General features: G+C 56.9%; 52 protein-coding genes and 1 pseudogene. 28 read left to right on the forward strand and 25 right to left on the reverse strand.

The features are described 5' to 3' along the window. The 8 genes from ahpF to RMS03_RS07215 form a co-directional block, all read right to left on the reverse strand. A partial coding sequence (gene ahpF / locus RMS03_RS07180) for an alkyl hydroperoxide reductase subunit F (RefSeq protein WP_310626399.1) occupies window positions 1-1,624 on the reverse strand: 1,624 nt, incomplete at its 3' end. Between the two features lie 197 nt (window positions 1,625-1,821). Next, window positions 1,822-2,385, reverse strand: coding sequence for an alkyl hydroperoxide reductase subunit C (gene ahpC / locus RMS03_RS07185; RefSeq protein WP_310626400.1), 564 nt, complete (start codon window positions 2,383-2,385; stop codon window positions 1,822-1,824). Window positions 2,386-2,510: 125 nt separating this feature from the next. Beyond that, on the reverse strand, window positions 2,511-2,945 hold the full coding sequence (gene fur / locus RMS03_RS07190; protein WP_310626448.1) for a ferric iron uptake transcriptional regulator: 435 nt from the start codon (window positions 2,943-2,945) through the stop codon (window positions 2,511-2,513). A 17-nt stretch (window positions 2,946-2,962) separates the two neighbouring features. Further along, window positions 2,963-3,424: a hypothetical protein gene (locus RMS03_RS07195; protein WP_310626401.1), complete on the reverse strand. Its 462-nt coding sequence runs from the start codon at window positions 3,422-3,424 to the stop codon at window positions 2,963-2,965. Further along, window positions 3,421-4,242, reverse strand: coding sequence for an FAD:protein FMN transferase (locus RMS03_RS07200; RefSeq protein ID WP_310626402.1), 822 nt, complete (start codon window positions 4,240-4,242; stop codon window positions 3,421-3,423). Before RMS03_RS07200 ends, RMS03_RS07195 begins: the two co-directional genes overlap by 4 nt. Window positions 4,243-4,249: 7 nt before the next feature. After that, a complete protein-coding gene (locus RMS03_RS07205) occupies window positions 4,250-4,828 on the reverse strand; it encodes an FMN-binding protein (protein WP_310626403.1) in 579 nt (192 codons plus the stop codon). Window position 4,829: 1 nt separating this feature from the next. Continuing rightward, window positions 4,830-6,131 (reverse strand): hypothetical protein, encoded by a 1,302-nt coding sequence (locus RMS03_RS07210; protein ID WP_310626404.1) that lies wholly within the window; start codon window positions 6,129-6,131, stop codon window positions 4,830-4,832. A 24-nt stretch (window positions 6,132-6,155) separates the two neighbouring features. Then, complete coding sequence (locus RMS03_RS07215) at window positions 6,156-7,316, reverse strand: cytochrome c peroxidase (RefSeq protein ID WP_310626405.1); 1,161 nt, start codon at window positions 7,314-7,316, stop codon at window positions 6,156-6,158. A gap of 127 nt (window positions 7,317-7,443) precedes the next feature. Here RMS03_RS07215 and RMS03_RS07220 point away from each other — a divergent pair, with 127 nt between their 5' ends. After that, the gene (locus RMS03_RS07220; protein ID WP_310626406.1) at window positions 7,444-7,707 is read left to right on the forward strand and encodes a FeoA family protein; all 264 of its coding nucleotides are present in this window, start codon (window positions 7,444-7,446) and stop codon (window positions 7,705-7,707) included. A 12-nt stretch (window positions 7,708-7,719) separates the two neighbouring features. Beyond that, on the forward strand, window positions 7,720-9,477 hold the full coding sequence (gene feoB / locus RMS03_RS07225; protein WP_310626407.1) for a ferrous iron transport protein B: 1,758 nt from the start codon (window positions 7,720-7,722) through the stop codon (window positions 9,475-9,477). 18 nt (window positions 9,478-9,495) lie between these two features. Here the strand turns inward: feoB and RMS03_RS07230 are convergent, their stop codons facing one another. The 3 genes from RMS03_RS07230 to RMS03_RS07240 are packed head-to-tail and all read right to left on the reverse strand — an operon-like array spanning window position 9,496 to window position 12,175. Then, window positions 9,496-10,938 (reverse strand): sensor histidine kinase N-terminal domain-containing protein, encoded by a 1,443-nt coding sequence (locus RMS03_RS07230; protein WP_310626408.1) that lies wholly within the window; start codon window positions 10,936-10,938, stop codon window positions 9,496-9,498. A 15-nt stretch (window positions 10,939-10,953) separates the two neighbouring features. Beyond that, on the reverse strand, window positions 10,954-11,628 hold the full coding sequence (locus tag RMS03_RS07235; protein ID WP_310626409.1) for a response regulator transcription factor: 675 nt from the start codon (window positions 11,626-11,628) through the stop codon (window positions 10,954-10,956). Window positions 11,629-11,665: 37 nt separating this feature from the next. Then, window positions 11,666-12,175 (reverse strand): MarR family winged helix-turn-helix transcriptional regulator, encoded by a 510-nt coding sequence (locus RMS03_RS07240; RefSeq protein ID WP_310626410.1) that lies wholly within the window; start codon window positions 12,173-12,175, stop codon window positions 11,666-11,668. A 141-nt stretch (window positions 12,176-12,316) separates the two neighbouring features. Between RMS03_RS07240 and recA the strand changes: the two genes are divergently transcribed. Beyond that, complete coding sequence (gene recA, locus RMS03_RS07245) at window positions 12,317-13,450, forward strand: recombinase RecA (protein ID WP_310626411.1); 1,134 nt, start codon at window positions 12,317-12,319, stop codon at window positions 13,448-13,450. Window positions 13,451-13,500: 50 nt separating this feature from the next. After that, window positions 13,501-13,989, forward strand: a complete 489-nt coding sequence (recX, locus tag RMS03_RS07250) for a recombination regulator RecX (protein WP_405023515.1) — start codon at window positions 13,501-13,503, stop codon at window positions 13,987-13,989. Window positions 13,990-14,101: 112 nt separating this feature from the next. Here the strand turns inward: recX and argC are convergent, their stop codons facing one another. Further along, window positions 14,102-15,019, reverse strand: coding sequence for an N-acetyl-gamma-glutamyl-phosphate reductase (gene argC, locus RMS03_RS07255; protein WP_310626413.1), 918 nt, complete (start codon window positions 15,017-15,019; stop codon window positions 14,102-14,104). A 171-nt stretch (window positions 15,020-15,190) separates the two neighbouring features. Here argC and sucC point away from each other — a divergent pair, with 171 nt between their 5' ends. The 5 genes from sucC (at window position 15,191) to RMS03_RS07280 (ending at window position 20,501) form a co-directional block, all read left to right on the forward strand. Continuing rightward, window positions 15,191-16,351 carry an ADP-forming succinate--CoA ligase subunit beta gene (gene sucC, locus RMS03_RS07260; RefSeq protein ID WP_310626414.1) on the forward strand — a complete coding sequence of 387 codons (1,161 nt, stop codon included), beginning with the start codon at window positions 15,191-15,193 and terminating at the stop codon, window positions 16,349-16,351. A gap of 52 nt (window positions 16,352-16,403) precedes the next feature. Next, window positions 16,404-17,300 (forward strand): succinate--CoA ligase subunit alpha, encoded by an 897-nt coding sequence (gene sucD / locus RMS03_RS07265; RefSeq protein WP_310626415.1) that lies wholly within the window; start codon window positions 16,404-16,406, stop codon window positions 17,298-17,300. Between the two features lie 133 nt (window positions 17,301-17,433). After that, entirely contained in the window at window positions 17,434-17,937 is a 504-nt protein-coding gene (locus tag RMS03_RS07270; RefSeq protein ID WP_310626416.1) for a pilin, read from the forward strand. Between the two features lie 57 nt (window positions 17,938-17,994). Beyond that, entirely contained in the window at window positions 17,995-19,692 is a 1,698-nt protein-coding gene (locus tag RMS03_RS07275) for a Wzy polymerase domain-containing protein (RefSeq protein WP_310626417.1), read from the forward strand. A gap of 26 nt (window positions 19,693-19,718) precedes the next feature. After that, complete coding sequence (locus RMS03_RS07280) at window positions 19,719-20,501, forward strand: glycosyltransferase family 2 protein (protein WP_310626418.1); 783 nt, start codon at window positions 19,719-19,721, stop codon at window positions 20,499-20,501. 9 nt (window positions 20,502-20,510) lie between these two features. Here RMS03_RS07280 and moaC read toward each other — a convergent pair whose 3' ends face one another. Next, on the reverse strand, window positions 20,511-20,987 hold the full coding sequence (moaC, locus tag RMS03_RS07285; protein ID WP_310626419.1) for a cyclic pyranopterin monophosphate synthase MoaC: 477 nt from the start codon (window positions 20,985-20,987) through the stop codon (window positions 20,511-20,513). A gap of 55 nt (window positions 20,988-21,042) precedes the next feature. Here moaC and RMS03_RS07290 point away from each other — a divergent pair, with 55 nt between their 5' ends. After that, complete coding sequence (locus RMS03_RS07290; protein WP_310626420.1) at window positions 21,043-22,629, forward strand: M48 family metalloprotease; 1,587 nt, start codon at window positions 21,043-21,045, stop codon at window positions 22,627-22,629. A 184-nt stretch (window positions 22,630-22,813) separates the two neighbouring features. Next, entirely contained in the window at window positions 22,814-23,248 is a 435-nt protein-coding gene (locus tag RMS03_RS07295; protein ID WP_310626421.1) for a DUF3717 domain-containing protein, read from the forward strand. A 3-nt stretch (window positions 23,249-23,251) separates the two neighbouring features. Here the strand turns inward: RMS03_RS07295 and RMS03_RS07300 are convergent, their stop codons facing one another. After that, entirely contained in the window at window positions 23,252-23,812 is a 561-nt protein-coding gene (locus RMS03_RS07300; protein WP_310626422.1) for a YaeQ family protein, read from the reverse strand. 26 nt (window positions 23,813-23,838) lie between these two features. Next, window positions 23,839-25,242, reverse strand: a complete 1,404-nt coding sequence (gene purB, locus RMS03_RS07305; RefSeq protein ID WP_310626423.1) for an adenylosuccinate lyase — start codon at window positions 25,240-25,242, stop codon at window positions 23,839-23,841. A gap of 84 nt (window positions 25,243-25,326) precedes the next feature. Between purB and RMS03_RS07310 the strand changes: the two genes are divergently transcribed. Continuing rightward, window positions 25,327-25,941, forward strand: a complete 615-nt coding sequence (locus tag RMS03_RS07310; RefSeq protein ID WP_310626424.1) for a glutathione S-transferase N-terminal domain-containing protein — start codon at window positions 25,327-25,329, stop codon at window positions 25,939-25,941. Here the strand turns inward: RMS03_RS07310 and RMS03_RS07315 are convergent. From RMS03_RS07315 to RMS03_RS07340, 6 genes are read right to left on the reverse strand one after another with little or no spacing between them, the layout of a single operon-like run. Beyond that, entirely contained in the window at window positions 25,938-26,411 is a 474-nt protein-coding gene (locus tag RMS03_RS07315) for a nuclear transport factor 2 family protein (RefSeq protein ID WP_310626425.1), read from the reverse strand. The genes RMS03_RS07310 and RMS03_RS07315 overlap by 4 nt on opposite strands. 12 nt (window positions 26,412-26,423) lie before the next feature. After that, the gene (locus RMS03_RS07320) at window positions 26,424-27,188 is read right to left on the reverse strand and encodes an SDR family NAD(P)-dependent oxidoreductase (RefSeq protein WP_310626426.1); all 765 of its coding nucleotides are present in this window, start codon (window positions 27,186-27,188) and stop codon (window positions 26,424-26,426) included. A 38-nt stretch (window positions 27,189-27,226) separates the two neighbouring features. Further along, the gene (locus tag RMS03_RS07325; RefSeq protein ID WP_310626427.1) at window positions 27,227-28,462 is read right to left on the reverse strand and encodes a cyclopropane-fatty-acyl-phospholipid synthase family protein; all 1,236 of its coding nucleotides are present in this window, start codon (window positions 28,460-28,462) and stop codon (window positions 27,227-27,229) included. A 19-nt stretch (window positions 28,463-28,481) separates the two neighbouring features. Next, window positions 28,482-29,282: a DUF1365 domain-containing protein gene (locus RMS03_RS07330; RefSeq protein WP_310626428.1), complete on the reverse strand. Its 801-nt coding sequence runs from the start codon at window positions 29,280-29,282 to the stop codon at window positions 28,482-28,484. Beyond that, on the reverse strand, window positions 29,279-30,577 hold the full coding sequence (locus RMS03_RS07335; protein WP_310626429.1) for an FAD-dependent oxidoreductase: 1,299 nt from the start codon (window positions 30,575-30,577) through the stop codon (window positions 29,279-29,281). Before RMS03_RS07335 ends, RMS03_RS07330 begins: the two co-directional genes overlap by 4 nt. Then, a complete protein-coding gene (locus RMS03_RS07340; RefSeq protein ID WP_310626449.1) occupies window positions 30,574-31,146 on the reverse strand; it encodes a glutathione peroxidase in 573 nt (190 codons plus the stop codon). The genes RMS03_RS07335 and RMS03_RS07340 overlap by 4 nt, the downstream gene beginning before the upstream one ends. Window positions 31,147-31,285: 139 nt before the next feature. On the opposite strand from RMS03_RS07340, the gene RMS03_RS07345 reads away from it, so the two are divergent. Both RMS03_RS07345 and rfaE2 read left to right on the forward strand, forming a co-directional pair. Beyond that, a complete protein-coding gene (locus RMS03_RS07345; protein WP_310626430.1) occupies window positions 31,286-32,233 on the forward strand; it encodes a cobalamin-dependent protein in 948 nt (315 codons plus the stop codon). 59 nt (window positions 32,234-32,292) lie between these two features. Continuing rightward, window positions 32,293-32,796: a D-glycero-beta-D-manno-heptose 1-phosphate adenylyltransferase gene (gene rfaE2 / locus RMS03_RS07350; RefSeq protein WP_310626431.1), complete on the forward strand. Its 504-nt coding sequence runs from the start codon at window positions 32,293-32,295 to the stop codon at window positions 32,794-32,796. Window positions 32,797-32,836: 40 nt separating this feature from the next. On the opposite strand, the gene glnE is transcribed toward rfaE2, so the two are convergent. Then, complete coding sequence (gene glnE, locus RMS03_RS07355) at window positions 32,837-35,590, reverse strand: bifunctional [glutamate--ammonia ligase]-adenylyl-L-tyrosine phosphorylase/[glutamate--ammonia-ligase] adenylyltransferase (RefSeq protein ID WP_405023513.1); 2,754 nt, start codon at window positions 35,588-35,590, stop codon at window positions 32,837-32,839. Here glnE and RMS03_RS07360 point away from each other — a divergent pair. Genes RMS03_RS07360 through RMS03_RS07370 form a run of 3 tightly spaced genes read left to right on the forward strand, consistent with a single transcriptional unit; the run spans window position 35,582 to window position 42,301 of the window. Beyond that, window positions 35,582-39,646, forward strand: a complete 4,065-nt coding sequence (locus RMS03_RS07360; protein ID WP_310626433.1) for a YhdP family protein — start codon at window positions 35,582-35,584, stop codon at window positions 39,644-39,646. The genes glnE and RMS03_RS07360 overlap by 9 nt on opposite strands. Then, on the forward strand, window positions 39,646-41,634 hold the full coding sequence (locus RMS03_RS07365) for an ATP-binding protein (protein WP_310626434.1): 1,989 nt from the start codon (window positions 39,646-39,648) through the stop codon (window positions 41,632-41,634). Before RMS03_RS07360 ends, RMS03_RS07365 begins: the two co-directional genes overlap by 1 nt. A gap of 31 nt (window positions 41,635-41,665) precedes the next feature. After that, window positions 41,666-42,301 (forward strand): response regulator, encoded by a 636-nt coding sequence (locus RMS03_RS07370; RefSeq protein WP_310626435.1) that lies wholly within the window; start codon window positions 41,666-41,668, stop codon window positions 42,299-42,301. A 1-nt stretch (window position 42,302) separates the two neighbouring features. Here RMS03_RS07370 and RMS03_RS07375 read toward each other — a convergent pair whose 3' ends face one another. Continuing rightward, window positions 42,303-42,443, reverse strand: coding sequence for a hypothetical protein (locus RMS03_RS07375; protein WP_310626436.1), 141 nt, complete (start codon window positions 42,441-42,443; stop codon window positions 42,303-42,305). Between RMS03_RS07375 and RMS03_RS07380 the strand changes: the two genes are divergently transcribed. Together RMS03_RS07380 and RMS03_RS07385 are read left to right on the forward strand one after the other, a co-directional pair. Next, a complete protein-coding gene (locus RMS03_RS07380; RefSeq protein ID WP_405023514.1) occupies window positions 42,442-43,638 on the forward strand; it encodes a murein transglycosylase A in 1,197 nt (398 codons plus the stop codon). The genes RMS03_RS07375 and RMS03_RS07380 overlap by 2 nt on opposite strands. Window positions 43,639-43,663: 25 nt before the next feature. Further along, entirely contained in the window at window positions 43,664-44,176 is a 513-nt protein-coding gene (locus RMS03_RS07385; protein ID WP_310626438.1) for a hypothetical protein, read from the forward strand. Between the two features lies 1 nt (window position 44,177). On the opposite strand, the pseudogene RMS03_RS07390 reads toward RMS03_RS07385, so the two are convergent. After that, window positions 44,178-44,297 (reverse strand): annotated as a pseudogene (locus RMS03_RS07390) (Lrp/AsnC family transcriptional regulator); the annotation flags it as partial. Between the two features lie 247 nt (window positions 44,298-44,544). Between RMS03_RS07390 and RMS03_RS11670 the strand changes: the two are divergent. From RMS03_RS11670 to secF, 7 genes are all read left to right on the forward strand, one after another. After that, on the forward strand, window positions 44,545-44,697 hold the full coding sequence (locus RMS03_RS11670; RefSeq protein WP_405023516.1) for a DUF6537 domain-containing protein: 153 nt from the start codon (window positions 44,545-44,547) through the stop codon (window positions 44,695-44,697). Window positions 44,698-44,707: 10 nt separating this feature from the next. Continuing rightward, window positions 44,708-46,630 carry a site-specific DNA-methyltransferase gene (locus RMS03_RS07395; protein WP_310626439.1) on the forward strand — a complete coding sequence of 641 codons (1,923 nt, stop codon included), beginning with the start codon at window positions 44,708-44,710 and terminating at the stop codon, window positions 46,628-46,630. A 112-nt stretch (window positions 46,631-46,742) separates the two neighbouring features. Next, a complete protein-coding gene (locus RMS03_RS07400; RefSeq protein WP_310626440.1) occupies window positions 46,743-47,789 on the forward strand; it encodes a Fic family protein in 1,047 nt (348 codons plus the stop codon). A gap of 99 nt (window positions 47,790-47,888) precedes the next feature. Further along, window positions 47,889-50,843, forward strand: a complete 2,955-nt coding sequence (locus RMS03_RS07405; RefSeq protein ID WP_310626441.1) for a DEAD/DEAH box helicase family protein — start codon at window positions 47,889-47,891, stop codon at window positions 50,841-50,843. Between the two features lie 112 nt (window positions 50,844-50,955). Then, window positions 50,956-51,285: a preprotein translocase subunit YajC gene (gene yajC, locus RMS03_RS07410; RefSeq protein WP_310626442.1), complete on the forward strand. Its 330-nt coding sequence runs from the start codon at window positions 50,956-50,958 to the stop codon at window positions 51,283-51,285. Between the two features lie 27 nt (window positions 51,286-51,312). Further along, a complete protein-coding gene (gene secD, locus RMS03_RS07415; RefSeq protein WP_310626443.1) occupies window positions 51,313-53,166 on the forward strand; it encodes a protein translocase subunit SecD in 1,854 nt (617 codons plus the stop codon). Between the two features lie 30 nt (window positions 53,167-53,196). After that, window positions 53,197-54,153, forward strand: a complete 957-nt coding sequence (secF, locus tag RMS03_RS07420) for a protein translocase subunit SecF (RefSeq protein WP_310626444.1) — start codon at window positions 53,197-53,199, stop codon at window positions 54,151-54,153. A 30-nt stretch (window positions 54,154-54,183) separates the two neighbouring features. Here the strand turns inward: secF and dprA are convergent, their stop codons facing one another. Next, entirely contained in the window at window positions 54,184-55,350 is a 1,167-nt protein-coding gene (gene dprA, locus RMS03_RS07425) for a DNA-processing protein DprA (RefSeq protein WP_310626445.1), read from the reverse strand. Window positions 55,351-55,448: 98 nt separating this feature from the next. On the opposite strand from dprA, the gene def reads away from it, so the two are divergent. After that, window positions 55,449-55,955: a peptide deformylase gene (gene def / locus RMS03_RS07430; protein WP_310626446.1), complete on the forward strand. Its 507-nt coding sequence runs from the start codon at window positions 55,449-55,451 to the stop codon at window positions 55,953-55,955. Continuing rightward, window positions 55,948-56,784, forward strand: coding sequence for a DNA cytosine methyltransferase (locus RMS03_RS07435; RefSeq protein WP_310626447.1), 837 nt, complete (start codon window positions 55,948-55,950; stop codon window positions 56,782-56,784). The genes def and RMS03_RS07435 overlap by 8 nt, the downstream gene beginning before the upstream one ends. The last annotated feature ends 103 nt before the right edge of the window (window positions 56,785-56,887 follow it).

The raw sequence follows: 56,887 nt of genomic DNA on the forward strand, positions 1-56,887 counted from the left end.
GCGGGGCCGGGCGCGCGCGGGGCCGCCCCCCCCCCCCCCCGCGACCCTTCCCTAACCACCCCGGCCTAATCAAATACTCAAACGCCGACAACGCCGCCTTCGCACCCTCGCCCGCCGCAATGATGATTTGTTTGTAGGGCACGGTGGTGCAGTCACCCGCAGCAAACACGCCGGGCATGCTGGTGTGGCCTTTGGCATCCACCACGATCTCGCCAAACTTGCTCAGCTCCAACGAGCCTTTCAAGAACTCGGTGTTGGGCACCAAGCCGATTTGCACAAACACACCTTCCAGCGCAATGTGATGCACGGTGTCGGTGGCGCGGTCTTTGTAGCTCAAACCATTGACCTTGCCGCCTTCGCCCGTGATCTCGGTGGTTTGTGCGTTGGCGTGGATGGTCACGTTGGGCAAGCTTTTGAGCTTGTTGACCAACACCGCATCGGCTTTGAGTTGGTCGGCAAACTCAATCAGCGTCACGTGTTCGACGATGCCTGCCAAATCAATGGCGGCTTCCACGCCCGAGTTGCCGCCACCAATCACGGCCACGCGCTTGCCTTTGAACAAGGGGCCGTCGCAGTGTGGGCAGTAGGCCACGCCTTTGTTTTTGTACTCGGCTTCGCCAGGCACGTTCACATTACGCCAGCGTGCGCCAGTGGAGAGGATGACGCTTTTGGCTTTGAGCACACCGCCGTTGTCCAAGCGCACTTCGGTCAGGCCACCCGCTTGCGCCGCAGGCACGATTTGGCTGGCGCGTTGCAGGTTCATGATGTCCACGTTGTAGTGGCGCACTTGGGCTTCCAACTCGGCGGCGAGTTTGGGGCCGTTGGTTTCTAGCACCGAGATGTAGTTTTCAATCGACATGGTGTCGTTCAACTGGCCGCCAAAGCGCTCAGCCGCAATACCCACGCGAATGCCTTTGCGGGCGGCATACACCGCAGCGGCTGCACCGGCGGGGCCACCGCCCACGATCAACACGTCGTAAGGGGCTTTCTCGCTCATCTTCACAGCGTCGCGCGCGGCGGCGTTCGTGTCGAGTTTGGCCACGATTTCTTCGACGCTCATGCGGCCCGAGCCAAACACTTGGCCGTTCAAAAACACCATGGGCACGGCCATGATTTGACGCTCTTCCACTTCCTTTTGGAACGCGCCGCCTTCAATCACCACGGTCTTGACCTTGGGGTTGACGATGGCCATGAGCGAGAGGACTTGCACCACGTCGGGGCAGTTGTGGCAGCTCAGGGACATGTAGACCTCAAAGTTGAAGTCCCCAGCCAAGCCTTGGATAGCGTCGATCACGTCTTGCTCCACCTTGGGTGGGTGGCCGCCGGTCCACAACAAGGCCAACACCAAAGAGGTGAACTCATGGCCGAGTGGCAAGCCTGCAAAGCGCACGCCTTGTCCTTCATTCACGTTTTGGCCTTCGCGCACCACGGCGAAGGATGGCTTGCGTGCATCGTTGCCCGAGATGTCGAGCGTGACTTTGTCTGACAGTCCCGCGATGGTGTGGAGCAACTCGCCCATGTCTTTGCCGGTCTCGCTGTCGTCGAGGGATGCGACCAAACGGATGGGCTGGCGCAGCATGCCAAGGTACTGTTGAAGTTGGGTTTTGAGGGCGTCGTCGAGCATGGTGTTCTCCTGTTTCAGGGTGCAAACATCCTAGGCCATGCACTTGTCGTGCTGGTCTTGGGGGTTCAAAAGGGTGGGAATTCGTTGAGTACAACGCACGGGGTTGGAGGCCCATGCGCTGCGGTCAACGTCCTGCGTGAGCAGGTGTTGAACCATCACGGCCCTGCTTGCGCAGGGGGTGGCTTCAATGACAAAAATTAGATCTTGCCGACCAAGTCGATGGAAGGTGCCAAAGTCTTCGCGCCTTCTTTCCATTTCGCTGGACACACTTGGCCTGGGTTAGCGGCGGTGTACTGAGCGGCTGTCAACTTGCGCAATGTCTCAGACACGTCGCGAGCGATTTCGTTGGAATGGACTTCCATGGTTTTGATCATGCCTTCTGGGTTGATCACGAAGGTGCCGCGCAAAGCCAGGCCGTCTTCTTCGATGTGCACGCCAAAAGCGCGTGTCAGCTTGTGTGTGGGGTCGCCGACCAACGGGAACTTGGCTTTGCCCACAGCAGGTGAAGTTTCGTGCCACACTTTGTGTGAGAAGTGCGTGTCGGTGGTGACGATGTAGACCTCAGCACCAGCTTTTTGGAAGGCGGCGTAGTTGTCAGCTGCGTCTTCAATTTCTGTGGGGCAGTTGAAGGTGAATGCGGCTGGCATGAAGATGAGCACGTTCCACTTGCCTTTGAGCGTGGCTTCTGTCACTTCGATGAACTTGCCGTTGTGGAAGGCTTGGTTTTTGAACGGTTGGATTTGGGTATTGATCAAAGACATGTGGTTTCCTTTGGGTGGTTGTTAAAAACTATCGAATGAGAAAAACTCATTGATGCGAATGATAGACAAGATTTTTTGGGATGGTGATTGTTTGTCTCAATGAGCCCGATTGAGACCGCCTTGCGTCACGTCGATTCAGCACATTCAGGCTTAGAGCACAAGCCGTACAGCGACATGGAGTGGTTGATCAGTTTGAACCCATGTTGTTTGGCGATTTTCTCTTGGCGCGATTCGACTTCTTCATCATGGAATTCAACCACGCTGCCACAGCTCAGACACACCAAATGGTCGTGATGACCGCCCTCGTTGAGTTCAAACGTGGTTTTACCGGTTTCAAAATTGGTCGCCACCAAAATGCCAGCAGCAGAAAACTGCGTGAGTACCCGATAGACCGTGGCTAAACCAATGTCGCCTTCGTGTTCGAGGACCTTTTTGTAAACATCTTCCGCAGACAAATGTCGATGTCGCGAGTCGCTTTGGTTGAAGATTTCAAGCACGGTGACGCGCGGGCTCGTCACCTTCAGGCCCTTGCTTTTGAGCTGCGAAGAATACTTCTCCATATCCATGGTGTGTTCTTTCATAAATTTTGATCAAGGCGCATCGGCAGAAACCTTCGCCAAGCGTGTGCCAAAAATAATAAGGGGCAAAACGCCCCTAGCCAAAAGTGAACCGGGGACACCCAGTCATGCATGTCAGGACTGCCATAGAGCAAGGCCAAGCCGCCTAGGGCAATCGCTGCCAACAATGTCAAGGTGGCGAGCCCTAGCGCCCATTGAAAGGTGTCGCTACGCTTATGCCACATCACACGCACATGTGGCCAAACACCTCGGCCGCACAGCAGGCAAAACAGCCACGTCGAAATGCCATGCACCACACCAGCGGCATGACGCCAAGACGCTTGGCTAGGCGTCATCTCAGCCAACTCAGAAGCAGGCCACACGAACATCACCACGCCTGTGCCCAAGAGCAGCAGGCTCACTGCAGCCATCCACAAAAAAGTGGACCGACCCCAGCCAGCTAAGTGTTTGGTTCGTGTCATGGCGTTCTCCACATGCGGCCGTGATGGTGTCGTAACGCAGCGCGTAAATCGGGGCACAGTGCGCTGGCCTGCATGGCCCATTTGGTCAATGCATCAGCCGCCATGCAGGTTGAGGCTTGAACGGTCACGCTGGTCCAACGGGGTTTGCGGCGTGGTCTTGCCATGACAAGCTCTGGGTTGAGTGCACCCGCAACAGACGTGGCCAGAGCCATGTGTTGGATGTGCGTTTTGTGTTGCAAGCGACCGTCCATCAAGTGGGTTTGGGCGTGTCGCACATCGATGGGCCAGCGTCGATGGCCGACGGCTCGCAAATCTCCGCCTGCGTTGACCAAGGCGTTGTCCACGCCACAGGCGCGCAGCACCTCCACCGCGCAGTCCACGGCATAGCCTTTGGCGATGCCACCCAAGTCAAGCGCCACAGGGGCAGACAATTCAACGTCGGCGTCCGCGCGGATGCAGATGTCGTTGAGTGAGCCCGTTGCGTTGCAAGCAAGCCCTGGTCGCAGACCAGCGTGTGCAAGGGTTTGCGCTGCGCGACAGGGGTTGAACACACCACGACTGAGCTGCCACCAGTATTGCGCCGCGCCGATGACGCGCACCGTTTGTGCGTCAAGCATCAGCACATCGCCTGTGCGTGCGCGTGAAAGGCGCCCAAGATCGGATTCGGCGTGATGCGCGCTCATCACACGCCCAATGTGTGCGACGCTGGCCAAGGCTTGCGCGATGGCGTCTTCCACGCGTGCGCGATCCGCCGTCTCGGCATGCACGTGGACGGCAACCACGGTGCCGAGCAAAGTGTGGGCTCTGGCGATCAGCATGTGTTGTTTACTTTCTAGACACCAGAAACGATGCCAACGCACTCAAGCGTTGCATGCCTTCGGTCACATGCTGACACGACAGCGTGGCACCAGAGATGTTGCGAATGTCATCCGCGAAGTGCATGGCGTCGGGGCCTCTTTTGCCAACAAATTGTTTGCGCCACGCGGTTTGTTTGATTTCGGAGCCGTGCGACTCGCGGTAAGTCAACACCTCCATGCCCAAGGTGGTGCCTTGCGCATCAAAGCCTGCGGCATAGTCGATCAGGTCGTATTTACCGATCACGCGGTCGGAAATGACCCAACCCAAGGCCTTGTCGGCTTGCGTGGCACGCCAAATTTTGGGATTGAAGTTTTTGGGAACACGCGTGTCACAAGCTTTGGCGATGGCATTCAACAAGGGGGCATCCAAAGGCACGCCCAACGCCTGAAATGCCTCCGCATTCGGAAGCAGCAGCTTTTGCGCTTGTTCGACGTCCATGAAAACTGCGGCCAATACCGTGCCGCCGAACCATGGGCTGGTGCACAAACTGGCGGCCCCAAGTTTTTGCAATGCCGCGCGTCGATTGGTGAGGGGTGGTTTGTGCATATCAATAGTGGAAGCCAAGGCCCATGTTGAAGCGATCGAGCGCGCTGTTGTTTTGGTACTTTTGCATATCCATCTTCACCACCACTTGTGGGTGCAGGTAATAGCTGGCACCGACCGTCCACACCTTGGTGTCTGGCTCATTGGCGGGTGCCAAGCCGCCGAGTCCCGAGAAGCCCAGCGCGGTGTTGACGCGTTCATAGCGTGTGAATGGCACCAAGCTGGTATCACCCTTGCGCCATAAGCGATAAGCCGCTTGCGTGTACCAACCTCTGAATTGGTTTGGCACAGGGTTCACGCCGTTGCCGGAGGCATTGAAGGCACTCACGTCATGAAAGCGGCCTTGCGCGGCCAGTGCGGATAAGTCCCAAGACCCTACTTGCCACTTGGTGTGCATTTCGGCCAAGGTCACTGAGGCATTGGGCGATGCAATTGTGGGTTGCTTTTGACCAATTCCACCTTGGAACAAGCTGCCACCGAAGTTCACACCAGGCACACCGTCGTAGTTGAGCGCTCCGTAGTAGCCGAGCGAGACGGCCTTGGCTCTTTGTCCTTCTTGGTGGATGGCCCCGAGCGGGGACTCTTTGGTTTCAGCGCTGTCGGTTGGCCACTTGGTCAAGTCAAAGCTGGTGACCACGCCCGCGTCCCACCGAAGGCTCGAGTCTTGTGTGCCGCGTAAGCCAAGGCCCAGTTCACGCCATGTGGAGGGGATGATGGCGGTTTCCACCAAGTTGCGGGTCACGCCGTAGTAGCGAGTGGGTTCGTGGCTCTCATTCATGTAGCCCACGGGCAGCAAGAACAAACCCATCTTGGCAGACAAGCCGTCACTGACGTCATGCTCCACATAGAGCTGCTCAAAGGCCACTTCGCCGCTGTCATTTTTTGAAACGACGGCATGTTCCACTTCGAGTTCGGCAGCAAAGCGTGTGCGGTCATTGAATCGGTAGCCAAAGCCCAGCACGGCACGCCGCGCGGTAGCTTCAGCGCCTGCAATGTTGTTTTTGGGGCGCGTGAAAGTCAGCTCACCGTAGCCAAACAAGTTCACTGGATTGGGGGCAGCTTCGCCCGCGGGCGGGGTTCGGGTGGCTACCGCTGCTGGTGTGCTATTGCTTTGGGCTGTAACGGGGGTTGGCGGTGCCGCTTCTTGTGCCTTTTGTTGCTTAAGCATGTTTAGCTCTGCGCGCAGTTGGCGCAGCTCTTCGCGCATGTGTCGCATTTCAAGCGCTACCTCTTTGGCGGTTTGTGCATGGCCGACTTGGCAGGCCAAGAGCACGGCTGTTGCGATGAGTGTGGTTTTGAATGTCATGGTGGGTCCTTGCAATGTTTAGGTTTAGCGATCACTCAGTGTTTTGAGGAAGGCGATCAAATCGCGTTTCTCGCTGTCATCTAATGCGGCTGTTTGGCCGCTGCGGTTGTATGGCCCTTCGGAGGTGTTCACGTTTTGGCGTTCGTTGGGGGGCAAGTCGTTGTACAAAGTGAACACGTTCAATGCGTTGGTGTACCAATGGGTGGCGCGCGTATCGCGTGTGATGTAGAAGTCGACCACCTCTTCAAGCGTCGTGAATTTGCCGTTGTGGAAAAAGCGTTTGCGTTGAGCGACGTTTCTCAGGCTGGGCACTTTGAACTTGCCGCACAGAGGGGTTTGCGCCGACAGGTCGAGGCGCACGGGGCCGCATAGACCTTTGTCGTAAAAGCCGGCATCGCTGTTGGCCGCGATGTCGGCGTTGCGTGGCACGCCAAGGCTGTCATACGAGAAGTCGGTGAACAACGCGGCGGGGGCGTTGTCTGGCTTTGTGCTGGGATGGCAAGCGGCGCAGTTGCCCTTGTCTGAACGGTTGAACCACATGAGACCGCGGAGCTCTTCGGCGGTGAATGCTTCTTGGCCTTGGTTCACCGCGTCAAATTTGCTGTTGAATGGCGCAAAGTCGGCATCTTCTATTTGGTAGCGCTCTAGTGCAAACGCCATGCGGTCGAAGGCGGCGACTGGGTCGTTCAAGATCTCTGCGCCAAAGACTTTTTTAAATTGGTCTTTGTATGTGGCATTGCTGAGTTTGACGATGACGGCGGCCTCATTGAGGTTAGCCATCTCAGCGACATTTAAAAACGGGCCTTTGGCTTGTGCTGCCAACGAGTCGGCACGGCCATCCCCAAAAAAGCCGCCTTTGGGCGTACCGTTTTCAAATTTGAATGGGCCATTGAACTTGAGGTAGTTGATGGCGGGTGGTGTGCGCAGCCCTTTTTGATTGGCCAATGGGCCCACATCCACGACAGCTTGCGCAAATGGAGAGGCGTGTCCAATGCTGGGGTCATGGCAGGTTTGACAGGACATGGTGCCTGAGGCTGACAAACTGGGGTCTTTGAAAATCAACTGTCCCACCTGAGCGGCAGCACTCAGCGGGGTGGCCGCTTCTGGTGTTGCGCCGCCGCCACCACATCCGGCAAGGAATGTCGAACAGATCAAGAAAGGCGCTAAAAAACAGGGCTTAAACATGGGAGATGAACGCAAAGACAAGGGCTGGGAGTAGAATAAGTATAATTGCAAATCATTCGTATTTGCGTTTCGGGTTTAAAATTGCCCGAGTTTTAAAAACTGCGCCATGAAAGCAAATGTTTCAACCATGACTACGTCCAGCCAATTGCCAGTGACTTTGGAAAGACTCGCCACGGGCGAGTCTGCGAGCGTGATGGCCATCAATGTGGAGGCTGAGTTGAAAAAGCGGTTTTTCGCTTTGGGGCTCAAAGAAGGTTCGTATGTGCGCGTGCTGCGCCGCGCCAAGTTTGGTGGCCCTATGCACTTGCGCGTGGGTACCAGCGAGCTCATTCTTCGCGTCAAAGAAGCCTGCTGTATTTGTTTAGCCAGCACTCTCTCTACTGCGCCATAAGCGCATCGCCACGTGAAACGCGTCGCACTTTTGGGCATGCCCAACACGGGCAAGTCCACCCTCTTCAATCGACTGACAGGCGCACACGCGCGTGTGGGTAATTGGCCCGGCTTGACCGTGGAGCTCCTCAACGCGCGTTTGATCGTGGGCGATCAAGTGGTGCACATGGTGGATTTGCCCGGCATCTATGACCTGCATGGCTACTCGGATGATGAGCGGGTGGTCACCCAGTTTTTAGAACAGCATGCGCCAGATCTGATCATCTTTGTGCTGAACACATCGCAGTACGAGCGTCAGCTGAATCTGCTGAGTCAGGTCATGGCCAAGAGCGTGCCGATATTATTGGTGTTGAACATGGTGGACGAAGTCAGTGCCATGGGCATCCATGTGGATGTCGCGACGTTGAGCGCCAAGCTGCAATTGCCAATACATTTGCTTTCAGCCAAATACGGCCAAGGGGTTGAGCGCTTGCAGCCTGCCGTGCGTCAAGCTTTCAATGAGACAAGAAGCCAGCCTTATTTGCCTGCCTTGGCAGAGGTGGAACAAGCCTTCAGCGCATCCATCAAGGTGCCGGCCCAAGCGTCGAATGCGACGACAGAAAAATTGGACAAAGTGTTGCTGCATCCCGTGCTGGGCTTGCCGATTTTCTTTGCGGTGATGCTTTTGCTTTTTCAGGGCGTGTTTACCATTGGCAAGCCGCTTCAAGATGGTGCGACATGGCTGTTGGGTGAGTTTCGGCTGTTGGTGCTTGAGCCGTTGTTTGCGCATCTGCCTATGTGGGCGCAGGGTTTGTTGCTTGACGGCATTTACAACGGTTTGAGTACCGTCGCGAGTTTTGTGCCGCTGATTGTGCTTTTCTTTTTGTTCATGGGCATAGTGGAAGACACGGGCTATTTGTCGCGCGCTGCGTTTTTGATGGACGCGTTGATGGCCAAATTTGGCTTGGATGGCCGCAGCTTTGTGATGCTCTTGATGGGCTTTGGTTGCAACGTGCCGGCCCTGATGGGGACGCGTGTGATTCGCTCCAAAGGCTTGCGCTATTTGACGATGCTGACCATTCCGTTTTCATTGTGCTCGGCACGCATGCAGGTGTTTGTGTTTTTAATTGCGGCACTGTTCACGGCGGAGCAGGCGCCTTGGGTGTTGTTCTCTCTGTATGTGATGAGTATCGCGATGTCGATCGTCACCTCGCTGATCTTCAAGCGCCAGTATGTGAACAACGATGCCTTTGTGTTGGAAATGCCGCCCTATCGCTTTCCAACCGTTCGTCAGATGGCGCTCGCAGGCTGGCAAGAGGTGCGTCACTTTTTGAACCGCGCCACACGCTTCATCGTGATTGGTGTGGTCATGATTTGGGTGCTGACCAACTTTCCACAAGACGTGGAGCCGGGCAGTGTTGACTCGTGGGCGGGTCAGTTGGGCCATTGGTTGCAACCGCTTTTTCAACCCATTGGCATCAATGCTGAGTTAACACTTGCGTTGTTGTTTGGCTTCATCGCTAAAGAAATTGTGATCGGTTCATTGGCTGTGATTTATGGCCAAGAGGGCGCTGCCTTGGTGCAGACTATTACCCAACAAATCACATGGGTACAGGCTTACAGCTTCATGGTGTTTGTATTGATTTACACACCATGTGTGTCCACTATTGCCACCATCCGCAAAGAAACAAAGTCTTTAGGCTTCACCGTGCTGTCGGTGGTGTGGCCGCTGGTTGCTGCGTGGTTCATCACTTGGGTGTTTTACAAAACAGCCACGGCGCTGATCGCTTGAGCGACCATCCCGTGCGTTTTAGTCTTGGGTGTTAGAGAAGCGCACGGTGAAGCGCGCCCCCGGCATGGGCTTGCCCGGGAATGCATCCTCCAGCGTCACCACGGCTGCATGTTGGTGAGCAATTTCCATGACGATCGGCAGACCAAGGCCAGAGCCATCTGCTTCGGTGCCCAAAGCCCGGTAAAAAGGCTGAAACACCAAATCGCGCTCCGCTTCTGGAATGCCAGGCCCCGAGTCTTCCACCTGCACCACCACCACTTTGCCAAACTTATCCGCCAACAAACGCACGGTAATGACGCCCGGGTTCTCCTCGGTAGAGGGCGTGTAGTTGATGGCGTTGCCAACCAAGTTGCGTACCATTTCTTTGAGTAGCGTCGGGTTACCCATCACGCGCAAGCCAGTGCTGCCGAGCTCTGCACCTTCGTAGCCAAGATCAATGTGTTTGTCCAAAGCGCGGGGCAATGTGTCTTGAATCACATCACTGACCAAGCTCACCAAATCACAGGGGCTGCGTGCAATGTTGGTGCTGCCACTTTCAGCGCGCGCCAAAGACAAAAGCTGGTTGACCGTGTGCGTGGCGCGAATGCTGGCGCGACCAATCAGTTTCAACGACTGTTTGAGCTCCTCCGCACTAGAGTCCGCGCGTTGCGCCAAATCCGCTTGCATACGCAAGCCCGCCAGCGGTGTTTTGAGTTGATGCGCCGCATCGGCCAAGAAGCGCTTTTGCGTGGCGATGGACTCCTTCAGCCGCGTCAACAAATCGTTGATCGACGCCACCAGCGGCGCCACTTCTTGCGGCACGGCCGTGTCATCCAGCGGGCTTAAATCATCGGGTAAGCGCTGCCGAATGCGCTCCTCCAATTTGTTCAGTGGGCGAATGCCGCGCGCCAACGCCAGCCACACCAGCAACACCGCGAGGGGCAAGATGACGAACTGCGGCAGCATCACGCCTTTGATAATTTCAGTGGCCAATACCGAGCGCTTCTCAAGCGTTTCGCCCACTTGCACCAGCACGGGTTTAGCGCCCGGCACAGCCACGCGCACCCAGGCGTAGGCCACCCGGACATCGGCGCCCCGCATCTCGTCATCACGGATGCGTACTTCGCTGGGTTGGGCTTGTTCTTCGTCTGGCGGCAGTGGGAAGTCGCGCTCACCACTGACAAACTCCCCACGCGTGCCCAGCACTTGGTAGTAAATCAAGTCGGCGTCGTCTGCACGTAAGATCTCACGCGCAGGCAGCGGCAAATTGAAATACATGCGCGTTTGATCGCTCTTGACGAGCTGCGCGAGGGCTTGCACGTTGTACTCCAAGCCACGGTCAAACGGACGGCCTGCAATGCTTTGTGCCACCAACCAAGTCAGCGCCAAGCTGACCGGCCACAGCAGCAGCAGCGGCGTGAGCATCCAATCCAAAATCTCGCCAAACAGCGAGTGCTGCTCGCGCCTAAACAGCTTTGCCATGTACGTGAGAAATGCTTAGTTCGGGATTTTTTCGAGGCAATAACCTAAGCCGCGCACGGTGGCGATGCGGATGGGGCCTTTTTCGATCTTTTTGCGCAGGCGGTGGATGTACACCTCAATCGCGTTGTTGCTCACCTCTTCGCCCCACTCGCACAAGCGTTCGACCAATTGGTCTTTGCTAACCAAGCGCCCACTGCGTTGCAACAGCACTTCCAGCAAACCAAGTTCACGGGCAGACAACTCGACCATCTTGCCGTCAATGGTGGCGACACGACCCGTTTGGTCGTACACCAAGGGGCCGTGTTTGATCGAGGACGAGGTGCCACCCATGCCGCGACGTGTGAGGGCGCGCACACGAGCTTCGAGTTCTTGCAAGCTGAAAGGCTTGGCCATATAGTCGTCGGCGCCGTAGTCCAAGCCCTTGACGCGCTCTTCCACGCCATCGGCGGCGGTGAGGATGAGCACGGGGATGGACGAGCCGCGTGAGCGCAAGCGCTTGAGCACTTCAAGGCCGTGCATTTTGGGAAGACCGAGGTCCAAGATCAGCAAATCAAACTCATCGGTCGTCATCAACGCGGCGTCGGCCTCGGTGCCACTGGCAACATGATCGGCTGCGGCACCGGAGGCGCGCAAGGTTCGCAACAGGCCATCGGCCAAGACCAAGTCGTCTTCTGCAATTAGGATGCGCATGTGTTGTCTCCAGCGTTGCTTGCGTTTTTAGAAGGTATCAGGGCTGCGATTCTAGGCCTGAGTACGCTCCCGCATAGGCCTCTAACCCGAGGCTGACCACCGTCGCCACGTCGGCGCCCACTTCTTGTTTGAACTCCTCTTCGGTTTGCGCCACCGCTTGCTCGAAAGCGCGCAGCCATGCAAGGCCTGTGGGGGTGAACACAATGCGCCGCGCTCGGGCGTCTTGCGGGTCGGGTGTGCGCTGTACCAAACCCCAAGCCTCGCACTGCGTCACCAAGTCGCCCATGGCTTGCTTGGTCATGCCCGCGCTCGCGGCGAGGTCGATCAGTCGCGAGCCCTCTAGGCTCAGGTGGCGTGTGATGTGGATGTGCGCCGCACTCACTTGCGATCGCGCTGCGAGGTTCGACAGTGCCAACGGCACGTCCTCGTTGTGCGCCATCAAGTGCAACACGCGGGCATCAAAACGCCGTATGGCGTGGCCGAGCAAACGCCCGAGGTGGATTTGTCGCCAGTCTTGCTGGGCTGAAAAAGCAGGGGATGAGGCCATGCGTAAATGGTAAGGCAAGTTGACCAAAAAAAGTGTTTACAAGTTTAGACTTTGCGTTAAAGTACTGGCTAAGCATCCAGTTGTTGTTAAGTGCAGTGATTGGATATTCTCGGTAAGCCCTTGATTTCACGGAGATTTTTCATGAACAACAAGCCCATCGTCGCTGACAGCGAAAAAGCCAAAGCCCTCCAAGCCGCCTTGGCGCAGATCGAAAAACAATTCGGCAAGGGCACCATCATGCGCTTGGGCGAGGGCGAGGTGATTGACGACATCCAGGTCGTTTCCACTGGCTCTTTGGGGTTGGACATCGCCTTGGGCGTGGGCGGCTTGCCCCGTGGCCGCGTGATTGAAATCTACGGCCCAGAGTCATCGGGCAAAACCACCCTCACCTTGCAAGTCATTGCCGAGATGCAAAAACAGGGCGGCACATGCGCCTTCGTGGATGCCGAACACGCGTTGGATTCGCAATACGCCCAAAAACTCGGCGTGAACTTGCAAGACCTGCTCATCAGCCAACCCGACACCGGCGAACAAGCGCTTGAAGTGGTGGACAGTTTGGTGCGGTCCGGTGCGGTGGACTTGGTCGTGATCGACTCGGTGGCCGCACTCACGCCCAAGGCCGAACTCGAAGGTGACATGGGCGACTCATTGCCAGGCCTGCAAGCCCGCCTGATGAGCCAAGCGCTGCGTAAGCTGACGGCCTCCATCAAGAAGACCAACTGCACAGTGATCTTCATCAACCAAATCCGTATGAAGATTGGTGTGATGTTTGGCTCGCCCGAAACCACCACCGGTGGTAACGCGCTCAAGTTCTACGCCTCGGTGCGCTTGGACATTCGCCGCATCGGCACCATCAAGCGCGGCGACGAAGCGGTGGGCAACGAGACGAGAGTCAAAGTGGTGAAAAACAAAGTGGCGCCCCCCTTCAAGACGGCTGAGTTCGACATCTTGTTTGGCGAAGGCATCAGCCGCCAAGGCGAAATCATTGACATGGGCGTGAACGCCAAGGTCATCGAAAAGTCAGGCGCTTGGTATGCGTACAACGGCGAAAAAATTGGCCAAGGCCGCGACAACGCCCGCGAGTTCTTGCGTGAGAACGAGGCGCTTGCGTTTGAGATCGAAAACAAAGTGCGCGAATCCTTGGGCATTCCTTTGTTGGCCGGCGGCATCGAAGCTCCTGAGGCGAAAGAAGAAAAAGCACCGAAGGCCAGCAAGTCGGCGAAAGAAGCCAAGGGCGCTGCGGCCGACGCAGATGCCGACGGCGTGGTGGCTTAACGCGCACGTACTTCTAACGCGAGTGAAAAGCCAGCCTCGTGACACACGACGTGGAATCCAACGAAGACGAGAAACCCCAGGCGAAAAGGGCCAAGGGGTTTCAAATCTCGCTCAAAGGCCGAGCCTTGCGTTTGCTCTCGCAACGCGAGCACTCCCGCTTTGAGCTAGAGCGCAAGCTCAAACCGTTTGAAGAAACACCAGGTGAGTTGGCCGAGGCCTTGGATTTTTTGCAGACCAAGGACTTCATCAACGAGCAGCGCGTGCTGGAGTCGGTGGTCAACAGCCGCTCTCGCAAGCTCGGTGCATCCCGGGTGCGTCAAGAATTGCAAGCCAAGGGGTTGCCCGTCGAGGTCATCGCTGAGGCTGTGCAAACGATGCGCAGCACCGAGCTCGAGAGAGCTCGCGGAGTTTGGCGAAAGAAATTTGGAGCACCGCCTGTGGATCAAGCGGCGCGGGTCAAACAAGTGCGGTTTTTAGTGAGCCGTGGGTTTGCGCCTGAAGTCGTCAAGCGCCTGGTGTCTGGCGCGGAAGATTTCTAGCCCACACAAAGTCAGCGATGTGGACGTATGCGTTTGGGGATTTGGCGAGCGCAGCGAGTATGAGCCACACGCATATGCTCAGCACCGCTGACGCTCTTGCAAAGAGGAAGCGTTAAACGCCCAGCATCAACTGCAAGTTCTGCACCGCAGCGCCGCTCGCGCCCTTACCCAAGTTATCCAAACGCGCGATCAGCACCGCATGGCGATGGGCTTCGTTCGCAAACACGCGAATTTCAAGCTGGTTGCTGTCGTTCAACGCTGTGGCGTCCAGCTTGCCGTTGTCAGTGGCGGGCTGCACACTCACCCAACCGTCTGCACTTGAGCCGTAATGTTTGGCCAAAGCATCATGCAAGTCGGCCGCTTTGGGTTTGCCAGGCAGCATGTCTAAATGAATCGGCAGTTGCACCAACATGCCTTGGCGGAAGTTGCCGACTGCGGGCACAAACACCGGGCGACGGCTCAGGCCGGTGTAGGCCATGATTTCTGGGATGTGCTTGTGTTCGAGGCCTAAGGCATAGGCTTCAAACAAAGGGGCATTGCCTGCTTCGTAGTCTTCAATCATGCTGCGACCGCCACCCGAGTAGCCGCTGACGGACGGCAGGGCTACGGGGAAATCGGCAGGTACCAAGCCCGCATCAATCAAGGGGCGCAACAAAGCAATCGCACCCGTGGCGTAGCAGCCGGGATTGGCCACGCGTTGGGCCTTGGCCACGGCGTCGCGCTGACCAGCGGCCAGTTCTGGGAAGCCATAGACCCAGCCCAGTGCCACGCGGTGCGCGGTGGAGGCGTCGATGATTTTGGGCTTTTTGCCGCTCAGGCTGTCGATCATGGCAACCGACTCGCGGGCGTGGTCGTCGTGCAGGCATAAGATCACCATATCCACGCCAGCCATCAGTTCGCGTTTGGCTTCGGGATCTTTGCGCTTGGTGGGGTCAATGCTGACCACTTGCACGGCGGGCATGAGACTCAAGCGTTCGCGAATTTGTAGACCTGTGGTGCCAGCTTCGCCGTCGATGAAGACTTTAGACATGGATGTCGCCAAAAAGTGCAAAAAAGTTGGGCGTCGCTTGGCTCGTGTAAGCCAGTTAAAAGTTTGACGCAATGCAGCATGATACAGTCTTGAGGCTTTGCGCACAGCGGTTCTTCGGTGCCGTTGCATGCGCAAAACATTACAAATCCACCGATTACTAAGAGAGATCTCATGAAGATTCACGAGTACCAAGGCAAGGAAATCTTGCATCAATTTGGTGTGCCAGTGCCACGCGGTATCCCTGCGTTCACGGTGCAAGAAGCGGTGGAAGCCGCGCAAAAGTTGGGCGGCCCAGTTTGGGTTGTGAAAGCCCAAATCCACGCGGGCGGCCGCGGCAAAGGCGGCGGCGTTAAAGTGGCCAAGACTATCGAAGACGTCAAGCGTATCTCCGGTGACATCTTGGGCATGCAGCTCAAGACCCACCAAACTGGCCCAGAAGGCCAAAAAGTGCGCCGCCTCTATATTGAAGACGGCGCCGACATCCACAAAGAATATTACGTGTCCGTCGTGACGGACCGTGCCACGCAAAAGATTGCTTTCATCGCTTCCAGCGAAGGCGGCATGGACATTGAAGAAGTGGCCCACAGCACCCCAGAAAAAATCATCACCGAGTTCATCGACCCGTTGACTGGTTTGGGCGATGCACAAGCCAAGAAGATTGCAGACGCTATTGGCATGTCTGCAGATTCCACCGCGCAAGCCGTGGACATCTTCAAGAAGCTGTACCAGTGCTACATGGAAACTGACGCCTCGTTGGTGGAAATCAACCCCCTGAACCGCGACAGCAAAGGCAATGTGATGGCTTTGGACGCGAAGTTCAACTTCGATGCCAACGCTTTGTTCCGTCACTCAGAAATCGTGGCTTACCGCGATTTGGACGAAGAAGATCCAGCTGAAGTGGAAGCTTCCAAGTTTGACTTGGCCTACATCAGCTTGGACGGCAACATCGGTTGCTTGGTCAACGGTGCTGGCTTGGCCATGGCCACCATGGACACCATCAAGTTGTTTGGCGGCGAGCCAGCCAACTTCTTGGACGTGGGCGGCGGCGCGACAGCTGAAAAAGTCACTGAAGCGTTCAAGATCATGTTGGCTAATAAGAATGTCAAAGGCATTTTGGTCAACATCTTCGGCGGCATCATGAAGTGCGACACCATTGCCAGCGGCGTGATCACAGCTTGTAAAGCGGTGAACTTGTCCGTGCCATTGGTGGTGCGCATGAAGGGTACCAACGACGAGCTGGGTAAGAAAATGTTGGCCGAATCAGGTTTGCCAATCATCTCTGCCGACACCATGGCCGAAGCCGCAACGTCCATCGTTGCAGCTGTTAAGTAATGATCTTGTGGGACAGATCTTGAGCTCTGTCTCCAACTGACTAGGACACTTTATGTCAATCTACATCAATAAAAACACCAAGGTCATCACCCAAGGGATCACCGGCAAAACCGGTCAGTTCCACACTGAAAAGTGCATCGAGTACGCAAACGGTAAAAACTGTTTCGTCGCGGGTGTGAACCCCAAGAAGGCAGGCGAAAAGATTTTTGACGTGCCAATCTTTGCCTCTGTCAAAGAAGCTGCTCAAAACACAGGCGCCACCGTGTCTGTGATTTACGTGCCACCCGCTGGTGCAGCTGCTGCCATCTGGGAAGCTGTGGAAGCCGACCTCGACTTGGCCATCTGTATCACCGAAGGCATTCCCGTGCGTGACATGCTCGAAGTGCGCAACAAGATGAAAGCCAAGGAAGCAGCTGGCGGCAAGAAGACCTTGTTGCTCGGCCCCAACTGTCCAGGCCTCATCACGCCAGACGAAATCAAGATCGGCATCATGCCTGGTCACATCCACCGCAAAGGCCGCATTGGTGTGGTGTCGCGTTCAGGCACCTTGACTTACGAAGCCGTGGCGATGTTGACCGAAGTGGGCCTGGGTCAATCCAGCGCTGTCGGTATCGGTGGTGACCCCATCAACGGTTTGAAGCACATCGATGTGATGAAAGCGTTCAACGAAGATCCAGACACCGACGCCGTCATCATGATTGGTGAAATCGGTGGTCCAGACGAAGCCGAAGCCGCCATGTGGTGCAAGGCCAACATGAAGAAGCCGATCGTTGGCTTCATCGCTGGCGTGACGGCCCCTCCCGGCAAGCGCATGGGTCACGCAGGGGCTTTGATTTCTGGCGGTGCAGATACGGCAGACGCCAAGCTTGCCATCATGGAAGAGTGCGGCTTCGTCGTCACACGCAATCCCTCTGAATTGGGCAAATTGCTCAAGGCCCAGTTGAAGTAATCGCCTTTCGGCGTGATCAAAATCAAAGCGAGCGGTGGTTTCACCGCTCGCTTTTTTTTGAACTTTTGCGCTGACTTTTCTGCAGGAGCCGCTGCCTAGAATCCACGTCCCACTCTCTTTCAAAGGATTTGCGATGAAACACGCTTTGCAACGCGGCTTTACCTTGATCGAACTCATGATCGTTGTGGCCATCATCGGCATCTTGGCTTCGGTGGCATTGCCCGCCTATCAAGACTACATGGTGCGCGCGCGGGTCAGCGAGGGGCTGGGCTTGGCGTCAACTGCCAAAACCAATGTGCTGGATATCGTCAACAGCGGCAACATCGCCAAGGGCTATCAGGCGGGTTACACCTGGTCGGGCGCCACCAAGAACGTCAGCAGCATTGGCATTGACAACACGACGGGGGCCATCACCATCACCACCACAGCCGCCGCAGGTGGCGGTAGCTTGTTGTTGGTGCCGTACACCAGTAGCGGTGGCTCAGACGCGGCCTTGCCAGCACCAACGGGCAGCAACCTTACGGTCAATGGGGTGGTGCAGTGGAAGTGTTTGGCCAAAGGTGCGGCGGCATTTGTCGGTGTGCCTGTGCCCGAGAATGCTTTGGACACCAAGTATGTGCCGAGTGACTGCAAATAAGACCAAGGACTGGACTGCACAAAGCGCCTACGGGCGCTTTTGTTTTGACACGGACGCATGTTGGAGAATCAGGGCATGAACCTGTCAGCCGCTCACAATCCCATGTCTCGCAAGCCGCTGTTGGTATTGTGCATCGCCTTGCCTTGGCTCAACCCTTTTGCCAGCAGCCCTTCAACGGCAGTGATTCCCTTGCTGCTGAGTTGGATGCTGGCCGCCAGTGCTTTGCTGGCGGTGGTGGACATGCCGCTGGCCAAATCGCCTTGGTCTGCCGCCGAGCGCATGGTGTGCGCGCTCGTGCTGGTTGGCTTGGCTACCTCCTTGGTTGCTGTGCCTCAGGTGGTGGACCGCGCGTTGACCGCCGGCCTGGTCGCGTCACTCATGTGCGTGTGGCTAATGGCGACCGTGGCACGTCGCGCTGCGCTGGATGAGAGTTTGTTGCACTGCCTGGTGTGGGGCTTACTAGCGGCTGCGGCCATCAGCGCGGTGCTGGGGCTGTTGCAGTATCTGGGGTGGGCGCAGGGGCTGTCGCCTTGGGTCAACCAACCCGTGAAGGGTGATGCGTTTGCCAACTTGCGCCAGCGCAACCAGTTTGCATCGCTCACCAGCTTGGGCCTTGTCGCTTTGCTCGGGTGGGTCGCTGCGCAGACCCAAAGACACGCCCTGTCGCGCACGGCTTGGCTGCTGGCTGTGGCGTTGCTTCAGTTGTTGGCGGCGGGGCTGGCGTGCTCTGTTTCACGCACTGGGGCGATGCAGTGGGCGCTGGTCGGCATGTGCATCACCGTGTGGGCAGGCCGTCGCAGCCAGCACTCGCCCGATACGGGCAAGGGCTTGATGTGGATGGCGCTGGCCGCGCCCCTAACGGTCGCGCTGTGGTCTGTGTTGATGCCTTGGCTCGCTTTGCAAACGACGGGTGAATGGGGTGCCAGCTTGATTTTGCGTGTCACGGGTCAGGCGCAGGACTATGGCGTGTGCGGCAGTCGCCGCGTGTTGTGGGGCAATGTGATGGCGCTGGTGGCCCAGCACCCATGGCTAGGTTGGGGTTGGGGCGAGACAGACTACGCCCACTTCATGACGGGCTACAGCAGCCTGCGGTTTTGCGACATGTTGGACAACGCGCATGACTTCCCGCTGCACCTGGCCCTTGAGTTGGGCGTGCCGTTCGCCGTGCTGGTCATGGCGTGCATCGCCGTGTGGGTGTTGCGTCGCCAGCCGTGGCGCGAGCAACACGCTTGGCGTGTGATGGCGTGGTGCTTGTTGTTGGTGCTGGGCTTGCACAGCTTGTTGGAGTACCCGCTGTGGTACGGCCCGTTTCAAATGACTTTGGGTGTTGCCATTGGTTTGTTGTGGTCGCCACCGACCGCGCCAGTCAAGGAAGAAGCACAAGAAGGCCCCATATTGGTGGCGGCAATCCTCTTCATCGGGTGCTTGTATGCCGCATGGGACTTCAACCGCGTAGGTCAAATTTACCGACAAGCGGCTTCGCGTGATGCCGCCTACCGAGACAACTCGTTGCACCACGCCAAACAGTCGTGGCTGTTCAAAAACCAAGCCGACTTTGCCGAGCTCACCACGCAAACCGTGACGACAGACAACGCGGCGCAGCTCTACCCGGAAGCCTTGCGCCTCATGCACTACTCTCCCGAAGCCCGCGTGGTGCAACGGGCCATCGACAGCGCGCGGCTGTTAGGCCATGACGAACAGGCGCAAGTCTTGGCCCAGCGCTTGGATGACGTCAAGCAAAACACTCCGCGCTAAACTCGAAAATCACTCTCTTTGCCACCATGACCCACGCATCCCCCACCCTCTCGGCCATCGTCATCACGCGCAACGAGGCCCACAACCTGCACGATTGTTTGCAATCCATGCACGGCTTGGTGGATGAAATCATCGTGGTGGACAGCCAAAGCACCGACCACACCGTGGCCATCGCGCAGCAGCATGGGGCCAAGGTGTCCCAGCCAGCAGACTGGCCCGGTTTTGGCCTACAAAAAAATCGTGCCTTAGATTTGGCGACGTGCGACTGGGTGTTGTCGATCGATGCCGACGAGCGCATCACCCCTGCCCTGAGTGCCGAAATCAAACGGGTGTTGCAAGCCAGTGATGTCGATGTGGCCTACAAACTGCCGCGCTTGTCGTCGTATTGCGGCAAGCTCATCCACCATGCAGGCTGGCAGCCTGACCATGTGTTGCGTTTGTTCAAACGCGGCAAGGCCAGGTTCTCAGACGACCTCGTGCACGAACGCGTGGTCACCGCGCAAAACGTGGTAGCGCTGCAAAACCACTTGCTGCACTTCAGCTACTTGGATTTTTCGCAAGTCCTGTCCAAGGTGAACGTCTACTCCAGCGCCTCAGCACAGCAAGCCTACGCACACGGCAAACGCTCGTCGGTGGTGGGTGCCTTGGGTCACGGGGCTTGGGCCTTTTTCAGAACCTATGTGTTGCGCGCCGGGTTTTTAGATGGCGCACACGGCCTGGCCTTGTCCATCTCGAACGCCGAGACCAGTTATTACAAATACTTGAAGCTCTGGCACATACAGCAGGCGCAAGCGGCTACTGTCAAATAGCACCACCAATCAGGCCGCAACGTAACTGCCCGACTTGCCGCCGTGCTTCTCCAGCAAGCGCACATCGGTCATCGTCATGCCTCGGTCCACGGCTTTGCACATGTCATAAATCGTGAGCAGGGCCACTTGGACGGCGGTGAGCGCTTCCATCTCCACGCCAGTCTGACCAACAGTTTCGACGGTGGCGGTGCAGTGCACGCTGTGTGTGGCGTCCTCAATGGCAAACTCCACCGCCACCCGGGTCAGGGCCAAGGGGTGGCACAGAGGAATCAAATCACTGGTTTTTTTGGCCGCTTGAATTCCCGCGATGCGGGCGATACCCAGCACATCACCTTTTTTGGCTGTGCCGTTTTGTATCAGGCCCAAGGTCGTGGGCAACATCACGATACGACCCGTGGCCACGCCCACGCGGCGGGTGTGTGCTTTGTCGGCGACGTCCACCATATGGGCTTGGCCTTGTGCATCAAAGTGTGTGAGTGTGGGCATGCTGAAATTTACAAGGGGTTAACATCAAGTGCGCATCATACGACCCGTGAAATTTATGTTTTCCTCCCTCTTGCCTCCTCGCTTGTTACACCGCATGGGTGTGTTGGGCGTGTGCGTGGCTTTGCTGTTGCCTGTCGCACCTGTGCAGGCGCAAGCGAACAACAGCCGCCTGCCCAACTTAGGCGATGGCGCTGAGGTGCCATTAGGTGTGGAGCGCCGCTTGGGTGAGAGCATTGCCCGCGAAATTTACCGAGACCCCGATTACCTCGACGACCCTGTGCTGGGCGACTATCTCCAATCAATTTGGCAAACCTTGTTGGCCTCGGCACGGCAACGCGGTGAGTTGACGCCTGAACTGGAGCAGCAGTTCGCCTGGGAGGTCGCGCTGATTCGTGACCGCAGCATCAACGCCTTTGCCTTGCCCGGTGGTTATTTGGGTGTGCATTTAGGCTTGATTTCGGCTGTCAGCAGCGCGGACGAATTGGCCTCGGTGCTGGCGCATGAGTTGAGCCACGTGACGCAGCGGCATATTGCGCGCATGATTTCTCAGCAAGGCAAACAAGGCCCGATGGTGATGGGCGCGATGATTTTGGGCATGCTGGCAGCCAGCCGCACGGCCAGCGCCAGCAGCATGAGCGCCGCGAATGCCGCGATCATGGGCGGCCAAGCCGTCGCCGTGCAAAGCCAGCTCAACTTCTCGCGTGACATGGAGCGCGAGGCTGACCGTGTGGGCTACGGCGTGATGACGGGGGCCGGCTTTGAGCCACAAGGTTTTGTCACCATGTTTGAGAAGCTGCAACAAGCGTCACGCCTGAACGACAACGGCTCTTTCCCTTATTTGCGTAGCCACCCCATGACCACCGCACGCATTGCGGATGCGCAAGCGCGTCAGCAGTTGTTGCCGCCCCGTGCGCCCGTGGCCACTAGCCCCACCCACGCCATGATGTCGGCCCGTGCGCAAGTGCTGGTCAAGCCTGGCGTGGATGTGTTTCGAAGCATCGCTGCACAGGCCAATACCACCACATTTGCCTCCGCGACCAAGGCGAAACAAGCGGGGTTGCTCTATGGCGCGACGATGGCTGAACTCGACCAACGTAATTTTGTCGCTGCACGCCAATATTTGCTACGTCTGCAAAGTTTGAGTGGCCTCGAGCTCAGTGCTGTACGTGTGGTGCGTTTGCTCACCGCAGAGCTTGCGCTGACGGCAGGCGATGCCTCGCAGGCCGTGAGTTTGCTGGAGCCTAAAGCGGTGCTGCCGAGCGCCGCCGATCGTGCCACGCGCATGTTGCTAGCTCGCAGCCGTGTGGGCACTCAAAAACCGTTGCAAGGCCAAACCGCTGCGAGTGAGCTGACCGTGTGGCTCAACCAGCACCCGCGCGATGCTTCTGCTTGGTTGCTCCAAGCCTCAGCTTATGAACTGCAAGGCGATGGCTTGCGTGCCATTCGCGCGCAAGCCGAAGCACGCGCCATGGAACTGGATTACGGTGCTGCGCTTGACCGCTTCAAAGCGGCGCAGCTGTTGGCATACCAAATGACGCGTGAAGGAAGCTTAGACCGCGCTGGTCACATGGAGGCGTCCATCATTGACGCCCGTTTGCGTGAGCTAGAGAAGTTGCGGCGGGAACAGACGCTCGAGCGATGAGTCAATTACCACGCCAAAGGCGGAATAGATCAAAGAGCCCAGCAGCGCCGAGCCAAAGCCGTCAAGGCGGCATGGCGTACAGTGGTTTCATAGCGCAGCCACAATAACGCAACCAGCATAGCATTGCCGCTATCATCCACAGCCCCACTACACCCCTACTTTTTAGGCAACACACTTTAACGCGATGGCCGGCATTCACATCACCGACATTGAGGCGGCCATCAACTATTGGCGCGAGCAAAAGCCCTCACCCGATGGCGTCACCCTCGCGCCCGAAATCCGCGCCTTGGCCGAGGTCTACGCCTTGATGGTGTATTACCGCGAAGATGTGGCCGCCGAAAAAGGCTTTCCACCCAAGGCGTATGACGCGTGGTTGACTTGGTATCGCACCACCCCCGACGCGCCTTGTATTGCCATTTGCTCCACCAGCCAAGGTGATGAAGCGTGCAAAGGTTGTGGCCGCACGTTTGAAGAGGTGCAGTTTTGGCCAGAGATGTCACCAGCCGAGAAACGCAGCACGTGGCGGCGCATCACCATGATCGGTACCTCTTGGCGATTCAACAAATATGCAGAGCGTGCGTTGGCGAATGCGGCGGTGGATGTGGGCGAGGCTGAATAAGCCTTATTTCCAGCGCTCGCATTCAATGTCAACGGTGGTCTTGCCGTTGCTCATCATCACCACACCTTCTTGCACGGTGGCTTGCAGCTGCATGCTGCGTTCAGCGAGTTTGGCCAAGTCTTGCGAGGCGGCGCTTGGAATGCGCCACACCTGTAGTGATGTTGGTTTGATGAGTTTGTTTTGCATGTTCTTCCACCACACATCGCCGGCGCTAGAGAACACATACAGCATCACTTGGTCGGCCTTGCTACAGGCTTTGAGCAAAGGCTTTTCTTCGGGCTGACCGACTTCAATCCACAGGCGCTTGCGCCCCGTGAAATCGGTCAACATCACATCGGGCTCGTCAGGGTCCGACAGGCCCGCGCCAAAGGACAGCGCGCCGTCGCCATTGCACATGTCTTGTAACTGGTGCGCTTGCAGTGACAGCGCGACCAAGCGCACCATCATTCGTTCATCCGTTTCGCTGGGGTGACGCGCCAAGGTGAGCGCGTGGTCGGCGTAGTAGCCGTGGTCAATGTCAGCGATTTGGACGTTCGCTTTGAAGATGGTGGATTTGATGGCCATGTGGGTACTGCTTTTCTCGACGCGGCTCAGACGCGGCGTGCGAGTTCAGCGGCTTTACCCACGTAGCTGCCTGGCGTCATGGCCAACAAACGATCAATGTCTGCTTGAGGAATTTGCAGCGATGCAATCAAGCCATGCAAGGCTTCAGCCGTGACGGTTTTGCCACGCGTGACTTCTTTGAGTTGCTCATAAGCGCCTTGCACACCGTAACGGCGCATGACGGTTTGGATGGGCTCGGCCAGCACTTCCCAAGCCGCATCGAGGTCCGTATCCAATGTTTCGCGGTTGAGTTCAAGTTTGTTCAAGCCCACCATCATCGACTGATGGGCGAGCGCGGTGTAACCCAAGGCGACGCCCATGTTGCGCAACACGGTGGAGTCCGTCAGGTCACGTTGCCAGCGGCTGATGGGCAGTTTTTCGCTCAGGTGTTTGAGCATGGCGTTGGCCAGTCCTAAATTGCCTTCGGCGTTTTCAAAATCAATCGGATTGACTTTGTGCGGCATGGTGGACGAGCCAATCTCGCCCGCTTTCAAACGCTGTTTGAAATAGCCCAAGGACACATAGCCCCAAACATCGCGTGACCAGTCGATCAAGATGGTGTTGGCGCGTGCCACCGCATCGAACAACTCGGCCATGTAGTCGTGGTGTTCGATTTGAATGCTGTAGGGCTGGAAGCTCAGACCCAAGCCCAATGGCGTAGGCGCTTCCACCACTTTGCGGCTAAACGCTTCCCAGTCGAAATCAGGCCAAGCGCTCAGGTGAGCGTTGTAGTTGCCGACCGCGCCGTTCATCTTGGCCATGATGGCCACGCTCGCAATGCGTTCGCGCACTTGGCGCAAGCGCATCACCACATTCGCCACTTCTTTGCCCACCGTGGTGGGGCTGGCGGTTTGGCCGTGGGTGCGACTGAGCATGGGCACATCGGCATAGGCGTGGGCCATTTCGCGCAGTTTGGCGATCAGGCCATCGAGGCCTGGCAAGATCACCTCGTCGCGGCCCGCTTTCAGTTGCAGTGCGTGGCTGGTGTTGTTGATGTCTTCACTGGTACAGGCAAAGTGGACAAACTCTGCCGCAGTTTCGAGTTCCGGGTGGCCTTTGAGTTTCTTTTTGATCCAGTACTCCACGGCCTTCACATCGTGGTTGGTCACCTTCTCTTCGTCTTTGATGGCCAAGGCATCGTCGGTGCTGAAGTGGGTCACCAAATCGAGCAAGTAGGCGCGCGACTCGGCACTCAAGGGTTTGAATTCTGCAAATCCAGCATCGCTCAGGGCGATGAACCAAGCAATCTCCACCTGCACACGGCGGTGCATATAGCCTTGTTCGCTCATCAAAGGGCGTAAAGCGGCGAGTTTGGCGGCATAACGGCCGTCCAGGGGGGACAAGGCGGTGACTTGGGAGATGCTTTGGGGGGGGCTGGTGGTATGACTCATAGTTGGAATTTTAGGCGGTCGTGAGTTGCACCATGTATACGCAAGGTAGATAAACTATGGCTTCAACAAATCGATGAACAACGTATGAAACTGATTGGATCAAGCACCAGCCCCTATGTGCGCAAAGTGCGCATCGTCATGGCCGAAAAGAAACTGGACTACCAGTTCGTGACCGAAGACGTGTGGGCGGCGGATACCGACATCTCGGCCTCCAACCCCCTAGGCAAAGTGCCGTGCTTGGTGATGGAAGGTGGCGAGGCTTTGTTTGATTCCCGTGTGATCGTTGAGTATCTGGATACGCTCTCGCCTGTTGGCAAGCTCATCCCAACCGGTGGCCGCGAGCGTGCCGAAGTGAAAACATGGGAAGCGTTGGCTGATGGCTTGTTGGACGCCGCTATTCTTGCGCGCCTCGAGGCCACTTGGCCCGGTCGCCAAGACAGCGAACGCAGCCAAACTTGGATTGATCGTCAAATGAAAAAAATCGACGACTGTCTCAGCGCCATGGACCGTGCGTTGGCCGAGCGCAGTCATTGCGTGGGCATTCACCTGAGTTTGGCCGATATTGCTGTGGGAGCGGCGGTGAGCTATCTAGACTTCCGCTTCAACCAGATCGACTGGCGCGATCGTCATCCCAACCTTGGGGCTTTGTCGGATCGTTTGGCGCAACGCCAAAGTTTCAAAGACACGCTGCCGACTTAATTGTTGGCACGTTTTTTAAGCCACCGCATCAAGCTGCCCACCACGGGCAGTTTTTCATACAACTCCTCGGCGGCATCCCAATAGTCGCGATGCACGGCCACCCGCCACACCCCGGCCTCTTCGCGCAACACCAAGTGGCTGGCACCACGAATGGTTTGGGTCTGGCCTGCGTCGATGCGACGCATGGCGAACAAAAAATCCCAAGTGACAAAGCAGTGCGCACCTTGTTGCACTTGTTGGGTGATGACAAAGCGCGGCGCGTCCAGCGCCTCAAACATATGGGCAAAGATGCGCGTAATCTCGTCGAGGCCCTGCACCTCATTGAACGGATCTTTGAACTGTGCATCCTGCGTGTAGATATCAGCCATTTGTGTCACGTCTGTCGGCTGCAAATGTTCAAAGAAGTGCACCACCCGTTGCAGCGCGGCTTGGGGTGACGCATCCAGAAGTGTGGCGTGTGGTGATGTCATGTGCGTGGCCTGTTACATGCCCGTGGCGCGGCGTACCAGCGCAAAATACCAACGGTACGGCAGCACACGCAACAGTTGCAGCAAACGCGTGAAGCGTTTGGGGAAATGAATTTGAAACACGCCTTGGCGCCATCCTTTGATAATTTCTTGCGCTGCCTTGGCCGGGCTGATAAGCGCGGGCATGGGGAAGTCATTGCCAGAGACCAAGGGCGTTTCGACAAAGCCCGGCGTGATGACGCTGACGCCAATGCCGTGCGGCGAGAGGTCGTAATACAAGGCCTCGGCCAAATTGATGAGCGCGGCTTTGGTCGGCCCATACGCCAAACTTTGCGGCAGACCTCGAAACCCAGCCACGCTGGCAATCAGACTGATGTGACCGCTTTGCTGTGCCAGCAACTCGGGCAACACCGCCTCCAACACACGAAGTGCGCCGGTGTAGTTCACGTCTTGGTGGCGCAACATTTCTGTCAACGGATACTGAGTGGCGCGCACAGGGTGGTAGTAGCCGGCGCAATACATCACCACATCCAACCCTTGCTGCGCTTGCACATACTTAGCGGCCTGGGCAATGGCGGCCATGTCGCCCACATCCAGCACCGCCGCTTGGGCATTGGGGTGTGCATCGACAAATTGTTGCAGCAACTCTGCTTTGCGTGCCGATACCACCACCCGCGCCCCTGCCGCATGCAGGGCTCGCGCGGTTGCCAAGCCGATACCACTGGATGCCCCAATCAGCCACACGCTGCGGCCACGCCAATCGGTGATGGGCCGATTCATGGGTTTGAAAAAAAGTAACATGGGGGGTGTGAGGTGGCTTACAGTTTGAGCAAGGTGTATTGAACCACGTCAATGTTGTGCTGCTCAAACGCCGCTTCGCAATAAGCGAGGTAGAACTCCCAAATGCGAACAAAGCGCTCGTCAAACCCAAGCTGCATCACTTGGGCCTTGTCCGCCATGAATTGGTGACGCCAACGACGCAAGGTTTCGGCGTAGTCCAAGCCAAAGGCCAGCTCGTCCACCACTTTCAGTCCTGCGCGTTCGGCGTGGGCGCGGAACGCGCGTGGACAAGGCAAGCAGCCACCTGGGAAGATGTATTGCTGAATGAAATCGGTGCTCTTGACGTACCGTTCAAACAAAGCGTCATCAATGACGATGCTTTGCACACAGGCCTTGCCGCCCGACTTGAGCAAGCGTGCCAGGGTCTCGAAATAGGTCGGCCAATATTCTTGACCGACGGCTTCCAACATTTCGATAGAGCAGATCGCATCGTAGGGACCGTCGTCAATATCGCGGTAGTCTTGAAGCCGCAAATCGCTGGTGCTGGCCAAGCCAAGGCGCGCCATGCGTGCTTGGGCAAAGCTGAGTTGCTCATGGCTCAAGGTCACGCCAGACATGCGGGCGCCAAACTCTTGGCCACCCAACTCTGCCAAAGCGCCCCAGCCACAACCAATTTCGAGAATGCGGTCACCAGGCTTGGGGTTCACCATGCGAAGCGCGCGGCGCACTTTGGCCGTTTGCGCCTCAGCCATGGGCTGGCTGCGGTCTTGGTCAAACCACGCGGAGGAGTAGTTCATCGTAGGGTCTAGCCATAGCTCATAAAAAGCATTGCCGAGGTCGTAGTGCGCATGGATGTTTTTTTTGCTGTTGCGACGCGTGTTGCGGTGGAGCAAGTGACGCACGCGGTAGAACAGCCGGCCCAGCCAATGGCCGTAGATCACCTCCTCCATGTCGCGCCGATTGGCGATCAACAGTTGCAGCAAGTCGGCCAAATTGTTGGTGGTCCATTCGCCAGCGATGTAACTTTCGGCAAACCCAATATCGCCCGATTTCAACGCCTGTGTGAGCGGTGCCCAACTGTGCAAATGCAAGGAGGCGCTCAAGCCTTGCCCCGATGTCGCGGCAGAGCCAAACTGCTGCAGACGGCCATCGGGCCACTGCACATGCAAGGTGCCATGTTGCAAACGTTGGAGCAAACCCACCACACGACGTGCGGCCGTGGGCATGTCTTGGCTGGGGGAGGCATCGGTGGCCGAGGTCGTGCGGGTATTCATGGCAGTGCGTTTCTCATCATCAACGGGTCACAAAATCTTGTGGGGGTACAGGTTTGGTAAAGAAAGGCACACGCTTGAGCCACAGCTTCAAGGCTTGCCAGTGAATGCGCGTCATCACCATCAGCGTCATCAGCGGGTAGCCCCACAGTGCGCGCCGCAGCGCGGCACGGGTGATGGGTTCGAGAGTGCCGCTGACGCTGGTTTCAATCAAGGGGCCGTGTGCGTCGTCGTGGTCGACTCGGGCCACAGTGTGTGTGGCGGTGCGCATGAAACGAAAACGATAGCTGCCCTGGACATCACAAAACGGTGACACATGAAACACCTTGCTGGCACTTTGCGTCACGCCGAAGTGCGGACGGTCCAGCAAATAGCAATGGCGTTCGCCAAAGGTGTTGTTGACTTCGACCACGATGGCACGCAGGGTGTTGTCTGCCGCGTGGCAGTACCAAAAACTCACGGGCTTGAAGGTGTAGCCCAGCACGCGCGGGTAGCAGTGCAGCCAGATTTCGCCCGTGGCATCGAGGATGCCTTCGCGTTGCAGCAAGGCCTCCAACCACCCGAGCGCGCCGCCCTGTTCGCTACCTCGGCCATCGCCGTGGTCGACATCATGAAAGCTGATCGCTGCGCGGCGGTTGATGGCCAACACCTGGTTGTGCGCGTGTTCGCGCAGCTGGCGCATGGGCAACATCAAGAAAAAAGTTTGATAGGTGAACGCGTGGTGTTTGGGACGCAAGCGCGTGTGGCGAACTTCACCAAAGCCCAACATCGCTTGTGCGGCATCGTTGGATGTGGCTGTGCTGGGCGTTGTGGCGCGGGTCATGCGGCTTGCTGTCTCTCGGCTAACAGGCTTTGTGCGGCGGCACGTCCGGCTTTGAAGCCGTCTTCGTGAAAGCCGTAGCCCATCCATGCGCCCGCAAACCACGTGCGTTGCTGGCCTTGCAGCTGCCCCATGCGGGCTTGCGCTTGGATAGCCGGCAGATCAAACACAGGGTGGGCATAGTCGTATTCGCCAATGATTTTGTCGGGGTCGATCTCACGCATAGGGTTGAGTGACACGATCACGTCTTGCGTGAATGGCAGCGGTTGCAGCAGGTTGAGCCAGTAGTGCAAGCACACGCGGGTGGACTCGGTGCTGTCGTGTGCTGCACGTTCGTAGTTCCATGCGGCCCAAGCGAGTTTTTTCTTCGGCATCACCGAGATATCGGTATGCAGCACAGCGCGGTTGGGGTGGTAGCGAATGGCGCTGAGCACCGCGTGCTCTTGCGGCGTCGGCGCAGCCAACATCGCCAAGGATTGGTCGGCGTGGGTGGCCAAAATCACATGGTCAAAGGGCTCTGCGCTTGTGTGCGTGTGAACGGTGACGCCATGGGCTTCGCGATCAATGCACAGCACAGGGCTGTTGCATCGCTTGTCGGCAATGCCCGTCAAAATTTTCTCAACGTAGTGGCGCGCACCGCCTGCTACTGTGTGCCACTGAGGGCGGTTGCTTACTTGAATCAAGCCGTGGTTGTGGCAAAAGCGAATCATGGTGGCCACTGGAAACTGCAACATTTGGTCAGTCGGGCAGCTCCAAATGCAACCTAGCATGGGCAGCAAATACCAGTCGCAAAACGTCTCGCTGAACCCTTGCGCTTGCAAGAACGCATGCAGCGGTTGCACCAATTCGTGGTCTTGGTTGCGTTGCGCCAGTGCCGTGGCCAAGGTGTTGAAGCGCATCACATCGCGCAACATGCGCAAAAAGCGTGGCTTGAATAAGTTGCTGCGTTGGGCAAACACGGTGTTCAAGTTGGCACCGTTCCACTCGATGGCGCGTCCGCCATGGGGACTCGGCACTTGCACAGAGAACGACATATCGGATTTGACGGTCGTCACTTGCAACGCCTCAAACAAAGCAATCAACCCTGGATACGTACGCTCGTTGTAGACCAGAAAGCCGGTGTCCACACCATGCGTTTGCAGGCCCGTGGCGGTTGGCAAGGTCACGTCCACGGTGTGGGCGTGACCGCCGAAATAGTCCCCCGATTCAAACAAGGTGAGGTCGGCTTGGCCCTGCAAATGATGGGCTGCCGACAAACCCGAAATCCCCGCCCCGACGATGGCGACGCGCGGCTTCATTGGCCTGCGCCTTTGACCGCCCATTGTTTTTGAATTTGCTTTTCAATTTCTTGCACAAAGCTTTTGTCTTGTGGGCCAGTCATGCTGCTGAAGCTCTTGATGTCTTTGCCATCGCGGCTGATGACGTATTTGTAAAAGTTCCACTTCGGCGTGGTGCTGGTTTGCTCTGCCAGTTGTTTGAACAGGGGCAAGGCCTCCGCGCCACGCACCGTGGTTTTGACAAACATGGGGAACTTCACACCGAAGGTGTTCTCGCAAAAGTCGGCAATCTTGGCGTTGCTGTCGGGTTCTTGCGAGAAGTCATTGCTGGGAAAGCCCAGTACCACCAAACCGCGGTCTTTGTATTTGCTATAGAGGGCTTCCAAGCCTTTGTACTGCGGGGTGAAGCCGCAAAAGCTGGCGGTGTTCACCACCACCACGACTTGCCCTGCGTATTGGCAAAGCGTTTGCGGTTTCTCGTCTTGCAAACGCAGCACCGTGTGTTGCAGCACGCGGGGACATACGCTGCTGCTCACAGGGGTGGCGTTGTTCGCGGCCTCGGACGCGCTGTGCACAGCGCTGACGCCCATCAGCAGCCCAAGCCATAAAAAAACAAATCGGTGCGTCACGGGAAAGCCTTTCGTTGATTGGGGGCTATCATGGCTTAATACTCAAAAAATGTCTAGGACAAAGCCAATTTTCCATAAGCACCAACGGGGATTTCAATACATGAACTCACGCGACGACCCTTCCAAAGTGGCGCTCTCGATTGCCGCGGTCGAGCGCGATACGGGCATTGGCAAAGATACCTTGCGCGTCTGGGAGCGTCGCTACGGCTTTCCACAACCTGACCGTGACGCCAACGGCGAACGCACGTATCCCTTGCTGCAAGTGGAAAAGCTGCGCACCATCAAGCGCTTGATGGATCAAGGCCATCGTCCCGGTCGCATCGTGGCGCAATCGATCGAAGCATTGCAGCACCTCAGCCGCGGCGAGACCTCGTTGCCCCCGAGCCAGGCCCCGTCCCTTGCGCACAACAGCCAAGACTTGATGACCTACATCGCCATGTTGCAATGCCAAGACCATGAAGGCTTGCGGCATGACCTCTTGAAAGCCTTGTCGCAAAATGGTTTGGAACGCTTTGTCACAGATGTGGTGGCTCCGCTGACCACTCTGGTCGGTGATGCATGGGCGCGCGGTGACTTGGCGGTGCACCAAGAGCATCTCTACACCGAGTGTGTGAGCAACTTGATGCGACAAGCGATCGCGGCCATTTCGCGTGCGGCCTCAGGCCTTGGGCCCTCGGTGTTGCTCACCACCTTTCCGCAAGAAGCTCACGGCCTCGGCTTGTTGATGGTGGAGAGTGTGTTGACTTTGCAGGGTTGCCGCTGCCTGTCCTTGGGCACTCAAACGCCTGTGCGTGACATTGCCCAAGCGGCCAAAGCACATCGTGCCGATGTGGTCGCCTTGAGTTTCAGTGCCACTATGAACCCCAACCACGTGGTGGACGGTTTGGCAGAGTTGAATGTGCTCTTGCCCTCAAGCATTGCGGTGTGGGTTGGCGGTTCTGCACCGGTTTTGCGTCGTCGTTCGCTTGAAGATGTGGTGGTGTTGAGCGACTTGCAGGCCATTATCCGTGCCGTCCAGCAATGGCGAGGCTTGAAAAGATCAGTCTGACGGTAGGCCCAACAACTCCGCATGAGGCTGCCAAGGCGCACGCCTAGAATTGCGTCACCATGACCGTCAACACTTTGCTGCCCCCTGCTTTTCTTGCCAAGTTGGCTTCGCGCCAAGATGCGGGGCGCCGTGTGGTCGAGTTGAAGGCACACGGCCCTGTCGTGTTCACCAACGGTGTGTTTGACGTGTTGCACCGAGGCCATGCCTCCTACTTGGCACAAGCACGCAGCCTCGGCGCCCGCTTGGTGGTGGCCCTGAACAGCGATGCTTCTGCACGCCGTTTGGGCAAAGGCCCAGACCGCCCCTTGAACAATGAGTTAGACCGTGCCGCCTTGATGGCCGCGCTGGAGTCAGTCAGCTTGGTGACATGGTTTGACGAAGATACGCCGCTTGAGCTCATCAGTGAGTTGCGCCCCGACATCTTGGTCAAAGGCGGCGACTACGACATGAGCCAACTTGCCGAAACGCAGGTGGTGTTGGCTTATGGCGGACGGGCGCAAGCCATTCCCTTTGTCGATGGCTACTCCACCACCGCGCTGGTCAAGAAAATCCGTCAAGGTTAAGCACCGACTGCACCTGTGGTGGCGTGGCTCGGCGCTTGACTTAAGGTGAGGTGTCAAACACCGCGTGCCACAAAGCTTGGATGGCTGTAGATGCTTGCGCCAACTCCGCCATGGGTACTTGCGTGGGCTGTTCATCGAGGCGTGCACGATGCTGTACGCGGCGCAGTTCTCGGTAAGCGCTGCCTGCCGCTTGTCCCACGCCCACGGGCACCAAGCCCGACTTCTCGGCACTCAACAGCAAGGCAATGTTGCCCACGTTCTCTAGTAAAGCTGGATGTTGCTGCGCATGTGCCAGCACCAAGTACTGCACGGCAAACTCTACATCGACCATGCCGCCCCTGCTGTGTTTGACGTCAAACAAATCCGGTTTGACCGTGTGCGCCGCGCGCAATTTTTCGCGCATGGCCACAATTTCTTGGCGCAACGAAACTAGGTTGCGTTTGGCATGGATGACATTGGTACGCACGCCATCAAAGCGTGCTTTGAGTTCTGGCGCACCGAGGCAAAACCGTGCCCGCGTCATGGCCTGGTGCTCCCATGTCCATGCGGTGTTTTCACCGCGTTGGCATTGGTAGTCGGCATACGCGTCGAAGGTCGAAACCAGCAAGCCCGAGTTGCCGTTGGGCCGCAAGGCGGTGTCGATCTCGTACAAATCCCCATCGCCTGTTTTGACGGTCAACCAGTTGATGAGCTTGCGCACGTAAGCGGCGTAGATTTCACCCGCCCGTTCGTTCGCATCTTCGTACACAAACACAATGTCGAGGTCGCTGCCATAGCCTAGCTCTTTGCCGCCCAATTTGCCGTAGGCCAGTACTGCGAACTGCGGCTCATCGCGATGGCGTTGCCTGAAGTTTTGCCACACCCAACGGCTGGTAATTTTCAGCACGCTGTCGGCCAAGGCACTCAAGTCATCAGCCACTTGTTCGACGGTGATGCGGCCTTCCACATCACGTGCCAAGGTGCGAAACACTTCGGCATGGTGCGCACGGCGCAACAGGTTGAGCAGCGTTTCTTCGTCGGCTTGGCCGGTGGATTGCAGCGACGCTAGTCGGCGTTCCAACTCTTGCTCAAACTCCAAGGGCACAAAGCGCTCTGCCAACAAGGCTTCGCCGGCCAGTTCGTCGATCACACCTGGGTGTTGCTGTAAATATTTGGCAGGCCAGCGCGCCATGCCGAGCAAATGCATGAGTTGTTCATGCACACGAGGCCGCTCAATCAACAAGGCCAAATAACTTTCGCGGCGCAGCAGCGGCTCCATCCAATCGCTCCAGCGCACCGCCGCTTCTTCGCTGACGCGCCCGTCCTCAATCCAAGCATTGGTCCGTTGCAAGAGTTTGAGCAGGCGTTGTATGCCTTCGTCGCGCAAAGCGCGCATGCGGGGTTGTTCAGGCCAGTGCGCCACGCGTTCGCGCAAACGCGGATTCAAGTCCGGCAACAAAGCATCCAAATCCACATGCTCGGTCTTGGCGTTGGGGGTGCATCCTTTGCACTCACCGTTGTTGCTTGGTTCGGCTTTGTCACCCAGGCCCAACAAGCGGTCAAACTCTTGGGCCACCAACTCACGGTGGCTGTCGAGTTGGGCGAGAAAGTCGCACACATCGCCGTAACCCAGTGTCAGAGAAATCCAATTCAAATCTTCGTCCTGAGTGGGCAGCACATGGGTTTGTTGGTCATCCAAGTATTGAATGCGGTGCTCCACTTGGCGCAAGAACACGTAGGCTTTGGCCAGTGCCTCGGCGGTGGCTGAGGGCATGAGGTTGGCTTGGCTGAGGCGTTGCAGGGCTTGCAGCGTGGGGCGTGTGCGCAGTTCTGGGAAGTGACCGCCGCGCACTACTTGCAGCAGTTGCACCGTGAATTCAATTTCACGAATGCCGCCACGCGAGAGCTTCACATCGTTAGCGCGTTCTGGGCGTCCTGCGCTACGCGTGAGCGAGTGTTTGCGAATTTGCTGATGCAGGCCACGCAAGGACTCGAACACGCTGTAATCCAAATAACGGCGAAACACAAAAGGCAGCACCGTGTCACGTAACTCAAAGGCCTGAGCCTTGGCGCTCAGGGGCGCGACCACGCGGCTCTTGAGCCAAGCAAAGCGTTCCCACTCGCGACCTTGCATCAAAAAATATTCTTCCAGCGCTTGGCGCGACACCACGCTCGGCCCCGAGTTGCCGTTCGGACGCAAGGCCAAATCCATGCGAAACACAAAGCCGTGCTCGGTGGTGCCACCGATCAAGGCGTAAATCAATTTCACGGCTTTGGCAAAGTAGTCGTGGTTGCTGATGCGTCCGCGCCCGTCCGCAAGTCCTGTGGTCTCGCCGTCTTCGTCGTACACGTAGATCAGGTCAATGTCGCTCGACACATTCAGCTCGCGTGCGCCAAATTTGCCCATGCCAATGATCCACAGCACGGCCCGTTCGCCACGCGGCGTGGTGGGCACACCGTAGCTGGTGTCTAGCTGTGTTTGGGCTTCACTGAAGGCCACGTCTAAGGTGAACTCGCCCAGCTCGGTGACAGCACGTGTCACCACCTCAAGACTCGCGTGTTGTTCACAGTCCAGCACCACCAAGCGTTCCATCACCAATTGGCGCAACATGCGCAGCGCATCACCGCAGCTGTGGGTTTGCCGCAGCGCTTCAAAACAGATTCGCAGCGTTGCCAAAACAGGGGCACCCGCAGGCAGTAAATGCAGCTCATTCGCATAGCGACGACGCAAACGCTGCACAAAGCGCGAATAAGTACTCAAATCCGATAGAGAGGAGGGGATAATTCCAGTCACATTGCTAGCACCATGAAACATTTGTCTGACTCTGTAAATGCCACCCCAGAAAGTGCACAACCTGATTTGAAAACCAAGTCGGGCTGGCGACGTGCGCTCAACTGGGCTGTCGGTCTGGTGGCCTTGGCATGGGTGGTTGTGGTGCTGGCGTGGAGCGCCCTGCACATTTTCATTGTGCCGCGAATTGACGATTACCGTGAGGTACTGCAACAACAAGTCTCACGTGCCATGGGGCTGCGCGTGGAAGTCGGCAGCATCCGCGTGCAAGGAGGTTGGTGGCAGCCGTGGTTTGAAGTCAAGGACATTGTGCTGTTCGACCACGATGGACGCGAGGCCTTGCGTTTGCCGCAAGTGCTGGCCGCGGTGTCTCCGCGCTCCGCGTTGTTTGGCCAGTTTGAACAACTCGACATTGAGGCCCCCGAGCTAGAAATTCGCCGCGATGCCGACGGCCATATTTGGGTGGCGGGGCTAGCCACCGGTGGCACAGGCGACGGCAGTGGCGCCGATTGGTTCTTCTCTCAACCCGATTTTTTGGTACGCCAAGGCGTGGTGCATTGGCGTGATGAGCGCCGCACGCAAACAGAGCGTTCGGGTGCAGCGCTCGCCCTTGCGCCTGTGCTGACCCTCCAAGGCGTGGAAGTGTCGGTGAAGAACCACAGGTTTCATCATGCGTTACGTATCAGTGCCACGCCGCCCAATGTGTTGGGTCAGCGCTTGTCAGTGCAGGGCAAGCTCTACCACTGGCCATGGCAGCGTGCGGGCGACGTTGCGCAGTGGTCGGGAGAGGTGTTTGCCGAGCTACCCGCCGTCGACCTCGCCACCTTGCGTCAATGGGTGGCGATGGACAAGGGGCTGTCCTTGCAAGAAGGTCGCGGCGCCATGCGCTTGTGGGCCGATCTGCAAAAAGGGCAACTCACGGGTGTGACGGCCGATGTCGCCTTAGAGGCGGTGACCGCGCATTTAGGTGCTGACTTGTTACCTTTGAGCCTGCACCATGTGCATGGCCGCGTGGGGGCGCAATGGCAAAACGATGAGGTGAGCATCAGCAGCCAAGACTTGGTGTTCGATACCCAAGAGGGTGAGCATTGGCCCGGTGGTGTGTTGCGTATGGGCTGGCGCGGTGATGTGTTGGACGCGGGCAGCCTCAGTGCAGAGCGCTTGGACTTAGACGCACTCGCCCAAATCAGCCAACGCCTGCCGCTGTCCACGTCTCTGCGCGGCTTGTTGGCCCGGACTCAACCGCAAGGCCAAGTCCACCAGCTCAAAGCGACATGGCAAAAAAATGACGACGCCTCGTGGGAATACAGCGCACAGGGCCAAGTGCGCCAACTCTCTTTGCAACGCGATGTGCAACCAGACAGCCCGTTGGCCAATGTGCCCAGTGTGCAAGCCGCCCAAGTGGAGTTTGATCTGACGCACAAAGGCGGTAAAGCGCGTCTGAGCGTTCACCACGGCAGCCTGACCTTGCCCGTTGGCTTAGACCAACCACGCGTCGTGCTGGATGACGCGTCGGCGCAGTTGGCGTGGCAGCTCAAAGGCCATGACGTGGCGGTGCAATTCACCCAAGGGCGTTTGGCAAACGATGACGTGTCTGGTGAATTCAATGGCCATTGGAAAACTGGCGAAGGCGACATGCGCCTGCCGGGGGTGCTTGATTTGACCGCCACCCTTAGCCGCGCCAAGGTGGCTCAGATCCATCGGTATCTGCCCAACATCTTGCCTGCGGGTGTGCGTGCGTATCTGCGCGATGCCGTGCAAGCCGGTGAAGCCAGCCATGTGACGATGCGCTTGCGCGGCAACTTGAGGGACATGCCGTTTGACAACCCCAAACTCGGTGAGTTCCGCATCGTGGCCCAAGTGGCACAAGGCAAATATGCCTATGTGCCTGTGACGGCCCCAAAGGCTTCAGCGTCCACGTGGCCGGCCTTGACGCAACTCAATGGGGAGTTGGTGTTGGAGCGCAGTGCCTTGCAGTTCAAAGGCCGCACCCAGTTGGCGGGTGCGCCCGATGTGGCGTGGCAAAAAGTCGAGGCAAACATTGCCAACTTGGCGCAACCTGAAGTGCGTGTGACAGGCGAAGCCCATGGCCCGTTGGCACAAGTGCTGGACATGGTAGCCAAATCTGCGCTCAACGACCTCACGGGCGCTGTGCTGGGCAAGAGCCAAGCGACAGGGAACGCCAATTTCAAATTGGCCTTGACCTTGCCCCTCGACAAGCTGGAAACCACGAAGGTGCAAGGCGGCGTGACATTTGCCGACAACGCCTTGCAAATCATGCCAGGTACGCCTGTGCTCAACCGCACACGCGGTACTTTGCAGTTCAGTGAGCAAAACTTTGAGCTCAAAGCGGTGCAAGCACAGTTGCTGGGTGGTGAAGCCTTGCTTGATGGCGGTTTGTCTTTTGTCGCCAGTGAGGGTCAATCGCCTTTACAACTCAAAATCCGTGGCGACTTGACGGCAGAGGGCTTGCAGCAAGCCCGTGAACTGGGGTTTGTGTCTCACCTCGCGCAACGGGCCGCAGGCAAATCCAGCTATAGCGCCACACTGGGGCTGCGCCGGGGTCAGCCAGAGCTGTTCATCAGCAGTGACCTCAAAGGCATGGCCTTGGCCTTGCCCGCGCCCTTGAACAAAACTGCGCAGACGACGATGCCGTTGCGCATCGAGTCGCAGCTCACGCGCGAGTCCTTGCAACCCAAATCACGCGTGTTGCAAGACCAAATCAAAGTCACCTTGGGTCGTTTGGTCTCGGCGGTCTACGTGCGTGATCTCAGTGGTCCGCGTACCCGCGTGGTGCGAGGCGGCATTGCTGTAGGGCAGTCGGTGATGGACACCGTGCCCTTGCGTGACAGCGCCGTGAGTCTGAATTTGCAATTGTCCTCTCTGGACTTGGATGCTTGGAACACAGCATTGACCCAAGTGACCGGTGTGTCACCCCTCAAGCGTAAGGCGGCCAGCAAATCCGTGATTGGCAGCGAAGCCACGGGAGATGACGCGCAAGATTACATGCCCACATTCGCCGCCCTGCGTGCGGACCAAATCAAAGTGTCGGACCGCATGGTTCACAAAATGGTGGTGGGTGGTACACGCCAAGGCGATCTATGGCGTTTGAACATCAGCGCAGATGAACTCAACGGCTTTGCGGAGGTGCGGCCACCCAGCGGCAACGCATCCGCACAGCTGTATGTGCGCCTGGCCTACTTGAACATTCCGCCGAGTTCGGTCTCCGATGTTGAGCGTTTGCTGACGGAGCAACCCAGCAGCATTCCCACTTTGGACATTGTGGTGAACGAGTTGACGTTGCATGGCAAAAAATTAGGTCGCTTGGAGATCGATGCCGTCAACCGTGTCGGTGCTAATGCGGTGCGTGAGTGGCGTTTGAATAAATTCAACGTGAACTTGCCCGAAGCCACCTTGACAGCCAATGGCAGTTGGGCCGCTGAAGGGCCGCGAGTGCGACATACCCAGTTCAACTTTGTTTTGGCCATTCGCGACAGCGGCGAGTTGTTGACTCGGTTGGGCACACCCGACGCGATAGGTCATGGTGAGGGCAGCTTGGAAGGCCAAGTATCTTGGCAAGGTTCTCCCATCACCCTTGATTACGCCACCATGAGCGGCAAGATGCATGTGTCGATTGAAAAAGGGCAGTTCTTGAAAATAGATCCAGGGGCTGCGCGTTTGTTGGGTGTGCTCAATTTGCAAGCTCTGCCACGTCGCTTGACGTTGGACTTTAGCGATTTGTTCAGCGATGGTTTTGCGTTTGATTTTTTACGTGGCGACGTCCGCATTGACCAAGGGCTGGCCTCGACCAACAACTTGCAGATGAAGGGCGTGGTAGCAGGTGCCCTGATTGAAGGCAGCGCCGACTTGGTGCGCGAAACCCAACAACTCAAAGTCGTCGTCGTGCCAGAAATCAATGCGGGTACAGCGTCGCTGTATGTTGCCACCATCAACCCTTTGATCGGGTTGGCCAGCTACCTTGCGCAGTTGGTGTTGAGCAGGCCTTTGGTGCGTGCGGGCACCACCGAGTTTCATGTGGACGGCTCTTGGGCTGACCCCCGTGTGACCAAAGTGGACTGATGGTGCTACCTGCTGGACTACATGTACGCCGTTGGGTGTTGTGGGGCCTGTTGGTGGTGTTGGTGTTATCCATGCTCGGCACACTGGTGTGGTTGGCGGGTCGCTATGAAGTCAGTCAAGTGCAAGCCCGCATTGAGCGCGATGCGGCAGACGCAGTCAGCGATATTCGTACCGTCCTGACCCGCAATGTGCAGAGCTTGCAAGCCCTGCAATATGCGGACCGCAGTGCCGTCCCTTGGGCGCATGATGCCCATGCCTTGTTGCGTGAGCACCGCGAGTGGTTGCGCTTGGAGTTGCGTGACTTAGATTTGCGTGTGCTCAAAAGCGTCGACACCCCGTTTCGCGCCCCTGCCTTCCATCGGCTTGGCCGTGCTGCCAACCAACCCGAGGTGGTGCAAGCCTGCGGCGTGGCGCGCCGCCAAAGTGGCCCTGGTTATGGCACAAGCACCTATGTGCCACAAACCGATGGCTTGGGTTTAGAAATCATGGACTTGTGTTTGCCCGTCATCACCGATGGGCAACTCACGGGTTACACCGTGGCTACTTATTCCCTGTCTGAAATTTTGGTCAACATGGTGGGGCCGCAACTCACGCGCAGCCAAGAGGCCTCGTTCACCGAGTCGGACGGCACGCGCTTGGCCATGCACGGCACGGCACGCCGAGGCTCGCGCGTCTTCATCGCCAAGCAGTTGCTGGATTTACCCGGTCACACCATGGTGTTGCGCATGGACAGTTGGCGCGGCGCGCCCGACTTGTTCCCCGATGTCTTGACCGCCCTCGTGACGGCAATGGCGATTGCTTTGGCGACGGTGCTGGTCATGCTGGCGCGTGACATGCGCCGCCGCCAACGCGTGGAGTTGGACTTGGCCGATGCCTTGGCATTTCGCAAAGCGATGGAAGACTCACTCGTCACAGGCTTGCGTGCGCGTGACAACCAAGGCCACATCACCTACGTGAACCCTGCGTTTTGTGAGATGGTGGGGTTTGAGGCTAAAGAGCTGATTGGCCGCAGCATCCCCGCGCCCTATTGGCCGCTGGAGATGGTGGACGAATATGGTCAACGTCAGGCCCTGCGTTTGGCGGGCAATGCACCACCACGAGAGGGCGTGGAGTCGGTCTTCATGCGTAAAAACGGTGAGCGTTTTGCCGTCATGATTTTTGAGGCGCCACTCATCAATGCCTTGGGCGAACAAACAGGTTGGATGGGCGCGGTGCTCGACATCAGCGAGCAGCGCCGTGTGGAAGAAGTCTCACGCGCCAGTCAAGAGCGCTTGCAAGCGACGGCGCGTTTAACGACCGTGGGTGAGATGGCGTCGCTCTTGAGCCACGAACTCAACCAACCCTTGGCCGCCATCTCTGGCTACGCCACAGGCAGCATGAACTTGTTGCAAGACGCGGCCTTCAAAGACCCGCAGTTGGCCGAGATTTTGACGAGTGCAATACAACGCATTGGCCAACAGGCCGAGCGGGCGGGCAAAGTCATCAAGAGCGTGCATGACTTTGTACGCCGTCGCGACCAAGCGCGAGAAGCCGTGACCCCGCGTGCCTTGCTGGACGATGTGATGCCCTTGGTCATTTTGCAAGCCCGCAAATTGAGCGTGCGCGTGGTGGTGCAATGCCCGCCTGATTTGCCCGCGGTTTTTTGTGACCGCACGATGGTCGAGCAAGTGCTGCTCAACCTGGCACGCAACGGCATGCAGGCCATGGCGGATGACGCACCGAACAAAGTGCTTACCTTGGCGGTACACCCAGCCGCCTCCAATGCCACCAGCCGTTGGTTGGAGTTCTCGGTGGCTGATGTGGGCCAAGGCATTCCAGAGGGCGTGTCTGAAAAACTGTTCACACCGTTTTTCACCACCAAAGAAGAAGGCATGGGCTTGGGCCTGAGCTTGTGCCGCACGGTGGTGGAGCAGCATGGTGGCTTCCTAGGCCACAGACCCCACACGCCACGCGGCACGGTGTTTAGCTTTACCCTGCCACAATCTTGACTTGAAGCCTGACCTACTTGAGGCTTGATGTATGCAACCCACAGAAGATGCTTTGGTTTTTATTGTTGACGACGATGCGGGTGTGCGCGAGGCGCTGGCGTGGCTGCTGCGTTCACGCCGCTTGCCCAGCCAATCTTTCGACAGTGCGGACGCCTTTGCCGAGTTTCTCAACAACCCCGACAGTCCGTGGCAACCCAGCCAACCTGGCTGCTTGCTCTTGGACGTGCGCATGCCTGGCATGAGCGGATTGGCCTTGTTCGAGCAACTCTTGGAGCGCAAGTGGTTGGATGTGTTGCCCGTGATCTTTTTGACGGGTCACGCCGACGTGCCCACGGCGGTTGATTCGGTCAAGCGTGGCGCCTTTGACTTTTGTGAAAAACCGTTCTCAGACAACGCCTTGGTCGACCGCATTGAACAAGCCTTGGCACGCTCCGCACACACCTTGCAAAGCTTGCGCACCAAGCAAAGCTTGCAGCACAACTTGGCGGATTTGACGGACCGTGAGCGCAGCGTGATGCACTTGGTGGTGGAGGGCTTGCCCAACAAACTGATTGCCGACCAGCTCGACATCAGTGTGCGCACCGTGGAAGTTCACCGCGCCCGCGTGTTTGACAAAATGAATGTCAAGTCGGCCGTGGAGTTGGCCAATTTGCTACGAGGCGAGTGACTTACTTCTTGTCTTTAGCGGCTTCTTGTTGTGCGGCTTCATGTTCGGCCTCCGCCTCAGCGCGACCCGAGAACATGGTCCACCACACGATCACCACCAAGATGCAACCCGCCCCGAGCGCTTCTAGCAAAATAAACAGCATGCGACAAATCCTGTGGCGTTTGATGTGGTTCTTCATTGTAGGAAGCTTGATGGCGTGCGGCACACCACGCCGTGCGCCTGTGAACGACTATGGCCGCCCCTATCCCGCCGCGGCCCGCCCTCCCGCTGAAGCCCCGCGTGCCAGCGGCGCGCTCGCGGGCATGCCCGGCACCCCCAACCCCCAGCAAAGCTACCGCAGCCAATGGGTGGCCGCGTCTTGGAGCGATGTGCCTGGCTGGCAAGACGACCCAACGCAAGACGCATGGCATGCGTGGCTACAAAACTGCGAGCGTCCCGGCCCCGTGTTTGCGCCGCTTTGCAAAGATGTGCGCCAACTCATCTTGGGCAGTGACGATGACCGGCGCCTGTGGATGATGAGCCATTTGCAACCCTACCGCGTCGAGGCACTCGATGGTGCCACCGATGGCCTGCTCACCAGCTATTACGAGCCTTTGTTTGGCGCCTCGTCCCAAATGCGCCCCGGTTTTGAGGTGCCGCTGTACGCCCCCCCCGAGGGTTTGAGCGAGGCTCGCCGCGCAGGCCGCCCGTGGTTCAGCCGACAAGAGATAGACACTGCCCCGCAGGCGCGTGAGGCCTTGCGTGGCCGCGAAGTGGCGTGGTTGGCCGACCCCGTGGATGCGCTGGTCTTGCACATCCAAGGCTCAGGACGTGTGCGCGTGAGCAACCCCGATGGCAGCACCCGCATCATCCGTTTAGCATTTGCTGGCTCGAACGAGCAGCCTTACCAAAGCGTGGGCCGTTGGTTGTTGGACCGTGGGTTGATTCGCGATGCGTCGTGGCCTGGCATCAAAGCGTGGATTGTCAGTACTCAGCAAACCAACCCGCGCTTGGTGCAAGAGATGCTGTGGAGTAACCCGCGCTATGTGTTCTTCCGTGAAGAGACGCGCCGCGCCGCCGAGGCCGACCTCGGGCCCCGCGGTGCGCAAGGCGTGCCGTTGACCGCTGGGCGCTCCATCGCCGTGGACAAAGACTCCATTCCCTATGGCACACCCGTGTGGCTGGCGAGTGCGGGTGCCAGCGCCAACTTGCAACGCTTGGTTTTCGCACAAGACACGGGCAGCGCCATTGTGGGTGCGGTGCGCGCAGACTACTTTGCAGGCACGGGTGTGGATGCTGGTGAATTTGCAGGCCGCATGAAACAAGGCTTACGACTTTGGGTTTTGTGGCCGAAATAACGACGCCAAATAACGAGAGCAGACGATGAGCATCAAACAGTTCAATGGGGAATGGGTGGCACGCGAAGACCGTGTGCGTTTTCGCTTCAACACCAGCGAGGGGGAAGACTACAGTTTTTGGCTGACGCGGCGCATCGTGCAGGGCCTGATTGCGGGCACACAACACACCACGGTCAAAACACTGGAGAAAACCCACGCCCCCGAAGTGGCTCAAGCCGTGCAAGCGTTTCAGCAGCAGGCCGTTGCACAGCAGGCCGATTTTCAGCAAGACTACCAAGCCGCAACGCAACACCCCCTGGGTGAAGAGCCTTTGTTAGTCGTGGGCTTGGTCATCAACCAGCAAGATGAGCAAATCTCAGTCGAGTTCCAACTCAGCACCGGACAAAGCGTTCACATCCAGATGGAACAACATGTGGTGCAAGTCATGGTGACCTTGCTCAACAAACTGCAAGGGACTGCGCAATGGGGCGTGGGCCTGCTTGAAGCGGCAGAGCTCCCCGTGTTGAGCGCGGGTGGCATACCGCCCGTGGTTCACTGACTCAAAGCGGCAGCGCCCCGCTGTTTTTGACTGCGCCCAACGAAAAGCTGGTGTGCATGTCTTTGACGTGTGGCAAGTTCAGCAGCACGTCGCGTGCAAATTGGTTGAAGCTTTCTAAGGAAGGTCTGCACAACGCATGAATTTGCAGCGTGATTTATTACGGACTTCACGATGTGCCGATGTGCCGATGTGCAATTGTGTGCGTCGATAGCACGATTTTTCGGCATCAGAGACCCATTTCGTCATCCCATCTTTGCCCTCAGGCCGCCTGCGGACGCACCAACCCTGTCGAGGCTCGTTTTTGTTGCTCGGCGATCAACGCCTTGCGCACCATCCACAGTGTATTGGACTAATACAACACCACGCGCATTGCCGCATTACTTGCCACCCTCAACCCCAGTAACCCCAGCAACTACGAGCGAGCGCTACAAGTGGCGCGGGTGCCAGAGCACATCAAAGGCTTTGGCCACGTCAAAGCCCGTTACTTGGCGGCGGCAAGGCAGAAATGGGCGAGCCTTTAAACTGTGGGCCATGAACGCCCCCATCCTCTCAGTCCCCACCCCTGACCGCGCCAAACTCGACATCTTGCGGCAACACTTCCCCCAAGCCGTGGAGGTGGACGCGCAAGGGCGCATCCGTATCAATGCAGCAGCGTTGCAACTGGCCGTAGACCCCAGCAATGTGCAAGTAGAAGAGGACGGGTTCGAGATGCGCTGGGTGGGCAAGCGCGAGGCCTATCACAGCGCCTTCATCAAGCCCCAAAAAATAGTGCAGCCCCAGCCCGCGCAAAGCACACAGTGGGACACCACGGGCAACCTGCTCATCAAAGGCGACAACCTCGATGCCCTGCGCCTCTTGCGCCAAAGCTACTTTGGCAAAGTCAAACTCATCTACATCGACCCGCCTTACAACACGCAGAGTGATGGCTTTATCTACCGCGACGACTTCAGTGCCAGTCAGTCGCAAGTGCTAGAGCAGCTGGGCTACAACCGCGACAACATCGACTACATCAAAAACATCTACGGCGCACGCACCCACAGCGGCTGGCTGAGCTTTATGTTTCCGCGCTTGCTGTTAGCCAAAGATTTGCTGCGCGACGACGGCGTGATTTTTATCAGCATTGACGACAACGAGCAGGCGCAGTTGAAGTTGTTGTGTGATGAGGTGTTTGGGGCGGATAGTTTTGTTGGACAACTCACTTGGAAATCACGAGTCAGTGAGGACACGCGTGCGACTACAGGCCTGTCAACAGATCACGAATATGTTTTGATCTACGGCGCTCAAGATCAGACTAGTCTGCGCGGCGTGGATAAAGACCTTACGAAATTTTCGAACCCAGACAACGATCAGCGAGGCCCATGGCGTAGCGCGGATTTAACGGGATTGGCGAGTAAAGATGCACGTCCTAACTTGCACTATGACTTGATTGATCCAATAACCTGTCTTAATTACGGTTGTCCCGAACGTGGCTGGCGCTACGAGCCTTCGACAATGGCAACGAAAATTGCAGAAAACCGCATTCTTTTTCCAGTGTCTCCAACTGGCCGCCCTCGACACAAACTATTTTTGTCGGAAACGCAAAGCCTTTATAAAAACCTAAGCTCGGTTTTACTTAAGCACACTACGGCGGACGGCACTCGCGAAGTGAGTTCATATACGGGTAGAGCCGTTTTCTCATTTCCCAAACCAACGGGCCTAATCAAGTTGTTTGCTGAGCAAGTAACAACCAATGACGACCTTGTTCTCGACTTCTTTGCAGGCTCTGGCACCACCGCCGAAGCGGTGATGCGCTTGAACGCCGAAGACGGCGGCAACCGCCAATTCATCCTCGTGCAAATTCCCCAGCCGATTGACGCGAAGAAACAAAAAGAGGCCCACACGTTTGTCACCGACACATTGGGCAAGCCCGAGGCCACGATTTTTGAAATCACCGTCGAGCGCATTCGCCGCGCAGGGGCCAAGCTGCAAGCCGAGCGAAAAACCGACTTGGCGGGCGATCCCAGCCACCTCGACACAGGCTTTCGTGTGTTCGAGCTGGTGGACGACCCGCATGCACTCATTTTGCAAAAGCCCTTGCATGAGGCCACGCAAGCGGACGTGCTGGCGTTGCAGCACGCTATTGGAACCATCGGCACCATTGACACTGCCCAGCCCGCACACATCGAGCAAGTGCTGTACAACTTGCTGCTGGCAGAGGGGCTGCCTTTGTCCACGCCCATCGAGACGATGATAGCGCACCACGTCTACCGCGCGGCCAATGTGGTGTTGGTGCTGCAAGCGGTGGCGCTAGACACGCTGACCGACACCTTGCAAGCGCTGCAAGCCAGTGGCACGCCCGCTACCTACCTCACGGTGTATGCCCCGTGGATTGCCAACGACAACTTCATGCAAGGCATCAAAACCTTGGCCGAGGGCTTGGGCTATTCGGATGAGAAGCTGAAGTTGCGGGGGTGATATGAAGTTTGAAACTTTCGAGTCGGGGCAATGGCGAGCCCGCTATCAGTACAAAAGCTTTGAGCCCACTTTGGTCAACCGTGAGTGGACTTGGGAAGACGCGAAAATCAATTTGCTGCTGGAGTCCGCAACGCGTGCGCTGGGTGAGTTGAATGCATTCTCTTTGATCGTCCCAGATGTGGATTTGTTTATTCAAATGCACATTGCGAAAGAGGCGCAAACCTCCAGCAAGATTGAAGGCACACAAACTGGATTTGATGAGGTGTTGCTACCGAAAGAGCAGGTTTTATTAGAGCGTCGAGATGATTGGCAAGAAATTCATAACTACATTGATGCGATCAATTTCGCCATTGAGGCATTGAAGACGCTGCCGTTTTCAAATCGATTGCTCAAGGAGACGCATCAAGTTTTGATGCGTGGCGTGCGCGGTGAGGGTAAGCAGCCAGGCGAGTTTCGTCAAAGTCAAAACTGGATTGGCGGCTCAAGCCTGACGGATGCCACGTTTATTCCACCTCACCAAGAGGGTGTCGGCGCTTTGATGTCCGATTTGGAACTTTTCTTGCACAACGATGGCCTGACCATGCCACACCTGATACGACTGGCCATTGGGCACTATCAGTTTGAGACGATTCATCCATTCTTAGATGGCAACGGACGTATTGGTCGTTTGATGATTCCGCTTTATTTAATCAGTCATGGTTTGCTTGCCAAGCCATCACTTTATCTGTCAGATTTTTTCGAACGGCATCGTGCCAGCTATTACGACGCCTTGATGCGTGTCAGGGTGTCTGGCGACTTGATTCACTGGGTGAGGTTTTTCTTGCAAGGCGTGCTAGAAACATCTACACGCGGACGCGACACGTTTCATGAAATTTTGAAACTTCGCACCGAAGTGGAAAACGGCCTCACAGATTTGGGCAAGCGTTTACCCGCGGTGAAGGCTGCACTCAACCTGCTTTACAGCGCGCCCGTGATGACGCTGGCTGATCTAGCAAAAAAGCAGGGGGTTTCTAAATCGACGGCACACGCAACCATCAATGTCTTGCTAGATAGGGGTGTTTTGAAAGAAATCACTGGACAAATGCGTGATCGGATTTATGTCTTTGATCGTTATCTCGCCTTGTTCACTGATTTAGGAAAAGGCGATTCCCCGAACTAACGTCCTCCGTTAGTTCGAGGAAACCGCTTTTCTCGAACTAACGCCTTGGCTTAGTTCGACTTCGTGCCACGTTTTGCGAAACCTTCTTACCGAATCACCATGACCGCCCAATTCCAATACACCCGTCTCGCGCACCAAGCGCAAGCGGTGCAAAGCATTGCTGATGTGTTTGCTGATGTGGGCTTCACGCCCGCGCTTGGCAGCGAGGCCAACCCTGTGTTCCACCCCGCAGCGGCGGCGCAGGTGTTGCAGGCCAATATTGCGCAGGTGCGTGAGGCCAACCACATCACCCAAGGCGAGGTGCAGGTGGCCACCACGGCCACGCCTTCGCTGACGCTGGATGTGCTGATGGAGACGGGCACGGGCAAGACTTTCACCTTCATCGAGACGATGCACAAGCTGCACCAGCAGTACAAGCTCTCCAAGTTCATTGTGTTGGTGCCTAGCAATGCGATTCGCCAAGGTACTTTGAAGAGCTTGCAAACGACGGCAGCGTTTTTTGCCAAGGAGTACAACAACCAAAAGATCAACGTCTTCAATTACTCTAGCAAGACGGTGCGTGGGTTTGTACACAGCGCGAATGCAGGCATTTCGGTGATGGTGGCGACGTATCAGTCGTTTAACAAAGACAAAAACACCATCAACCAGCGCGGGGTGGAGGCGAATTTGTTTGGCCGTGCCAAGAGTTATATGGAGGCGCTAGGTGCGATTCGCCCAGTCATCATCATCGACGAGCCGCACCGTTTTGAAGGCGCAAAGACGCAAGCGTATTTGGCCAAGTTCAACCCCTTGTTCACGCTGCGTTTTGGTGCCACGTTCAAGGGCGAGTACAGCAACCTGATTTACACGCTAGACAGCTTGGATGCGTTTCGCCAGCGGTTGGTCAAGGGCATCACGGTGGACACGGTGGGGGTGGGCAGTGCCGATACCTGCGCTTTGTGTTTGACGCAGGTCACGGGTAGCGCGGGTGCGCGGGTGGCGCAGGTGAGCTACCAAACCCTGAGGGGCGCACAAGCACAGGTGGCATTGCAAGTGAGGGACAACCTTGGCGAGAAGACGGGCATTGCTTATTTAGGCGCTTACGTGGTGGAGTCCATCGCCACCAAGGAGGTGGTGTTCACCAATGGTTTTGCGCTGCCTTTGGGTGAGCCTACGTCGTACGGCATGTTGGCCGAGGAGATTCAGCAAGCCATTGTGGGGCGTAGCATTGCCAACCATTTTGAGCGCGAAGAGATGCTGTTCAAGCGCGGCATCAAGGCGCTGAGTTTGTTTTTCATTGACGCAGTTGCCAAGTATTTGCCCGAGGGTAACAAGCCCGCCGTTTTGCGCGATGTGTTTGAGCAAGCCTATACGGCGCAGTTACAGCAGGTGTTGGCAAAGCCAGATTTGGATGCAGGCTACCGCACGTATTTAGAGCGTTCGGCGGCGGATGTGACCCAAGTGCACAAAGGTTATTTCGCCCGTTCGCACAACGAAAAGGGCGAGGAAGAGGCCATCAAGCTGATTTTGGAAGAGAAGGAAAAACTGCTGTCTTTCGATACCGATTTGCGGTTTATTTTTTCGATGTGGGCGCTGCAAGAAGGCTGGGACAACCCTAACATTTTTACCTTGTGCAAGCTAGCGCCCAGCCATTCAAGGATTACCAAGCTACAGCAAATCGGGCGTGGCTTGCGTTTGGCGGTGAATCAAAACTTAGAGCGCATGTCGCCAGACGATGCCGCGTTTGATGAGGTCAACGAGCTGGTGGTGGTGGTGCCCGCGACTGAGGGTGATTTTGTGGCGGCGATTCAAAGCGAAATTTCCGCCCACAGTGTGCGCCGCGTGGGCAAGACGTTTGATGATGGGGTGTTGGCCGAGTTTGGCGTGGCCCCCAGTACGCGCGTGGCCAACCGCGTGCTGGACGCCTTGCAGGCGCTGGGTGTGATTGATTTGCATGACGTGACGGGGCAAGCCACTTTGTTGTTAGACCGTGCAACATACCTGGCGCGGCGTGATGAAATTTTGGCGCGCTTGAAAACCATTGTGGGCATCGAAGAGGTGAATGCGGTCAATATGCAGACTTATCTAGATGCGTATTACGACAGTTATGGCAAGGTCAAACACAAGGCCGAAAAGCCGAAGGCCACGTTGCGAGTGAGTGCCACACAGTACCAAAAATTCAAGGCTTTGTGGGAGGGACTCAACCGTAACGCCGTGGTGCGCTATGAGTTGAATGAAGCGGCGTTGGTGGCCAAGATTTTGGGGAACATTGAAAGCTCTTTTGATGTGCGGCCCTTGGCCTTGAGTGTGTCGCGCACTACGGGGGTGGAGGCGTTGCACCAGGCGCAAAGTACACAGGGCAGCTATGTGTTGCCATCGCATTCGATTTATACCTTGGCTGAGTTTGTGCGCGAGTTGGCGAACAGTACCAAGCTGAGTTATCAAACCGTCAGCACGGTGCTGGCGCAAATGTCGGCTGAAAAATTTGCCTTGATTCGAGGCAATGAGAACCGCGCGTTGACGGTGCTGAAAGATGTGTTCACGTGGAGTGTGTATGCGCTCATCATCAACAAAGTGTCTTATTCGCTGCGCGAGGTGCGTGTGAAAACCGCGTTGACGGATGTTTCGGGTGCTTTGCTAGAAACGTTGCCTGCGGCCTCGTGTGGCAAAGAGCCGTACCCCATTGCCAATGCGGTGGTGTGCGCCAAGTCTTTGTATGACGAGAACTTCATGCCTGTGGACAGTGGCATTGAGCGCGAGACAGTCGATGAGTCGCAGATGGACAGCATCACCGTGTTTGCCAAACTACCCAAAATTAATATTCCCACGCCTGTGGGCAAATACAACCCAGATTTTGGCTATGCGTTGATGCGTGAAGGTAGCGCACTGGCCTTGTACTTGGTGCTGGAAACTAAGGGCTATGACAGTGCCAGCGAATTGGGGCGGCGTGAAGACTACAAAATGAAAAGCGCAGAACGATTTTTTGAAGCTTTACGCGACGAGGGTTTGAATGTGCGCTATCAGAAAAAAATCAATGGCGAGAGTTTGAGCCAAGTGATTGCGTCGATGGGCTAAGCAACAAGCCAAGAGGTTTTTGTCAAGGGACTTTGGCGCCGCATACAATCCGCGCTTGGTCTGCTGGGGCGTTTTGTACCTCAGCAGCAGTCCCTCAATTTGGAGTTTGACCGTGCTGATTTCTTCTGCTTTTGCCCAAACCGCGCCTGCCGCTGCCGCAGGTGGTGACCTCATGTCGTCTCTTCAAGGCATGCTGCCTTTGGTGTTGATGTTCGTAGTCTTGTATTTCGTGATGATTCGTCCCCAAATGAAACGTCAAAAAGAACACAAAGCCATGATCGAAGCCATCGCCAAAGGCGATGAAATCGCCACAGCGGGTGGCTTGCTTGGCAAGGTGACCAAGTTGGCTGAAGCCACGGTGACCCTCGAAATCGCGGCAGGTGTGGAAGTGCAATTGCAACGCCAAGCCGTGGTGCAAGTGCTGCCCAAAGGCTCGCTGTAATCTGTAACCCCTGACGACGAAGCGACCATGAACCGTTACCCCCTTTGGAAGTACGCGATCATCGTGATCGCTTTGTTGGTGGGCAGCATTTACACGCTGCCTAATTTTTTTGGTGAAGCACCTGCGGTACAGGTGTCGCCCGCCAAGTCGTCGGTCAGGGTCGACCTCGCCGTGCAAGAGCGTGTGCAAGCCGCCCTCGCCGCAGTCAGCCTCACCCCCGATGTGGTGACGCTGGACAACGGCTCGCTCAAAGTACGCTTTGGCAGCACTGACCAACAACTCAAAGCCAAGGACGCGATACAGCTTGCCCTGGTGCCCGATGCCAACGATGCGTCATATGTGGTGGCTTTGAATTTGCTGGCGCGTTCCCCCGCTTGGTTGTCGGCCCTGCATGCGGCCCCCATGTATTTGGGCTTGGACTTGCGTGGTGGCGTTCACTTCATGTTGCAGGTCGATATGCCTGCGGCCCTCACCAAGAAGGCCGAGTCTTTAGCGGGTGACATCCGCACCGGCTTGCGCGAAAAAAACGTGCGCCACAGCGGCATCAGCCGCAACAACCAAACCATCGAGATTCGTTTCCGTGACATGGCCACGCTCGAGGCCGCACAACGCGTGATTCAAGACCAGTTCTTGGACTTGCAAACCACTGCTGCCCCAGATGGCGCTGACTTCAAACTCACCGCGGTCATCAACCCCGTGGCCGCCAAGCGTGTGCAGGAGCTTGCCATCAAGCAAAACATCACCACGCTGCACAACCGCATCAACGAGTTGGGCGTGGCTGAGCCCGTGATTCAACAACAAGGCACCGACCGCATCGTGGTGCAACTGCCGGGTGTGCAAGACACGGCCAAGGCCAAAGACATTCTGGGTCGCACCGCCACGCTGGAAATCCGCATGGTGGACGACAGTGCCGAAGCGCGCAGTGCTGAGTTTGGCAACGGCCCCGTGCCATTTGGCACCGAGCGCTTTTTAGAGCGCAGCGGCCAAGCCGTGATCGTGAAAAAGCAAGTCATTTTGACGGGCGAAAACCTCACCGACGCGCAACCCGGCTTTGACACCCAAAACCAAGAAGCGGCGGTGCACCTCACGCTCGACGCCAAGGGCGCACGCATCTTCAAAGACGTGACCCGGGAAAGCGTGGGCAAGCGCATGGCTATTCTGCTGTTTGAAAAAGGCAAGGGCGAAGTCGTCACCGCGCCTGTGATTCGCAGCGAAATTGGCGGTGGCCGTGTGCAAATCTCGGGCCGCATGAGTACCGTGGAAGCGAATGACACGGCGCTGTTGTTGCGTGCAGGCTCACTCGCCGCGCCGATGGAAATCATCGAAGAACGCACCATTGGCCCAAGCCTCGGTGCGGAAAATATCGCCAAAGGGTTTAACTCGGTCACTTGGGGCTTTGTGGCCATCACTGGTTTCATGTGCATTTACTACATGCTGTTTGGCGTGTTCTCCAGCGTGGCGCTGGCGGTGAACTTGTTGCTCTTGGTGGCGGTGCTGTCTATGTTGCAAGCCACGCTCACCTTGCCCGGCATGGCTGCGATGGCCTTGGTGCTCGGTATGGCGATTGACGCCAACGTGCTGATCAACGAGCGTGTGCGGGAAGAGTTGCGCAACGGCGCGTCACCCCAGTCGGCCATCCATGCGGGCTATGACCGTGCGTGGGCCACCATCCTCGACTCCAACGTCACCACCCTGATTGCGGGCTTGGCCTTGTTGGCCTTTGGCTCGGGCCCTGTGCGCGGCTTTGCGGTGGTGCATTGCCTCGGCATCTTGACCAGCATGTTCTCTGCGGTGTTCTTCTCGCGTGGCTTGGTCAACGTTTGGTATGGCCGCCAAAAGAAATTGCAAAGCGTGTCCATTGGCACCGTGTGGCGCGCCTGATCGCTGAGCGACAAGAAAGAGATTTGAGTCATGGAATTTTTCAAAATCCGTAAAGACATCCCATTCATGAAGCATGCGGTGGCGTTCAACGCCATCTCGTTCATCACGTTCATCGCGGCGGTGTTCTTCCTCTTTAGCCGTGGCTTGCATTTGTCGGTGGAGTTCACGGGCGGCACGTTGATGGAAGTCAGCTACAGCCAGCCTGCTGACCTGAACGCCGTGCGCGACCAAATCGCCAAGCTCGGCTTGTCAGACGTGCAAGTGCAAAACTTTGGCACCGCTCGCGATGTGATGATTCGCATGCCAGCGGTCAAAGGCCAAAGCTCAGGGCAGCAAAGCGAGCAGGTGTTGGCCGCACTCAAAACCACCGACGCCCAGGTGCAACTGCGTCGCACCGAGTTTGTGGGCCCGCAAGTGGGCGACGAGCTGGCGGTCGATGGGTTGAAAGCCCTGGCCTTTGTGGTCGTGGGCATCATGATTTATTTGGCCATGCGCTTTGAGTGGAAGTTTGCCGTGGCGGCCATCATTGCGAACTTGCATGACGTGGTCATCATCTTGGGCTTTTTCGCGTTCTTTCAGTGGGAGTTTTCGTTGCCCGTTTTGGCTGCGGTGTTGGCAGTGCTGGGCTACTCGGTGAACGAGTCGGTGGTGATTTTTGACCGTATCCGTGAGAACTTCCGTCGCTTTCGCAAGATGGACACGGTGGAGATCATCGACAACGCCATCACCTCCACCATCAGCCGCACCATCATCACCCACGGGTGTACGCAACTCATGGTGTTGTCGATGTTGTTGTTTGGGGGGGCCACGCTGCATTACTTTGCACTGGCGCTGACCATTGGCATTTGCTTTGGCATTTACTCATCTGTGTTTGTTGCGGCGGCCATTGCCATGTGGCTGGGTATTCGCTGCGAAGACCTCATCAAACACAACGCCAGCAAGGTGGTGGGTGACCCTGATGACGAGAACTCAGGCGCTGTGGTTTAGCGATTCAAGCTTTGTGAATCGCCAGCGCTGTCAAGCACGGGCCAAGCGTTGAAACAGACCACCAGGCAAGCGACCGACTTCTGCGTCAAGCTCCAAGGTCAGTAGCTGGGCCTGCAAGCTGGCCGTGTCCAGACCACACCGCGCTTGCAACGCATCCAGGCTCACGGGGGCGTAGCCCATGTGGGTGAGCAGGGGGTGTTGTGTGGGCGTGTCTGGGGTGTGTGTAGCGTCCGTGTTTGGCGCGCTGTCCAGCGCACCGCCAAACAAATCGGTTTGCGCTTGCGGCGCGAGTTGCAACTCTTCCATCACGTCTTGCGCGGTTTCGACCAACTTGGCCCCTTGGCGAATCAGCGCATGGCAGCCGTGCGATTGCGTGGCGTGGATAGAGCCAGGAATGGCCAACACTTCTTTGCCCAAATCAAGCGCCATCTTGGCGGTGATGAGCGAGCCAGATTTCAACGCCGCCTCCACCACCAAGGTGCCGAGCCCCAAGGCTGCAATGATGCGGTTGCGTTTGGGGAAGTTACCACCCAGAGGAGGTGTGCCCAAGTGGTATTCGCTGATGAGCAAACCATGCTGCGCAATCTCGCTGGCCAAGGCTTGGTGTTGGCGCGGGTACACGCGGTCTAGCCCAGTGCCTACCACGGCCACGGTGCGCCACTGTGGGTCGTCAGGCTTGCTGCTGCTCTTGCGCAATGCGCCCTTGTGCGCTGCACCATCGACACCCAAAGCCAAGCCCGAGACCACACACAAACCAGCGGCAGCCAGCGCTTCGCCAAACTGCTCGGCGGTTTGTGCGCCCTGTGGTGTGGGGTTGCGACTGCCCACAATAGCCACAGCATGGCCCAAGCGGGCTTGTGTTTGACCGGCCACGTACAGCATGAGCGGCGGGTCTGCCAGTTGCAGCAGCTCGGGTGGGTAATGCGGATCGCCTAAGGTCCACAACGCATGACGGTGCGTGTCGGGCGCGTGTGCCAACCACTGTTGGGTGCGCACACATTGCACCGCTAACTCGTTGGGCACGGCCCGCAAGGCTTGCGCTTGCTTGGCGTTCGCCACTTGGCTCAGTGTGGCTTCGGTTTGCTCGAACACGCTTTGCGGGCTACCAAAGCAGGCCAGCAGACGACGCGCCGCATCATTGCCCACACCCTCGGTCATGCTCAAGCGCAGCCATGCGCGCAACTCGTCTTTGTCCATGTGTGCCTCCTGTGGAATGTGAAAACCATTGTCAGAAGGGGTGTTAGGAATAGGCGCACCTGAAGGTCAAAAACTTCAAAAGCGGAGACAATAAAGCCATGCCCAAGTTAGACATCCTTCGATTCCCCGACCCTAAGCTCCACACGGTGGCCAAGCCCGTCAAAGAAATTGACGCGCGCATCAAGACCTTGATTGCCGACATGCTTGAGACCATGTACGACGCCAACGGCATCGGCTTGGCCGCCACACAAGTGGACGTGCACGAGCGCTTGGTGGTGATTGACACGTCCGAAGAACGCAATGAAGCGATGGTGCTCATCAACCCCGAAATCACGTGGATGGGGGACGAGCGCTTCAAAGGCGACGAAGGTTGCTTGTCTGTCCCAGGTATTTACGACGGCGTCGAGCGTGCCACACAGGTGAAGGTCAAAGCGCTGGATGAAAACGGCCAAGAGCGCACCATCGAGGCCGAAGGTTTGTTGGCCGTGTGCATCCAGCATGAGCTGGACCATTTGCTCGGCAAAGTGTTTGTGGAATACCTCTCGCCCTTGAAGCGCAACCGCATCAAAACCAAAATGCTCAAAACCCTGCGTGACGATGAATAAAGCAGGTGATTTGAAAATGCGCCCCAAAATCTCATTGAAAAAAATTGAGAGTCTTCAATTTGAGAACCCAAAAATAAAAAACACAAATAAAGTAGCAGAAGAAGCTTCGCAATATGGATTTTTCGAAAAAACTGAAGCCCCATTTCCCCCTCCTGAAAATTCAAAATTCAAATTCATAGATTTATTCGCGGGCATTGGTGGTTTTCGGTTGGCGTTACAAAATTTGGGGGGTAAATGTATATTCACAAGCGAATGGGACAAAGGCGCAAAGCAGACGTATAGCGCCAATTTTGGCGAGATACCGTTTGGAGATATCACCAAAGAGGAAACAAAGTCGTATATTCCGAATGGCTTCGATGTTTTATGTGCGGGCTTTCCTTGTCAGGCCTTTTCTATTGCTGGTAAGCGTGGTGGATTTGAAGACACGAGGGGGACATTGTTTTTTGATGTTGCTGAAATCATAAAGAGAAAACAACCCAAAGCCCTATTTTTAGAAAATGTCAAAGGACTTCGAAATCATAACCAAGGAAAAACCTTGGCAACTATTTTAAATGTCTTGAGAAATGACTTGGGTTATTTTGTACCGAATCCAGAGGTTATCAATGCCAGAGACTTTGGTGTTCCACAAAATAGAGAGAGAATTTATATTGTCGGATTCCATAAAAGTACAAAAATCACAGAGTTTAATTACCCAAAGGCAGGAAAAAAGAATGCAATTTTTTCAGACGTCAAAGAAAAAAAAGTCCCTCCGACAAAATACTTTCTCTCGACCCAATACTTGCAAACTTTAAGAAACGGCGGATTCAAGGACGAAGTGCAACAAAGATGAACTGGTTATAGGTGGCTGAGGATGCGAGAGCATCATGGCCGCTTTAACCGCCAAGTCGAAGTTGCCCAATGTACAAGCACCTCAGCCGAGAAGAACGATACCA

Source organism: Limnohabitans sp., from assembly GCF_031538885.1.
Taxonomy (GTDB): Bacteria; Pseudomonadota; Gammaproteobacteria; order Burkholderiales; family Burkholderiaceae_C; genus Limnohabitans.

Excerpts from the sequence above, each read along its gene's own strand:
- ahpC (WP_310626400.1), bottom strand. The coding sequence starts at position 2,385 with ATGTCTTTGATCAATACCCAAATCCAACCGTTCAAAAACCAAGCCTTC.
- fur (WP_310626448.1), bottom strand. The coding sequence starts at position 2,945 with ATGGAGAAGTATTCTTCGCAGCTCAAAAGCAAGGGCCTGAAGGTGACG.
- RMS03_RS07195 (WP_310626401.1), bottom strand. The coding sequence starts at position 3,424 with ATGACACGAACCAAACACTTAGCTGGCTGGGGTCGGTCCACTTTTTTG.
- RMS03_RS07200 (WP_310626402.1), bottom strand. The coding sequence starts at position 4,242 with ATGCTGATCGCCAGAGCCCACACTTTGCTCGGCACCGTGGTTGCCGTC.
- RMS03_RS07205 (WP_310626403.1), bottom strand. The coding sequence starts at position 4,828 with ATGCACAAACCACCCCTCACCAATCGACGCGCGGCATTGCAAAAACTT.
- RMS03_RS07210 (WP_310626404.1), bottom strand. The coding sequence starts at position 6,131 with ATGACATTCAAAACCACACTCATCGCAACAGCCGTGCTCTTGGCCTGC.
- RMS03_RS07215 (WP_310626405.1), bottom strand. The coding sequence starts at position 7,316 with ATGTTTAAGCCCTGTTTTTTAGCGCCTTTCTTGATCTGTTCGACATTC.
- RMS03_RS07220 (WP_310626406.1), top strand. The coding sequence starts at position 7,444 with ATGACTACGTCCAGCCAATTGCCAGTGACTTTGGAAAGACTCGCCACG.
- RMS03_RS07230 (WP_310626408.1), bottom strand. The coding sequence starts at position 10,938 with ATGGCAAAGCTGTTTAGGCGCGAGCAGCACTCGCTGTTTGGCGAGATT.
- RMS03_RS07235 (WP_310626409.1), bottom strand. The coding sequence starts at position 11,628 with ATGCGCATCCTAATTGCAGAAGACGACTTGGTCTTGGCCGATGGCCTG.
- RMS03_RS07240 (WP_310626410.1), bottom strand. The coding sequence starts at position 12,175 with ATGGCCTCATCCCCTGCTTTTTCAGCCCAGCAAGACTGGCGACAAATC.
- recA (WP_310626411.1), top strand. The coding sequence starts at position 12,317 with ATGAACAACAAGCCCATCGTCGCTGACAGCGAAAAAGCCAAAGCCCTC.
- argC (WP_310626413.1), bottom strand. The coding sequence starts at position 15,019 with ATGTCTAAAGTCTTCATCGACGGCGAAGCTGGCACCACAGGTCTACAA.
- sucC (WP_310626414.1), top strand. The coding sequence starts at position 15,191 with ATGAAGATTCACGAGTACCAAGGCAAGGAAATCTTGCATCAATTTGGT.
- sucD (WP_310626415.1), top strand. The coding sequence starts at position 16,404 with ATGTCAATCTACATCAATAAAAACACCAAGGTCATCACCCAAGGGATC.
- RMS03_RS07270 (WP_310626416.1), top strand. The coding sequence starts at position 17,434 with ATGAAACACGCTTTGCAACGCGGCTTTACCTTGATCGAACTCATGATC.
- RMS03_RS07275 (WP_310626417.1), top strand. The coding sequence starts at position 17,995 with ATGTTGGAGAATCAGGGCATGAACCTGTCAGCCGCTCACAATCCCATG.
- RMS03_RS07280 (WP_310626418.1), top strand. The coding sequence starts at position 19,719 with ATGACCCACGCATCCCCCACCCTCTCGGCCATCGTCATCACGCGCAAC.
- moaC (WP_310626419.1), bottom strand. The coding sequence starts at position 20,987 with ATGCCCACACTCACACACTTTGATGCACAAGGCCAAGCCCATATGGTG.
- RMS03_RS07290 (WP_310626420.1), top strand. The coding sequence starts at position 21,043 with ATGTTTTCCTCCCTCTTGCCTCCTCGCTTGTTACACCGCATGGGTGTG.
- RMS03_RS07295 (WP_310626421.1), top strand. The coding sequence starts at position 22,814 with ATGGCCGGCATTCACATCACCGACATTGAGGCGGCCATCAACTATTGG.
- RMS03_RS07300 (WP_310626422.1), bottom strand. The coding sequence starts at position 23,812 with ATGGCCATCAAATCCACCATCTTCAAAGCGAACGTCCAAATCGCTGAC.
- purB (WP_310626423.1), bottom strand. The coding sequence starts at position 25,242 with ATGAGTCATACCACCAGCCCCCCCCAAAGCATCTCCCAAGTCACCGCC.
- RMS03_RS07310 (WP_310626424.1), top strand. The coding sequence starts at position 25,327 with ATGAAACTGATTGGATCAAGCACCAGCCCCTATGTGCGCAAAGTGCGC.
- RMS03_RS07315 (WP_310626425.1), bottom strand. The coding sequence starts at position 26,411 with ATGACATCACCACACGCCACACTTCTGGATGCGTCACCCCAAGCCGCG.
- RMS03_RS07320 (WP_310626426.1), bottom strand. The coding sequence starts at position 27,188 with ATGAATCGGCCCATCACCGATTGGCGTGGCCGCAGCGTGTGGCTGATT.
- RMS03_RS07325 (WP_310626427.1), bottom strand. The coding sequence starts at position 28,462 with ATGAATACCCGCACGACCTCGGCCACCGATGCCTCCCCCAGCCAAGAC.
- RMS03_RS07330 (WP_310626428.1), bottom strand. The coding sequence starts at position 29,282 with ATGACCCGCGCCACAACGCCCAGCACAGCCACATCCAACGATGCCGCA.
- RMS03_RS07335 (WP_310626429.1), bottom strand. The coding sequence starts at position 30,577 with ATGAAGCCGCGCGTCGCCATCGTCGGGGCGGGGATTTCGGGTTTGTCG.
- RMS03_RS07340 (WP_310626449.1), bottom strand. The coding sequence starts at position 31,146 with ATGGGCGTCAGCGCTGTGCACAGCGCGTCCGAGGCCGCGAACAACGCC.
- RMS03_RS07345 (WP_310626430.1), top strand. The coding sequence starts at position 31,286 with ATGAACTCACGCGACGACCCTTCCAAAGTGGCGCTCTCGATTGCCGCG.
- rfaE2 (WP_310626431.1), top strand. The coding sequence starts at position 32,293 with ATGACCGTCAACACTTTGCTGCCCCCTGCTTTTCTTGCCAAGTTGGCT.
- RMS03_RS07360 (WP_310626433.1), top strand. The coding sequence starts at position 35,582 with ATGAAACATTTGTCTGACTCTGTAAATGCCACCCCAGAAAGTGCACAA.
- glnE (WP_405023513.1), bottom strand. The coding sequence starts at position 35,590 with ATGTTTCATGGTGCTAGCAATGTGACTGGAATTATCCCCTCCTCTCTA.
- RMS03_RS07365 (WP_310626434.1), top strand. The coding sequence starts at position 39,646 with ATGGTGCTACCTGCTGGACTACATGTACGCCGTTGGGTGTTGTGGGGC.
- RMS03_RS07370 (WP_310626435.1), top strand. The coding sequence starts at position 41,666 with ATGCAACCCACAGAAGATGCTTTGGTTTTTATTGTTGACGACGATGCG.
- RMS03_RS07380 (WP_405023514.1), top strand. The coding sequence starts at position 42,442 with ATGCGACAAATCCTGTGGCGTTTGATGTGGTTCTTCATTGTAGGAAGC.
- RMS03_RS07375 (WP_310626436.1), bottom strand. The coding sequence starts at position 42,443 with ATGCTGTTTATTTTGCTAGAAGCGCTCGGGGCGGGTTGCATCTTGGTG.
- RMS03_RS07385 (WP_310626438.1), top strand. The coding sequence starts at position 43,664 with ATGAGCATCAAACAGTTCAATGGGGAATGGGTGGCACGCGAAGACCGT.
- RMS03_RS07395 (WP_310626439.1), top strand. The coding sequence starts at position 44,708 with ATGAACGCCCCCATCCTCTCAGTCCCCACCCCTGACCGCGCCAAACTC.
- RMS03_RS07405 (WP_310626441.1), top strand. The coding sequence starts at position 47,889 with ATGACCGCCCAATTCCAATACACCCGTCTCGCGCACCAAGCGCAAGCG.
- secD (WP_310626443.1), top strand. The coding sequence starts at position 51,313 with ATGAACCGTTACCCCCTTTGGAAGTACGCGATCATCGTGATCGCTTTG.
- secF (WP_310626444.1), top strand. The coding sequence starts at position 53,197 with ATGGAATTTTTCAAAATCCGTAAAGACATCCCATTCATGAAGCATGCG.
- dprA (WP_310626445.1), bottom strand. The coding sequence starts at position 55,350 with ATGGACAAAGACGAGTTGCGCGCATGGCTGCGCTTGAGCATGACCGAG.
- def (WP_310626446.1), top strand. The coding sequence starts at position 55,449 with ATGCCCAAGTTAGACATCCTTCGATTCCCCGACCCTAAGCTCCACACG.
- RMS03_RS07435 (WP_310626447.1), top strand. The coding sequence starts at position 55,948 with ATGAATAAAGCAGGTGATTTGAAAATGCGCCCCAAAATCTCATTGAAA.